Origin of the sequence: Xanthomonas sp. LMG 12459 (genome assembly GCF_009192905.1) — a bacterium.
In the GTDB taxonomy this organism is placed as follows: Bacteria; Pseudomonadota; Gammaproteobacteria; order Xanthomonadales; family Xanthomonadaceae; genus Xanthomonas_A; species Xanthomonas_A sontii.
In genome coordinates this window covers 1-57,274 of the sequence record NZ_NSGT01000001.1, presented here as the reverse complement: position 1 = coordinate 57,274, position 57,274 = coordinate 1, and the positions used below count along the sequence as shown (strand labels likewise).

The 57,274-nt window shown below is 69.9% G+C and carries 46 protein-coding genes and 1 riboswitch (1 of these 47 cut by a window edge); of the genes, 30 read left to right on the top strand and 16 right to left on the bottom strand.

Annotation, left to right across the window (positions count from 1 at the left end):
• From CEK65_RS00230 to CEK65_RS00220, 3 genes are all read left to right on the top strand, one after another.
• On the top strand, positions 1-457 hold the 3' portion of the coding sequence (locus tag CEK65_RS00230) for a DUF3228 family protein (protein ID WP_017912964.1). The gene continues 101 nt to the left of window position 1, outside the view; 457 of the gene's 558 nt are visible here — the last part of the coding sequence; its start codon lies beyond the left edge, outside the window; its stop codon occupies positions 455-457.
• Positions 458-954: 497 nt separating this feature from the next.
• A complete protein-coding gene (locus CEK65_RS21315; protein ID WP_152180379.1) occupies positions 955-3,495 on the top strand; it encodes a methyl-accepting chemotaxis protein in 2,541 nt (846 codons plus the stop codon).
• A gap of 5 nt (positions 3,496-3,500) precedes the next feature.
• Complete coding sequence (locus CEK65_RS00220; protein WP_226980421.1) at positions 3,501-4,274, top strand: TorF family putative porin; 774 nt, start codon at positions 3,501-3,503, stop codon at positions 4,272-4,274.
• A gap of 12 nt (positions 4,275-4,286) precedes the next feature.
• On the opposite strand, the gene CEK65_RS00215 is transcribed toward CEK65_RS00220, so the two are convergent.
• From CEK65_RS00215 to CEK65_RS00205, 3 genes are read right to left on the bottom strand one after another with little or no spacing between them, the layout of a single operon-like run.
• Positions 4,287-4,991 (bottom strand): sulfotransferase family protein, encoded by a 705-nt coding sequence (locus CEK65_RS00215; protein ID WP_152180377.1) that lies wholly within the window; start codon positions 4,989-4,991, stop codon positions 4,287-4,289.
• The gene (locus CEK65_RS00210; protein WP_152180376.1) at positions 4,988-5,902 is read right to left on the bottom strand and encodes a sulfotransferase domain-containing protein; all 915 of its coding nucleotides are present in this window, start codon (positions 5,900-5,902) and stop codon (positions 4,988-4,990) included. Before CEK65_RS00210 ends, CEK65_RS00215 begins: the two co-directional genes overlap by 4 nt.
• Positions 5,895-7,283, bottom strand: coding sequence for a cytochrome P450 (locus CEK65_RS00205; protein ID WP_152180375.1), 1,389 nt, complete (start codon positions 7,281-7,283; stop codon positions 5,895-5,897). The genes CEK65_RS00210 and CEK65_RS00205 overlap by 8 nt, the downstream gene beginning before the upstream one ends.
• Positions 7,284-7,816: 533 nt before the next feature.
• Here CEK65_RS00205 and CEK65_RS00200 point away from each other — a divergent pair.
• Positions 7,817-8,578, top strand: a complete 762-nt coding sequence (locus tag CEK65_RS00200; protein ID WP_152180374.1) for a class I SAM-dependent methyltransferase — start codon at positions 7,817-7,819, stop codon at positions 8,576-8,578.
• Between the two features lie 358 nt (positions 8,579-8,936).
• Here CEK65_RS00200 and CEK65_RS00195 read toward each other — a convergent pair whose 3' ends face one another.
• The 3 genes from CEK65_RS00195 to ahcY form a co-directional block, all read right to left on the bottom strand.
• On the bottom strand, positions 8,937-9,236 hold the full coding sequence (locus tag CEK65_RS00195; protein ID WP_017912972.1) for a type II toxin-antitoxin system RelE/ParE family toxin: 300 nt from the start codon (positions 9,234-9,236) through the stop codon (positions 8,937-8,939).
• A 1-nt stretch (position 9,237) separates the two neighbouring features.
• Positions 9,238-9,522 carry a ribbon-helix-helix protein, CopG family gene (locus tag CEK65_RS00190; RefSeq protein ID WP_017909630.1) on the bottom strand — a complete coding sequence of 95 codons (285 nt, stop codon included), beginning with the start codon at positions 9,520-9,522 and terminating at the stop codon, positions 9,238-9,240.
• 256 nt (positions 9,523-9,778) lie between these two features.
• On the bottom strand, positions 9,779-11,224 hold the full coding sequence (gene ahcY, locus CEK65_RS00185) for an adenosylhomocysteinase (RefSeq protein ID WP_017915311.1): 1,446 nt from the start codon (positions 11,222-11,224) through the stop codon (positions 9,779-9,781).
• A gap of 33 nt (positions 11,225-11,257) precedes the next feature.
• Positions 11,258-11,357: riboswitch (S-adenosyl-L-homocysteine riboswitch) on the bottom strand.
• A 150-nt stretch (positions 11,358-11,507) separates the two neighbouring features.
• On the opposite strand from ahcY, the gene CEK65_RS00180 reads away from it, so the two are divergent.
• From CEK65_RS00180 to CEK65_RS00145, 8 genes are all read left to right on the top strand, one after another.
• On the top strand, positions 11,508-14,048 hold the full coding sequence (locus CEK65_RS00180) for a prolyl oligopeptidase family serine peptidase (RefSeq protein ID WP_226980417.1): 2,541 nt from the start codon (positions 11,508-11,510) through the stop codon (positions 14,046-14,048).
• A gap of 160 nt (positions 14,049-14,208) precedes the next feature.
• Positions 14,209-16,923, top strand: a complete 2,715-nt coding sequence (gene ppc, locus CEK65_RS00175; RefSeq protein ID WP_152180373.1) for a phosphoenolpyruvate carboxylase — start codon at positions 14,209-14,211, stop codon at positions 16,921-16,923.
• An 83-nt stretch (positions 16,924-17,006) separates the two neighbouring features.
• On the top strand, positions 17,007-17,582 hold the full coding sequence (locus CEK65_RS00170; RefSeq protein ID WP_017912480.1) for a TetR/AcrR family transcriptional regulator: 576 nt from the start codon (positions 17,007-17,009) through the stop codon (positions 17,580-17,582).
• 59 nt (positions 17,583-17,641) lie between these two features.
• Entirely contained in the window at positions 17,642-18,622 is a 981-nt protein-coding gene (locus CEK65_RS00165) for a DUF4105 domain-containing protein (protein WP_081616536.1), read from the top strand.
• The gene (locus CEK65_RS00160; RefSeq protein ID WP_152180372.1) at positions 18,619-20,568 is read left to right on the top strand and encodes an alpha/beta fold hydrolase; all 1,950 of its coding nucleotides are present in this window, start codon (positions 18,619-18,621) and stop codon (positions 20,566-20,568) included. The genes CEK65_RS00165 and CEK65_RS00160 overlap by 4 nt, the downstream gene beginning before the upstream one ends.
• Before the next feature lie 447 nt (positions 20,569-21,015).
• Positions 21,016-23,754 (top strand): TonB-dependent receptor, encoded by a 2,739-nt coding sequence (locus tag CEK65_RS00155; protein WP_152180402.1) that lies wholly within the window; start codon positions 21,016-21,018, stop codon positions 23,752-23,754.
• Positions 23,755-23,840: 86 nt separating this feature from the next.
• Positions 23,841-24,941: a Ca2+-dependent phosphoinositide-specific phospholipase C gene (locus CEK65_RS00150; protein WP_226980416.1), complete on the top strand. Its 1,101-nt coding sequence runs from the start codon at positions 23,841-23,843 to the stop codon at positions 24,939-24,941.
• Positions 24,942-24,961: 20 nt separating this feature from the next.
• Positions 24,962-26,179 carry a histidine-type phosphatase gene (locus CEK65_RS00145; protein WP_152180370.1) on the top strand — a complete coding sequence of 406 codons (1,218 nt, stop codon included), beginning with the start codon at positions 24,962-24,964 and terminating at the stop codon, positions 26,177-26,179.
• A 430-nt stretch (positions 26,180-26,609) separates the two neighbouring features.
• On the opposite strand, the gene metK is transcribed toward CEK65_RS00145, so the two are convergent.
• Entirely contained in the window at positions 26,610-27,821 is a 1,212-nt protein-coding gene (gene metK, locus CEK65_RS00140) for a methionine adenosyltransferase (protein ID WP_010342184.1), read from the bottom strand.
• A gap of 206 nt (positions 27,822-28,027) precedes the next feature.
• Between metK and CEK65_RS00135 the strand changes: the two genes are divergently transcribed.
• From CEK65_RS00135 to CEK65_RS00125, 3 genes are all read left to right on the top strand, one after another.
• Positions 28,028-29,743, top strand: coding sequence for a GNAT family N-acyltransferase (locus CEK65_RS00135; protein ID WP_193312609.1), 1,716 nt, complete (start codon positions 28,028-28,030; stop codon positions 29,741-29,743).
• Positions 29,740-30,558 carry a UDP-2,3-diacylglucosamine diphosphatase gene (locus tag CEK65_RS00130; RefSeq protein WP_017912885.1) on the top strand — a complete coding sequence of 273 codons (819 nt, stop codon included), beginning with the start codon at positions 29,740-29,742 and terminating at the stop codon, positions 30,556-30,558. Before CEK65_RS00135 ends, CEK65_RS00130 begins: the two co-directional genes overlap by 4 nt.
• A 635-nt stretch (positions 30,559-31,193) precedes the next feature.
• Positions 31,194-33,164 (top strand): tetratricopeptide repeat protein, encoded by a 1,971-nt coding sequence (locus tag CEK65_RS00125; protein WP_193314645.1) that lies wholly within the window; start codon positions 31,194-31,196, stop codon positions 33,162-33,164.
• Between the two features lie 69 nt (positions 33,165-33,233).
• Here CEK65_RS00125 and CEK65_RS00120 read toward each other — a convergent pair whose 3' ends face one another.
• Positions 33,234-33,620, bottom strand: a complete 387-nt coding sequence (locus CEK65_RS00120; RefSeq protein WP_148827875.1) for a hypothetical protein — start codon at positions 33,618-33,620, stop codon at positions 33,234-33,236.
• Between the two features lie 369 nt (positions 33,621-33,989).
• Here CEK65_RS00120 and CEK65_RS00115 point away from each other — a divergent pair, with 369 nt between their 5' ends.
• From CEK65_RS00115 to CEK65_RS00105, 3 genes are all read left to right on the top strand, one after another.
• Positions 33,990-34,652, top strand: a complete 663-nt coding sequence (locus CEK65_RS00115) for a hypothetical protein (RefSeq protein ID WP_152180368.1) — start codon at positions 33,990-33,992, stop codon at positions 34,650-34,652.
• Between the two features lie 126 nt (positions 34,653-34,778).
• Entirely contained in the window at positions 34,779-35,456 is a 678-nt protein-coding gene (locus CEK65_RS00110; RefSeq protein ID WP_152180367.1) for a hypothetical protein, read from the top strand.
• A gap of 374 nt (positions 35,457-35,830) precedes the next feature.
• Positions 35,831-36,904: a metal-dependent hydrolase gene (locus CEK65_RS00105; RefSeq protein ID WP_152180366.1), complete on the top strand. Its 1,074-nt coding sequence runs from the start codon at positions 35,831-35,833 to the stop codon at positions 36,902-36,904.
• Between the two features lie 7 nt (positions 36,905-36,911).
• On the opposite strand, the gene CEK65_RS00100 is transcribed toward CEK65_RS00105, so the two are convergent.
• From CEK65_RS00100 to CEK65_RS00080, 5 genes are all read right to left on the bottom strand, one after another.
• On the bottom strand, positions 36,912-37,739 hold the full coding sequence (locus CEK65_RS00100) for a class I SAM-dependent methyltransferase (RefSeq protein ID WP_152180365.1): 828 nt from the start codon (positions 37,737-37,739) through the stop codon (positions 36,912-36,914).
• 26 nt (positions 37,740-37,765) lie between these two features.
• Positions 37,766-38,764 carry a tRNA dihydrouridine synthase DusB gene (gene dusB / locus CEK65_RS00095; RefSeq protein WP_152180364.1) on the bottom strand — a complete coding sequence of 333 codons (999 nt, stop codon included), beginning with the start codon at positions 38,762-38,764 and terminating at the stop codon, positions 37,766-37,768.
• Between the two features lie 54 nt (positions 38,765-38,818).
• Positions 38,819-39,424, bottom strand: coding sequence for a DUF4893 domain-containing protein (locus tag CEK65_RS00090; RefSeq protein ID WP_152180363.1), 606 nt, complete (start codon positions 39,422-39,424; stop codon positions 38,819-38,821).
• A 94-nt stretch (positions 39,425-39,518) separates the two neighbouring features.
• Positions 39,519-40,472, bottom strand: coding sequence for a ribokinase (locus CEK65_RS00085; protein WP_017907558.1), 954 nt, complete (start codon positions 40,470-40,472; stop codon positions 39,519-39,521).
• Between the two features lie 68 nt (positions 40,473-40,540).
• Positions 40,541-41,839 (bottom strand): nucleoside transporter C-terminal domain-containing protein, encoded by a 1,299-nt coding sequence (locus CEK65_RS00080; protein ID WP_017911618.1) that lies wholly within the window; start codon positions 41,837-41,839, stop codon positions 40,541-40,543.
• Between the two features lie 231 nt (positions 41,840-42,070).
• On the opposite strand from CEK65_RS00080, the gene CEK65_RS00075 reads away from it, so the two are divergent.
• The 5 genes from CEK65_RS00075 (at position 42,071) to CEK65_RS00055 (ending at position 47,418) form a co-directional block, all read left to right on the top strand.
• A complete protein-coding gene (locus CEK65_RS00075; RefSeq protein WP_017911617.1) occupies positions 42,071-43,042 on the top strand; it encodes an aldo/keto reductase in 972 nt (323 codons plus the stop codon).
• 192 nt (positions 43,043-43,234) lie between these two features.
• Positions 43,235-43,435: a hemin uptake protein HemP gene (locus tag CEK65_RS00070; RefSeq protein WP_017907561.1), complete on the top strand. Its 201-nt coding sequence runs from the start codon at positions 43,235-43,237 to the stop codon at positions 43,433-43,435.
• A gap of 175 nt (positions 43,436-43,610) precedes the next feature.
• The gene (locus CEK65_RS00065; RefSeq protein WP_152180362.1) at positions 43,611-45,836 is read left to right on the top strand and encodes a TonB-dependent hemoglobin/transferrin/lactoferrin family receptor; all 2,226 of its coding nucleotides are present in this window, start codon (positions 43,611-43,613) and stop codon (positions 45,834-45,836) included.
• Positions 45,837-45,842: 6 nt separating this feature from the next.
• A complete protein-coding gene (locus CEK65_RS00060) occupies positions 45,843-46,430 on the top strand; it encodes a hypothetical protein (protein ID WP_043093125.1) in 588 nt (195 codons plus the stop codon).
• Positions 46,431-46,479: 49 nt separating this feature from the next.
• A complete protein-coding gene (locus CEK65_RS00055; protein WP_152180361.1) occupies positions 46,480-47,418 on the top strand; it encodes a DUF6607 family protein in 939 nt (312 codons plus the stop codon).
• Between the two features lie 215 nt (positions 47,419-47,633).
• On the opposite strand, the gene CEK65_RS00050 is transcribed toward CEK65_RS00055, so the two are convergent.
• Both CEK65_RS00050 and CEK65_RS00045 read right to left on the bottom strand, forming a co-directional pair.
• Positions 47,634-50,117 carry an FtsX-like permease family protein gene (locus tag CEK65_RS00050; RefSeq protein ID WP_152180360.1) on the bottom strand — a complete coding sequence of 828 codons (2,484 nt, stop codon included), beginning with the start codon at positions 50,115-50,117 and terminating at the stop codon, positions 47,634-47,636.
• Positions 50,114-50,716: an ATP-binding cassette domain-containing protein gene (locus CEK65_RS00045; protein WP_152180359.1), complete on the bottom strand. Its 603-nt coding sequence runs from the start codon at positions 50,714-50,716 to the stop codon at positions 50,114-50,116. The genes CEK65_RS00050 and CEK65_RS00045 overlap by 4 nt, the downstream gene beginning before the upstream one ends.
• 160 nt (positions 50,717-50,876) lie before the next feature.
• Here CEK65_RS00045 and CEK65_RS00040 point away from each other — a divergent pair, with 160 nt between their 5' ends.
• The 3 genes from CEK65_RS00040 (at position 50,877) to CEK65_RS00030 (ending at position 53,695) form a co-directional block, all read left to right on the top strand.
• Positions 50,877-51,500, top strand: a complete 624-nt coding sequence (locus tag CEK65_RS00040; RefSeq protein ID WP_223875657.1) for an arylesterase — start codon at positions 50,877-50,879, stop codon at positions 51,498-51,500.
• Positions 51,501-51,592: 92 nt separating this feature from the next.
• On the top strand, positions 51,593-52,306 hold the full coding sequence (locus tag CEK65_RS00035) for a response regulator transcription factor (RefSeq protein WP_003481607.1): 714 nt from the start codon (positions 51,593-51,595) through the stop codon (positions 52,304-52,306).
• A gap of 108 nt (positions 52,307-52,414) precedes the next feature.
• Positions 52,415-53,695, top strand: coding sequence for a HAMP domain-containing sensor histidine kinase (locus CEK65_RS00030; RefSeq protein WP_152180358.1), 1,281 nt, complete (start codon positions 52,415-52,417; stop codon positions 53,693-53,695).
• A gap of 34 nt (positions 53,696-53,729) precedes the next feature.
• Here the strand turns inward: CEK65_RS00030 and CEK65_RS00025 are convergent, their stop codons facing one another.
• Complete coding sequence (locus CEK65_RS00025) at positions 53,730-54,446, bottom strand: SGNH/GDSL hydrolase family protein (protein WP_152180357.1); 717 nt, start codon at positions 54,444-54,446, stop codon at positions 53,730-53,732.
• A 188-nt stretch (positions 54,447-54,634) separates the two neighbouring features.
• On the opposite strand from CEK65_RS00025, the gene CEK65_RS00020 reads away from it, so the two are divergent.
• From CEK65_RS00020 to CEK65_RS00005, 4 genes are all read left to right on the top strand, one after another.
• Positions 54,635-55,015: a diacylglycerol kinase gene (locus tag CEK65_RS00020; RefSeq protein WP_010342212.1), complete on the top strand. Its 381-nt coding sequence runs from the start codon at positions 54,635-54,637 to the stop codon at positions 55,013-55,015.
• Positions 55,016-55,054: 39 nt separating this feature from the next.
• The gene (locus tag CEK65_RS00015) at positions 55,055-55,804 is read left to right on the top strand and encodes a TerC family protein (RefSeq protein ID WP_010342213.1); all 750 of its coding nucleotides are present in this window, start codon (positions 55,055-55,057) and stop codon (positions 55,802-55,804) included.
• A 74-nt stretch (positions 55,805-55,878) separates the two neighbouring features.
• Positions 55,879-56,511 (top strand): LemA family protein, encoded by a 633-nt coding sequence (locus CEK65_RS00010; RefSeq protein ID WP_043093112.1) that lies wholly within the window; start codon positions 55,879-55,881, stop codon positions 56,509-56,511.
• Positions 56,512-56,637: 126 nt separating this feature from the next.
• The coding region (locus CEK65_RS00005) for a TPM domain-containing protein (RefSeq protein ID WP_226980415.1) at positions 56,638-57,274 on the top strand (637 nt) is incomplete at its 3' end.

Sequence of the window (57,274 nt, the reverse complement as noted above, 5' to 3'; positions counted from 1 at the left end):
CCTCAACGCGCACACGCCGCTGCAGGTGCTGGACGGCTACGCACCGTTCTGCAAGTTGCACGTGCACCGCAACTGGACCTCGACGCGCTGCCTGACCGTGCCCATCACCGACGCCAACCGGCGCCTGCTGCGCTCGGGCTACGAGGCGCGCAGCCGTGAAGAACTGCCGGTCCTGGTGCGCTGGTTCGAAGGAGTCGAGCCGCCGGTGGCCGAGTACCTGCTGCCGATCCTCTACAGCCGCGAACAGCTCGCGCACGAGGGCGCGCCGATCGAGGCGGACTGGGGCGTGGTCGGTTGCCTGTATACCGCCGAGCCGCAGGAGATCCCGATGGCGCCGATCACCATGCTGCGCAATGCGCTGGGCGTGGAGGAGGGCGGCTCGGGCGTGCCGCTGGATCGCGACGCCTATCGGCGCAGCGTGGCGTTCTGGGAGCACAACGCCAACTGGCGGCCGTAAGCGCGGCCAGACACGGTCCGCGCGCAGTGACCTCGCCGGGCACCCATCGAGGTGCATGCGGCGCACGTTACCGCGCGCAGGCGTGATCGCCCCGGACGCGGTCACGCAGTCGCGCAGCCGTCTTCACGCATCCCTGCACGTTGCCGCCGCCGGCCCGCCGTGCTGCATCCGTGTACGCGCTTTTGCACTGGCGCATAAGTGCTGAACAGAACTGCGCGCTGCCGTGCGTTTTCGCCGCGACGCCCTGTCCGTTCATCGGCATGATGCGCAACGACTATCAAGTTTGCGGACGGCGGGACGATAGCGAGAGGGTGGGTCGCCATGCAGCGGCGCCAGGACGCAATGTCCGGCAGCGCATCGTGGCCCGGTGGGGAAGGCGCCTCGGGCAGGTCATCGGCAGCGGACACGGCGCACTCGTGCCGCGCGCCGTGGCGGGCTGCCGCGTGGGGGCGTTCCCCGCGACCGTATTCCCTCCCCCACTTGCCAAGGAAGTCGTCATGTCCACTCCGTCGCCGCATCGCCGTCGCGGCAGCGTCGCCAAACGCCTGATGCTCGGTACCGGCCTGCTTGCGCTGGCCTGCTTCGGCCTGACCGCCATGATCATCTACTGGCGCAGCAGCGAGGCGTTGCTGTCGACCTCGCGCACCAGCATCGAGAACCTGGCGCAAGTGGAGGCGCAGCGGGTGTCGCGCGAAATCGGCGTGGCCTTCGACGCCAGCGACGCGCTGGCCAACAGCTTCCGCGTGCAGCACGCCGCCGGTCTGTCGCGCGCCACCGCCACCGCGGTGCTGCGCAGCCAGCTCGACGCGCATCCGCAGTGGCTGGGCATCAGCACCATGTGGGAGCCGGACGCGTTCGACGGCAACGACAAGGCCTTCGTCGGCACCGAGGGCCATGACGCCACCGGCCGCTACATGACCTGGTGGTCGCGGCAGAACGGCAAGCTGGTGCGCGAGGCGCTGCGCGACTACGAGAAGCCGGGCGACGGCGACTGGTACCTGCTGGCGCGCAACACGCACAAGCCGGTGGTGATCGAGCCGTACTACTACCCGGTGGCCGGCAAGGACACGCTGATGACCACGCTGGCCACGCCGATCCTGGAGAACGGGCGTTTCCTGGGCGTGGTCACCGTCGACTTCACCCTCGATACCCTGCAGCAGCGCATCGCCGCGCTGCGGCCGATGGGCGAGGGCCATGCCAGCCTGCTGTCGCCGTTGGGCATGGTGATGGCCAGCCGCGATCCGCAGCAGGTCGGCAAGACCCGCAGCGATGCCTGGTCCAAGGACATGCTGGCGCGCGTGGCCAAGGGCCAGGTGGTGTTCGACCATCGCCGCACCGACGGCGAGGATGCGTTGAACGTGTTCGTGCCGCTGAAGATCGGCGATGCGCCGCAGACATTCGCGCTTGGCGTCTCGGTGCCGTACGCGCTGGTCATGGCCAAGGCGCGTGCACTGTTGTGGACCATCGTCGCGGTCGGCCTGCTCTCGGCGTTGTTGCTGAGCGGCGCGCTGTACCTGCTGCTGCGCCGGCAGGTGCTCGACCCGCTGGCCGAGGCCGTGCGGGTGTCTTCGGCAGTCGCCGCCGGGCGCCTGGACAGCCAGGTCCGGCATCGCCGCGACGACGAGCTCGGCCAGTTGCTGGATGCGATGGGCAGCATGCAGACGCAGTTGCAGGCGGTGATGCAGGCGCAGGCGGAGATGGCGCAGCGCCACGACGCCGGCGAGATGAGCTACCGGATGGACGCCGAACGTTTCCCCGGCGAGTACGGACGCATGGTCCATGGCACCAACGCGCTGGTGGCCGCGCACGTGGACGTGCAGCGGCGCCTGGTCGAGGTGATGTCGCAGTACGCGATCGGCAACATGCAGGTGGACATGGAGCCGCTGCCGGGCGAGAAGGCCGCGATCACCGAGGCGATGCGCACCACCAAGCGCAGCCTGCAGGCGATCAACCAGGCCATCACCGAACTGGCGCAGGCCGCGGCTTCCGGCGATTTCTCCCGGCGTGGCGACGCCGAGCGCTTCCAGTACGACTTCCGCGGCATGGTGGTCGGGCTGAACCGGCTGATGGAGCTGACCGAAGGCAACCTCTCGGCCTTGTCGGCGCTGTTGCGTGCCGTGGCCCAGGGCGACCTCACCGCGCGCATGCACGGCGAATTCCATGGCGTATTCGCGCAGATGCGCGACGATGCCAATGCCACGGTGGAACAGCTGACCGGCATCGTCGGCCGCATCCAGCAGGCCACCACCGCGATCAACTCCGCCGCCAGCGAGATCGCCGCCGGCAACGACGACCTGTCGCGTCGCACCGAGCAGCAGGCGGCCAATCTGGAAGAAACCGCGGCCTCGATGGAGGAGCTGACCTCGACGGTGAAGCAGAACGCCGAGCATGCGCATCAGGCCAATTGCCTGGCGCAGGACACCGCGGGCGTGGCCTCGCGTGGCGGCGCGGTGGTCGAGCAGGTGGTGGACACCATGTCCGGCATCGCCGAAGCATCGAAGAAGATGGCCGAGATCATCGGCGTGATCGACGGCATCGCCTTCCAGACCAACATCCTGGCGCTCAACGCCGCGGTGGAGGCGGCGCGCGCCGGCGAGCAGGGCCGCGGTTTCGCGGTGGTGGCCAGCGAGGTGCGCGCGCTGGCGCAGCGCTCGGCGACCGCGGCGCACGAGATCAAGGGCCTGATCGACGCCTCGGTCGGCAAGATCGACGATGGCACCGCACTGGTCAACGGCGCTGGCGACACCATGCGCGAGGTCGTGGCCAGCGTGCGCCGGGTCACCGACATCATGAGCGAGATCGCCGCCGCCTCGCAGGAGCAGAGCGCCGGTATCGAACAGGTGAGCAAGACCATCGTGCAGATGGACGAAGCCACCCAACAGAATGCCGCGCTGGTCGAGGAGGCCACGGCGGCGGCGCGGGCGATGGAGGATCAGGCCGAGGAACTGCAGCGCGCGGTAGCGCTGTTCAAGCTCGCGGCACCTTCGTCGGGCGGCCTGGCCGCGGCGGGCCGGGCGCGGCTGGAGCTGGTGTCGTGAGCGCCATGCGCAGCGCAGCGCTGCTGCTGGCGCTGGGCGTCGCCGCACCGGCCTGGGCCGGGATCGCCAGCGCCAATCTGGCGGCGACCTCGAACTACGTCTCGCGCGGATTCGAGCAGAGCTGGGGGCGGCCGGTGCTGCAGGGCGGGCTGGACGTGGCCGCGGACAGCGGCTGGTATGCCGGCACCTGGGCGTCCGGGGTGAGCCCGTACTTCATCGAAGGCGGGCACGTGGAGTGGGACGTGTATGCCGGCTACGCGGCCAGCCATGGCGACTGGGGCTGGCGCGCCGGCGTCTACCACTACGCCTACCCCGGCGCGCGCATGAGCGCCAGCGGCACGCGCTACGACTATGGCGAGGCGATCGTCGCCGGGCACTGGCGCACGCTGGAACTGTCCTACGCCAGCACCTGGACGCGCGACTACTTCGGCTACAACAGCGCCACGCTGGGCGTCGGCCAGGGCCGGCACTCGCGCGGCTCCGGCTATCTGGCGCTGGACGCCACGCTACCGCTGGCGTCGGACTGGCAGGCCAGCGTGCACGCCGGCCACCAGCACGTGCGCAACTTCGCCGACTACGGCTGGACCGACGCGCGCGTGGGCCTGAGCCGCACCTGGCGCGGCACCGAGTTCGGCCTGAGCTACGCACGGGCCTGGAACAGCGCCGGCGTCTATCGCCGCTACACCACCGGCGTGGCGGATGGCGAGGGCCGGGTGCACGTCTCCAACCCGATCGACGGCGCCTGGTCGTTCTCGATCAAGCGCAACTTCTCGCTGTAGGCGGACGCGCGCTCAGCCGTCGGCGGGCGCTGCGAACGCCTCCACGGCGAGCCGGTCCAGGTAGGCGCGCAGGCGTTGCTCGCGTTGCACCGGGTCGCCGGGCAGCGGGCGCGCTTGCGTGCCGCCGCCGCTGCGCGCATGCACGCGTGGATACGGCTGTGCCGGCACCCGCACGCCCAGGAAGGCGCACAGCGGCTCCCAGCCCGTCCGCGCGTCGGTGTCGAGCACCAGCAGGCGCTGCGCCGGCACGCTGGCGATGACGGCCTGGTTCCAACGGCGGAAATAGTCGGTCATGAAGCCGCGATCGTCGATGCGCGTGGCGAAGTCGCGGCGCAGGAACTGACTCAGCCGCTGGCCCTCGGCGCCGAACAGGGCCGGCACGCTGCCGTCGCTGGCGAAGATGGTGCTGCGCACCGACTCGAACCAGGCATCGGCATCGCGCACGGTCAGGATCACCTTGGCCTGCGGGTAGCGTGCGGCCAGTTCGCGCCAGAAGCAGCAGCCGGGATAATCGACGGTGGCGGTGTAGCCGGCGAACAGCGTCTCCCAGTCCGCCTGCCCGTCGATCACCGCATTCCACAGCGGCAAGTCCTGACGCAGGTGCGCGGCCAGTTCCATGGCGTGATAGCAGCGGCCCAGGCCCAGATGTTCCAACGCCAGCTTCAGCGACAGGGTGCCGGTGCGGCCGAGGCCGGCGCCAATGACGCGCAGGCTCATGCCGTCGCTCCGGCGCCCTGTGCCAGCCATTGTGCCGCCTCGCGGCCCAGCTCGGCCTGCGCGCGCGCCTCGTAGTCGGCGGCGACGGTCGCCGGCAACAGCGTACGCCAGCGGCCGCTGCGGCCCTGGTTGAAGAAGGCCTTGCCGCCCTCGCGCCACAGCCCGGCACCCTGCGGCACGTAGCGCGCGGCGTGCTGGCGCATGTAGCCGAACCGGCAGTGTGCCAGGATGGTCTCCCAGGCCGCCTCGCGCACCGGAATCTCCAGGAACGCGGCGATGCGCCGCACCTGCCCGGGCAGATCCTGCAGCAGGTCGGCGTAGTGCACCAGCAGCACGTTCGGCTGCGCGCGCTGCTGCCACCAGCTGCGCACGCCTTCCCAGAACGGCCAGAACGGTGCGCCGTCGTGGGCCAGCCAATGCGCCACGTAGGCATCCACCGGCAGGCTCGGCGGCGGCACCACGCGCAGCTTGCCCGGTTCGGCCGCCCCGGCATCCAGCCGCGCCTGCGCATCCTGGCTGACCGCACACTGGTGGTCGTACAGGCTCAGCGCGATGTCGCGGCCGTCGCGGCCGATGTACAGGTATTTGGCGCGATCGCTGACCATCAGCGCATCGGCCGGCAGATGCGTCTTGATGAAGCGCCGATGGGTCTGCGCCTGCAGCAGCGCGAGCTTGCTCGTGCGGTCCGGGTACACGCCGTCCAGCCACGGCGAGATCGCCGACACGTCGACGTCCGCCGCGCCCTCGAACAGCAACTGCGCGACGATCTGCTGCAGCCAGGTGGTGCCGGCCTTGGCGTAGCTGGCGATGACGATGTCGCCGTCGCGAAACTCCAGCTCGTTCCACGCGGCGGAATCGAAAAAGCGGTTGGAGTATTCCCGGGTCTTGGCGAAGGCAGTGGAATCAGCCATGCGGGGTTTCCGGTGTGCGGGGGAAGGGCGCCGTCGCGGGCGACTGGCGGGACAGGGTTGTCGTGCGCGGGCGCAAGGCGATGCGGACATCGAGTGGACGCAGCACCAGCGCCGGATACGGTCGCGGCCGCGCATCCGTCGCCAGGTGCAGGGTGCGCTCGCGCAACAGGCCGGCCACGACCACGGTCATCTGCACCAGCGCCAACTGGCTGCCGATGCAACTGCGCGGACCGCCGCCGAACGGAAAGTAGGTGTAGCGCGCCGGTGTCTGCGCCGGGTCCAGCCAGCGCGCCGGCAGGAAGCGGTCCGGCGCGGAGAAGTGACGCGGATCGCGCTGCACCACCCACTGGCTGACGATCAGCTGGGTACCGCGCGGCACCGCGAAGCCGCCCAGCGTGGTGTCGCGTTGCGCGATGCGCGCGGTCATCCATGCCGGCGGATACAGGCGCATGGCCTCCTTCACGCAGGCGCGCGTCAGCGGCAGGCGTTCGACGAGCGCATCGGCGCAGGGCGTGGTGGATGCGCCGTCGATACCGGGCAGGGCATCGGCTTCCTCCGCCACGGCCTGCGCGATCGATGGATGTTGCGCCAGCAGCAACAGCGTCCAGGTCAGGCCGGCCGCCATCGGCTCCAGCGCCGACATCAGCATCGCCGCCGCTTCGTCGCGGCACCAGTCGTCGTCGGCCTGCGGAGCGTCGCGTCGCAGCAGCTCCAGCACCGAGGCGTCTGCGCCATTGGAACGTGGAGACGTCAGGATCTGCGTCAGCGCGGTGTCCAGTGCGCCGCGTGCGGCACGCAGGCGGCGCTTGCCGGCACTCGGCCACCAGGCCGGCGCCGCGGACGGCGTACGCGTCTGCTGCAGGATCGCATCGGCCATCGGCAGCATCCGCAGCAGCGCCGGCGCGTGCGCCGCATCGCCGAGCAGGAAGCCGGCGCCCAGTTGCGCGCAGAGCGCAGTCATGCTCAGGCGCAAGTCGTGCACGTTGTCGATGTCGTCGCGCGAGCGCAGCAGAACCTGTGTGGCGGCGGCCGCCTTTGCGGCGTAGTCGCGCACCAGGCTGGCGCGGAACGCGGGCTGCAGCGCCTGGCGCTTGCGCCGCCAGGCCTCGCCCTCGCTGTTCATCACCGATGCCGGAAATGCAGCGCGCCGCGCACGCGGATCCGGATCGGATTTGGCGTAGAGGCTGCCGTCGTCGCCGAGCACCTTGGCGATCGCGGTTGGTGCTGCGAGCAGATAGGTGCGCTCGGCGATCCGCACCACGTCGCCATGCGTGCGTGCGCAGTGTTGCAGGAAGTCGAGGGGATCGGTGGCGAAAGCCTGCCGGTTGCCGAACGCCCAGTGCCCGCGCGGGCCTGGCGGGCGCGGGTGCGGATCGGTCACGTGCAGATCCGCACGAATAGCCGTGTCGGCGGGTCACACCGCGACGCAGGAGGGGACATGGAGCCGATGGCGAACGGGCGTGCAGCCGTGCGAAGCGGAGAGCGCTGGGGAGAGGGGGCGGGTCGCCCCCTCTCGCACGGTCATGCCACGCGACGGTGGCGGGGGAGGTCAGTAGGTGTAGATGTAGCCGAGCTTGCGGCCACCGAGGCTCTGCACCCAACGCGACAGCGAATCAAAAAGGCGTTTCATGGCGATACTCCTGATTGAGCGGGGGATCTGTTGCGATTGTCGCGCCTGCCTCAGCGTGGCAGGCGCGGAAAAAAGCATCCTCGCTTGGATGCGGCGGCGCAAGCAAAAGACTGAAGCGCGGCCAACTGCAATGCGCATGTCATCTGCAGTTTTGTGGCGTGTGTCGCACGCGATTGCAGCGCATCGCCGCGCATGCCATGCAGGGTGCCGCCCTGCACGTGTGGCCACTGCGTCGCCATCGCTGCGTGCTATGGTCGCGCCATTTCGGCAACGAGTGGCTGCGGATGCCCGTGACCCACGAGTACGATCGCCTGGCCGCGATCTACGACCGTTTCTACGATCGCTGGCCTGCCGCCGTCACCCAGCAGTGCGTCGGTGTCCTCGCCGAGCTGGCCGCGGGCCGTGCGGCGCTGGAACTGGGCATCGGCACTGGCCGCATTGGCTTGCCGCTCGCGCACTGCGATGTGCCGGTCACCGGGATCGACAATTCTCCTGCGATGCTCGAGGCCTTGCGTGCCAAGCCCGGCAGCGAACGCCTGCACCTGGTCTGCGCCGATTTCGCCGACATGCCGGTGTCCGGGTCGTTCGGCCTGATCTACGCGGTGGCGGCATTCGGGTATCTGCTGACGCAGGCCGAGCAGCTGCGTTGCATGGTCAACGCGGCGCGCTGCCTGGCGCCCGACGGCCGCTTGCTGATCCAGAGCGCGGTGCCGGGTGCGGAGGTGTTCGAAAGCGGCGGCAAGGTCAGCCAGGTGCTGGACGTGTCGGACACCGACGGCGATGGCGCGGCAGTGATGCTGGTGTGCTCGCAGCCCGATCCGCTGCAGCAGCGCATCGACCAGCGCGTGGTGGTACTGGGCGAATCCGGTACGCGCATCTTCAGCGAGCGCCGCCGTTATGTGTGGCCATCGGAGCTGGACCTGATGGCGCAGATCGCCGGCCTGCGCCTGGAGGCGCGCTGGAGCGACTGGGCACGCACGCCGTATCACGCGCGCAGCCGGATCCAGATCTCGGTGTACGTGCCGGCCAATGAGCGCACGGCCTGAGAGATTCGCGCCGTCGCAAGCGCTTGACGGCGATGTCCGGTCTGCGAGTGGCGGCGTCGGAAGTAGTTGGGCTTTATCGCATTCGGCGTCTGCGGCCATGCCGCTGCCGGACTAGGCTATCCCGTTGGTGTATAGGCGAACCGCGCCTGCAGCCGCGCGCATCGTGTCTGGTCTGGTCGACGCCGTGCTACGACCCGGCACGGGCGCTTGGCTTCGCGATCGCCAGTTTGCGGCGGGGAACACTCAGCATGTCATCCTCGGTTGCGAAGTGCCGCGCTAGCCCGCGCCATGGGAGGCAGTGACAGCAAATCAGGCAAGCAACGCATCGACCAGATCAGCGTGGGCACCGGCCCCGGTTTCATGCATCGCGTGCATAGCCTGCTTCGCGTTGTGCGCGGATCGCCAGGACAAAGACGGTATCCAGCGCCACCACGTATCGGTAGAGGGCGATATATCCCTGAGCGCCTTGGCCAATCACCAGTTCACGCAGATCATGGCGCGTCAGCCGGCCGATCAGCGGATTGTCCGTCAGCACGTTCGATGCGCTGACGATCTCGCTCAGACGCTCTTGGATATGCTCGGCTTCGTGTTGTTCCAGATGGCCGATGATGCGCCGTAGGTCCTCGTTGACAGAGGGCAGGAACTCGACGTGCGCCATGCTATTTCGCGAACTTGCGGGCGGCGGGAGGGGGAATGTCCTTGCCCTCAATGCGTTCCATCAGATAGCGACGCATCTCGTCCCAGGGAATGCTCTCGCCGGTTTCGAGGAATTCGCCCCAACGGCGCTCGGCCTCTGCATGGAAGTCGACGCGCCGCTCGGCCAGCTCGGCCTTCTCGGCGATGGCTTCCAGGATGAAGTTGTGCGACGTGGTGCCGGCCGCTTCCGCGGCCTTGGCGACGCGGGCCTTGAGCGCGTCCGGCAGGCGGATGGTGGTGGTGCTCATGGGGAGCTCCAGGCGATTGGTGTGGAATCAATGTAGCACAGGTGTGGTACAGACGGCCTGGCTGGACAGGCGCGTCGGCCGACTGGCCGGAAAAGGCCGCTTGCAGCAGGGACTGCGCAAGGTGACGATGTCTGCGGCTTTCGCTCCGTACGAATTTCCAGCTCCCTTCCCCCACACGCTTGCTGCGCCGATCGCACAAAAAACGGGCGCCTCGCGGCGCCCGTTCCTGTCTGCCTGGCGATGTCCTGCCGATGGCTCAGTAGCGGTAGTGCTCCGGCTTGAACGGGCCGTCGACCGGCACGCCCAGGTAGGCGGCCTGCGCGTCGGTGAGCTTGGTCAGCTTCACGCCGATCTTCTCCAGGTGCAGGCGCGCCACTTCCTCGTCCAGCTTCTTCGGCAGGCGGTAGACCTGCTTCTCGTAGCTGTCCTTGTTCTGCCACAGGTCGATCTGCGCCAGGGTCTGGTTGGCGAAGCTGTTGGACATCACGAAGCTGGGGTGGCCGGTGGCGCAGCCCAGGTTGACCAAGCGGCCTTCGGCCAGCAGGAAGATCGCGTTGCCGTTGGGCAGCACGAACTTGTCCACCTGCGGCTTGATGTTGATCTTCTGCACGCCCGGCAGCTTGTACAGCGCCTCGACCTGGATCTCGTTGTCGAAGTGGCCGATGTTGCAGACGATGGCCTGGTCCTTCATCTGCGTCAGGTGCTCGATGCGGATGATGTCCTTGTTGCCGGTGGTGGTGACGTAGATGTCGGCCTGGCCGAGGGTGTCCTCGACGGTGTTGACCTCGAAGCCTTCCATCGCCGCCTGCAGCGCGCAGATCGGGTCGATCTCGGTGACGATGACGCGGGCGCCGTAGGCACGCAGGCTGTGCGCCGAGCCCTTGCCGACGTCGCCGTAGCCGCACACCACCGCGACCTTGCCGGCCAGCATCACGTCCATCGCACGCTTGAGGCCGTCGGCCAGCGACTCGCGGCAGCCGTACAGGTTGTCGAACTTGCTCTTGGTCACCGAGTCGTTGACGTTGATCGCCGGGATCAGCAGGGTGCCGGCTTCGGCCAGCTGGTACAGGCGGTGCACGCCGGTGGTGGTCTCTTCGGAGACGCCCTTCCAGTCCTTGACCACGCGGGTCCAGTAGCCCGGGCGCTCCACCGCCACGCGCTTGAGCAGGTTCTTGATCACCTGCTCCTCGTGCGAGGAGGACGGCTCGTCGACCCACTTGGCGCCGTTCTCCAGCTCATAGCCCTTGTGGATCAGCAGGGTCACGTCGCCGCCGTCGTCCACCACCAGTTCCGGGCCGGTCTGGGTGCCGTCGGGCAGGGTGAAGGTCAGCGCGTCGAGGGTGCAGTCCCAGTATTCCTCCAGGGTCTCGCCCTTCCACGCGAACACGGGGGTGCCGGTGGCGGCGATCGCCGCGGCGGCGTGGTCCTGGGTGGAGAAGATGTTGCACGAGGCCCAGCGCACGTCGGCGCCGATGTCCTTCAGCGTCTCGATCAGCACCGCGGTCTGGATGGTCATGTGCAGCGAACCGGTCACGCGCACGCCGGCCAGCGGCTTGGCGGCGGCGTACTGGCGACGGATCGACATCAGGCCCGGCATCTCGTGCTCGGCGATGTCCAGTTCCTTGCGGCCCCAATCGGCCAGGGAAATGTCGGCGACCTTGTAGTCGCCCTCGGTGGAAAAGCTCTTGAGTGCAGCGTTCATCGATAAAGCTCCGGTCAATGGCGAGAAACTCGCGAAGTCCGGGCGCCGTTGTCGCTCAAGCCTCGCGCCGAGCCTGGCCGGATCTGGAGACGGGGAATCCGGTCTCGATCCGGTCGCAGCGCCCCTCGGCACAAGGGGTAACCGATTATAGCGGCTGCCGCGTGTGGCGCTTGAACACGGGTCAGGGCGTGCATGACACGCCAAGCCCAACCATCGACAGGGGGCGGGCGACGCTGGCCCTGCTACCGTCGGTAGTTCGATCGATGCGAAAGAGAGGGGAGAAATGAACCAGATCACAGTGCGTGGGCGCCGCCGTGTCGCCAGGCCGGTCTGCGGCCTGCTGTGCGCGGCCCTGGCCGCGGCCGGCAGCGCCGCCGCCAACGCGGCCCCGGCACCCGCGGCGGCGGCTGCCGCCGATCCTGCGGACAGCGGCTACCAACTGCCTTCGGCGCCACTGCAGGCCATCGTCGATGCGCCGCGACCGCCGCAGCTGTCGCTGAGCCCGCGGCGCGATCTGGCGGCGATGCTGCAGTTGCCTGCGCTGCCCGGCATCGCCCAGGTCGCGCAGCCGGAACTCAAGCTGGCCGGGCTGCGCATCCATCCGCGCACCCGCTCGCAGAGCCGCTTCGCCTTCGGCGACAGGCTGTGGCTGCTGCGCATCGCCGACGGCAGCGAGCTGCAGATCGAAGGCTTGCCGTCGCCGCTGTCGATCGCCGGCATGGCCTGGGCACCGGACCAGCGGCATCTGGCCTTCAACCAGGTCGACGGGCGCAGCGGCGCCAACGAACTGTGGGTGGTGGACATCGCCGCGCGGCGGGCGCGACGTGTCGCCGAGCGGCTCAACACGGTGTCCGGCGAGGGCTATGCGTGGATGCCCGACAGCCGCCAACTGCTGGTGTTGCTGCAGCCGCAAGCGCAGGGCGCGGCGCCGCCCGCCGACGCGGTGCCGACCGGGCCGGCAGTGCAGCAGACCGCCGGTGGTGGGGCCACCGCCTTGCGCACCTACCAGGACCTGCTGAAGAACGAGGCCGACGCGCGCCAGTTCGACGATCAACTACGCGCGCAGCCGGCGCTGGTCGACGTCGACGGGCGGATGCAGCGCATCGCGTCTCCCGACCTGTATCTGTCGCTGGCGCCGTCGCCGGACGGCCGTTATCTGCTGGCGCAGCGCCTGCAGCGGCCGTTCTCCTACCTGGTGCCGGCCAGTGGCTTCCCGCGCACCATCGAGGTGCTGGACCGCGCCGGCAAGCCGGTGCACACGGTGGCGCAGCTGCCGCTGGTGGAAGGCCTGCCGACCGGCAACGATGCGGTGCGCACCGGTGTGCGCGACATCGATTGGCGCAGCGACGCGCCGGCCACCCTGGTCTGGGCCGAGGCCCAGGACGGTGGCGATCCGGCGCGCGAGGCGGCGGTGCGCGACGCGGTGCTGCTGCAGGCGGCGCCATTCACCGCGCCGCCGGTGACGCTGGCGCGCCTGCAGTCGCGCTTCGCCGGCATCGCCTGGGGCCGCGGCGACCTGGCGCTGATCGACGAGTTCTGGTGGAAGACGCGCCAGACCAGACAATGGCGCGTGGCCCCGGACAACCCCGCGCAGGCGCCGCAGCTGCTGGTGCAGCGTTCGCAGGAAGATCGCTATGCCGATCCGGGGACGCCGGTGACGGAGCGCGATGCGGCCGGCAACCCGCGCCTGTTGATCGCCGCCGACGGCCACAGCCTGTTCCTGCGCGGCGAAGGCGCCTCCCCGCAGGGCGATCGACCGTTCCTGGATCGCTACGATCTGGACACGCGGAAAAGCACGCGCCTGTTCCAGTCCCAGGCGCCGTATTACGCGGTGCCGCAGGCCTTGCTCGATGCCAGCGGCCAGCGCCTGCTGATCACCCGCGAAACGCCGCGGGAGCCGCGCAATTTCTACCGGCTCGACGCTGCGAACGCGGAGCCGGTGGCGCTGACCCATTTCACCCATCCCACGCCGCAGTTGCGCGACGTGCACAAGGAGCAGATCCGCTATCGGCGCAAGGACGGGGTGGAGCTGACCGCGACCCTGCTGCTGCCGCCGGGCTACGACGCCAAGCGCGACGGCCCGCTGCCGATGCTGATGTGGGCCTACCCGGGCGAGTTCAAATCCGCCGACGCCGCCAGCCAGGTCACCGATTCGCCGTACCGCTTCAACGCGATCGGCTACTGGGGCCCGCAGGCGTTCCTGGCGCTGGGCTATGCGGTGCTCAACGATCCGTCGATGCCGATCGTCGGCGAGGGCGCGCGCGAACCCAACGACACCTACGTCGAGCAACTGGTCGCCGATGCGCAGGCGGCGGTGGACGAGGTGGTGCGGCGCGGCGTCGCCGACCGCAACCGCATCGCCATCGGCGGGCATTCCTACGGCGCCTTCATGACCGCCAACCTGCTCGCGCACACGCGCCTGTTCAAGGCCGGCATCGCCCGCAGCGGCGCCTACAACCGCTCGCTGACCCCGTTCGGCTTCCAGTCCGAGGAGCGCACCTACTGGCAGGCGCAGCCGGTGTACCAGGCGATGTCGCCGTTCAACTACGCCGACCGGATCAAGGATCCGCTGCTGCTGATCCACGGCGCCGAGGACAACAACTCCGGCACCTTCCCGATCCAGAGCGAGCGCATGTACGCGGCGATCAAGGGCAACGGCGGCACCGCGCGGCTGGTGATGCTGCCCAACGAGGCGCATGCCTACCGCGCGCGCGAGTCGGTGCTGCAGATGCTGGCCGAGAGCGAGCGCTGGCTGCGCACCTATCTGGGACCTGCGCCCACGCCGACGTCCATGCCGGCTGCGGCAGGCGCCACGCCGCGCTGAGCCGCGCCTGCGCCACGGCCGCACGTGCGTGCCGCCGTGGCGCAGGGCGCTGCTGTGCAGTGCAAATGGTTCGCTTTGAAACCGTCGCGCGGCCGACGGGAACGCGATCCCTTTTCGGTTAGGCTTGCGGCGCCCCCACTGCCGAGCCATGCGTTTCCCGATGAACGAGTCCCGCAGCAGCATCGTCTTCGCCACCCCCGACCTTCCCCTGCGCGACGACGTGCGCCGCCTCGGCGCCCTGGTGGGCGACCTGCTCGCCGAACAGGTCTCGGCGCAGTTCCTCGACGAGATCGAACGCATCCGCACCACCGCGATCGCGCGCCGCGAGCGCGCCGCGCCGCTGTCCTCGCTGAGCGAGCAACTCGCCGGCCGCGCGCCGCGCGATGCCGAAGCGCTGGTGCGCGCCTTCAGCACCTATTTCCAGGTGGTCAACATCGCCGAGCGCGTGCACCGCATCCGTCGCCGCCGCGATTACCAGCGCAGCAGCGCCGACACGCCGCAGCCGGACGGCCTGCTCGACGCCTTGCGCCGGCTCAAGGCGCAGGGCGTCGGCATCGACGAACTGCGCGACTGGCTGCCGCGCATCGACGTGGAGCCGGTGTTCACCGCGCACCCGACCGAGGCGGTGCGGCGCGCGCTGCTGGAGAAGGAACAGTTGATGGTGGCCAGCCTGGTCGACAACCTCGACGGCCTGCGCACCCCGGGCGAGCGCGCCACCGACGCGGCGCGCTTCCGCATGGCGCTGACCGCCTCGTGGCAGACCGCCGATTCCTCGCCGGTGCGTCCCACCGTGGAGGACGAGCGCGAGCATGTCGGTTTCTACCTGACCCAGGTGCTGTACCGGGTGATCCCGGTGATGTACGAGACCCTGGAGCACGCCATCGAGCAGACCTACGGGCAGGCGCTGAGCCTGCCGCGGCTGCTGCGCTTCGGCACCTGGGTCGGCGGCGACATGGACGGCAACCCCAACGTCGATGCCGCCACCATCACCGCCACCCTCGACGCGCAGCGGCGTGCGGTGCTGGAGCGCTATCTGAAGGAACTGTGGCAGCTCGCCAGCCTGCTCAGCCAATCGACCACCCTGGTCGCGGTCAGCGCGTCGCTGCTGGAGCAACTGGAGCGTTACCGGCAACTGCTGCCGGAAGCCGCGGCGCGCTCGCGGCCGCGCCACGGCGACATGCCGTACCGCCTGCTCAACGATCTGATGCGCGCGCGCCTGCAGGCGACCCTGGACGATGCGCCCGGTGCCTATGCCGCGCCGGCCGAACTGGAAAGCGATCTGCAGTTGATCCTGGACAGCCTGCAGGCCAACAAGGGCCTGCACGCCGGCTGGTTCGCGGTGCGGCGCCTGCTGTGGCGGGTGCGCAGCTTCGGCTTCCACCTGGCGCGGCTGGACGTGCGCCAGGAGTCCAGCGTGCATGCGCGCGCGGTCGCCGCCGCGCTGGACACGCAGGACTGGGACGCGCGCGCGGTGGAAGCGCGCGCAGGCCTGCTCGGCCCCTACGCCAGCGGCGAACAGGCGCTGCCGGCGGCCGACGACGAAAGCAATGCGCGGCTGGACGCGGTGTTCGCCGCGCTCGCCGATGCGCGCGCGCGGCACGGCGCCGACGCGCTGGGCAGCTACATCATCTCGATGGCGCACGACCGCGCCGACGTGCTGACCGTGCTGGCGCTGGCGCGCCGCGGCGGCCTGGTCGATGCCGACGGCGCGGTGCCGCTGGACATCGTGCCGCTGTTCGAGACCGTGGACGACCTGCGCGGCGGCACCGCGACCCTGCGCGACCTGCTGGCCGATCCGGTCTACCGCCGCCACCTGGCCGCGCGCGACGACGTGCAGATGGTGATGCTCGGCTATTCGGACAGCGGCAAGGACGGCGGTATCGCCGCCTCGCGCTGGGGCCTGCAGCGTGCGCAGGTGGAACTGCTGCAGGCGGCGGCCGAACTGGGCATCCGCTTGACCTTCTTCCACGGCCGCGGCGGCTCGATCGTGCGCGGCGGCGGCAAGACCACGCGCGCGCTGGAGGCGGCGCCGCGCGGCAGCGTCGACGGGCGCCTGCGCGTGACCGAGCAGGGCGAGGTGATCCACCGCAAGTACGGCATCCGCGCGCTGGCGCTGCGTTCGCTCGAACAGATGACCGGCGCGGTGCTGCTGTCGAGCCTGCGCCCGCGTGCGGCCGATGCGCGCGAGGCCGGCTGGCGGCCGGTGATGGACCTGGTCGCCGAGCACAGCAGCCAGGCGTACCGCGGCTTCGTCGGCGATGCCGAGTTCATGCGCTATTTCCGCCTGGCCACGCCGATCGACGTGATCGAGCGCATGACCCTGGGCTCGCGGCCGTCGCGGCGGCTCGGCCAGGATGCCGCGCTGTCCAACCTGCGGGCGATTCCCTGGGTATTCGCCTGGAGCCAGGCGCGCGCGGTGATCCCGGGCTGGTACGGCGTGGGCAGCGGCCTGCAGGCGGCGGTGGACGCCGGCCACGAGGACGCGCTGCGCGCGATGGCCGCGGACTGGCCGTTCTTCCGCACCTTCCTCGACGACATCGCCATGGTGCTGTCCAAGGGCGACCTCAACATCGCCGAGATGTTCTCACGCCTGTCCGGGCCGCTGCACGCGCGCTTCTTCCCGCGCATCCGCGACGAACTCGCGCTGACCAAGGGCTGGGTGAAGGCGCTGACCGGGCAGTCGTCGCTGCTGCAGCACGATCCCCGCCTGGCCTTGTCGATCCGTCTGCGCAATCCGTACATCGACCCGATCAGCGTGCTGCAGGTGGACCTGCTGCAGCGCTGGCGCGCCACCGACGGCGAAGACGAGGAATTGCTGCGGGCGCTGGTGGCCTGCGTCAACGGCGTCGCCCAGGGCGTGCAGAACACCGGCTGAGCCCAGTGCTTCCAGGGCGCCGTCGGTGGGTACCGGCGGCGGCCGACCGTGATCCGCTTGCAAGCGGACAAAATTGTCCGATAATGCCGCGCATGGAAATGCGAGCCGATACCGCCCACCGCCGCCGCCTGTTGCTGGACGCCGCCGACGAGGTGTTCTGCGCGCACGGCGTGCTGGCGCCGCTGGAACTGGTGGTGGAGCGCGCCGGCCTCGGCCGCGCCACCCTGTACCGCCATTTCGCCGACCGCACCGAACTGATGGCTGCCCTGCTGGAACGCGGCCTCGACGGCCTGGAGGGCTGCGCGCGCGAGATCGGTACGCGGCCGGACGGGCTGTTCCTGCTGATGTACGACGTCGCCGAACACATCGCGATGTCGGCGCCGCTGGCCGACTACTGGCGGTCGATGCCGCGCGAGCATCCGACGATCGCCGCGGCGCATACGCGGGCGATGGCGATCCTGCTGCCGTACCTGCAGCGTGCGATCGCCGCCGGCCTGTGCCGCGCGGACCTGGGCGAGCAGGACCTGGCCCTGGCGATGGACATGCTCGGCGCCTGCCAGCGCGGCAGCGACGAGGCCGAACGCAAGGCGCTGGCGCAGCGTTGTTGCCGCCTGCTGTGCCACGCCCTGGCCACGCCCGCGGCGGCGGCCGAGTTGTGAGCGCCGACGGCGCCGCGCGTCGACGCGCCTGGCCATGGCGGCTGGCGCACGCACTGGCGATGCTGGCGGTGCTCGGCGCCAGCCTGTGGGGCGCGCTGTTCCTGAGCTATCTGCCGCATACCGGCGCGGTGGTGCGCTACGGCTCTGCGCTGCTGTGGGCCGCCTTGGGCGGCGCGGCGCTGTGGGGGCTGCGGCATCCGCGCGAGTACCGCGTGCTGCCGCTGCTGTTCGCGGTCGGCTGCGCCGGCATGGCGGTGGGCTGGTCGGCGCTGCAGCCGCAGCAGAACCGCGACTGGGCCGACGATGTCGCGCAACTGTTGCAGCCGCAGGTGGACGGGCACGTGGTGACCCTGCACAACGTGCGCAATTTCGCCTGGCGCAGCGACCACGACTACACCCCGCGCTGGGAGACGCGCCGCTACGACCTGGAGCGGCTGGCCTCGGCGGACCTGACGCTGTCGTACTGGATGGGGCCGGCGATCGCCCACACCCTGGTCTCGTTCGGCTTCGACGACGGCCGTCGCGTGGTGTTCTCGCTGGAGATCCGCAAGGAGCGCGGCGAGGCGTTCTCGGCGCTGGCCGGGTTCTTCCGCAATTTCGAGCAGGTGATGGTCGCCGCCGACGAACGCGACATCCTGGCGGTGCGTAGCAACGTGCGCGGCGAGGACGTCTATCTGTACCGGCTCAACCTGTCGCGTGCGCAACTGCGCCAGCTGTTCCTGGGCTATGTGGCGCGGGCGCAGCAACTGCAGCGCACGCCGCGGTTCTACAACACCGCCACCAGCAACTGCACCACCATCGTGTTCGAGCTGGCGCGCAAGCTCGATCCCGCACTGCCGCTCGACATCCGCCTGCTGCTGTCCGGCTACCTGCCGTCTTACGTCTACGCGCAGCACGGCTTCGTGCCCGGCTACAGCCTGGCCACGCTGCGCGCGCGCGGCCGCATCGGCGAACGCGCGCGCGCGGCTGGCGTTGGCGACGACTTCTCCACGCGCATCCGCGCCGGCATTCCCGGCGACGATCCCGCCGTCGCGCCATGATCTTGTACTCACGTCTTGCGCGGTGCGCGGGCACCGCGCTGCTGGCTGCCGGGCTGCTGCTCGGCAGCGGTTGTGCGATGGTCAGCGTGCAGTCGCGCAGCGCTGCCGACTACATCGCCACCCAGCGCGGCGACGTGCTCAGCACAGGCAAACTCAGCGATGCCAGTCTGGAGACGTTGCGCGTGCTCGCGCTCGACCCCAAGACCTGCGAGGCCGACGTTGCGGCCTGCGCCACGCAGCTGCGCGCCCTGCAGGGGCTGGACCAGGAGCGGCGGCTGGCGACCCTGTCGGAGCTGTGGGTGCATGCGGCCAATGTGCGCACGCCGCGGCAGGCGAGGGCGCTGGACGACGCGACGCTGCAGGCCTGGCTGGAGGCGGCGCGCTACGCTTACGCCTACCTGTTCTACACCCAGCGCCCGGCCAGTGCGCGCGCCTTCGAGGACCGGCAGACCCAGGTGCGCGACTACTACAACTACGCCGTGCAGCAGGTGGTCGGCGAGCTGTTCCTGCGCTGGCGCGCCGGCAGCGCCAGCGGCGAGTTACACGACGACGACACGCTGCGCACGGCCGGCTGGCAGGTGCGCGCGGACATGGGCAGCTTCCGCCTGCCGGGTGGCGTGGCACGGCCGGACGCGATGCTGCCGGCGTCGACGCTGCGCTTCGATGGCTTGCGCAGCACCTACCGCCGCGACGGCTTCGGCGCCGAACTGGTCGCGGAGATCGCGCCGGCCAAGGTCGGCGATCCGACCGCGGCGGCGGCCGCCAAGGCCGCGCCAAACCTGCACGCGCCCGCGTTCAGCGAGATGCCGTATGCGCCGACCACGGTGCTGCTGCGCTTCGACGGCGACAGCCTGGCGCAGGTGCTGGACACCCGCAGCGTGGTGGTCGCGCCCTACGATCCGTACCGCGACGGCGAGGTCGAGGTGCACGGCCAGCGCCTGCCGCTGGCGGCCAACTTCACTGCGGCCTATGGCCTGTGGCTGGCCCGTGCCGGCTTCGCGCGGCAGTCGCTGCGCTCCATGCTCGGCCGCGAGGATGGCATCGACCAGCCGCATCTGTACCTGATGCAGCCGTACGATCCGGACCGGCGCATCATCCTGATGCTGCACGGCCTGGCCAGCAGTCCGGAGGCCTGGGTCAACGTCGCCAACGAACTGATGGGCGACGAACAACTGCGCCGCCACTACCAGATCTGGCAGGTCTACTACCCGACCAACATGCCGATCGCCTGGAACCGCGCGCAGATCGAGACGCTGCTGCAGCAGACCCTGCGCCATTTCGATCCGCAGGGGCAGGCGCCGGCCTCGCAGCACATGGTCCTGATCGGCCACAGCATGGGCGGGGTGATCGGGCGCCTGTTGGTCAGCGACTCCGGCGACACGCTGTGGAACGACCTGATCAGTGCGCGCGGCGACCGGCGCCCGCTGGACCCCCAGGCGCTGGCGCAGTTGCAGCCGCTACTGCGCTTCGCGCCGTTGCCGGAGGTGGACCGCGCCATCTTCATCGCCGCGCCGCAACGCGGCACCACCTTCGCCGAAGGGCGGCTCGGCCGCCTGGCCGGGCGCCTGGTGCGCCTGCCGGTGACGCTGCTCGATCGCTTGAACACCTTGCTGCAGGGGATCGACGGCCCCGACGGCGCGCCGGTGCGCGTGCCCAACAGCATCGACAACCTGCGCGACACCGATCCGTTCGTGCGCGCGGCGGCGGACCTGCCGATTTCGTCGGCGGTGCGCTACCACACCATCATCGCCCGCCGCGATCCGGCGGTGCCGCTGGCCGATTCCGACGACGGCTTGGTGCCGTATCGCAGCGCGCATCTGCCGGGCGCGGTCTCCGAACTGGTGATCACCTCCGGCCACAGCGTGCAGGAGACCCCGCAGGCGATCCTGGAGATCCGCCGCATCCTGCACGCGCAATTGCAGGTGGACGCCGCCGCGCCGCGCTGACGCCGCCCGCGACGTGGGCCGCGCGTTCGCGTCGTCGCACGCCGGAGTCGCTGCGTGGTCGCGCCGCGCCAATCCGCAGACGGGCGACGCAATCGCCTGCGCGCGCGGCGACGCGCACCTGACCCGAGCGCCCGACGCGCCGCTTGCTCCTGAGTGCCACCCCTGCATCGCGGCGCACGCAGCGCCGCAGTTGTGCCGAATTGCACAGGAAACGCGCCGAATCGCCAGGCTTTGGTTTCAGATGACATCGTTGTCATCAAATTGCAGCCGCGTCCGCCAACAATGCGCGCCGCCGCGAACACGATCACGGCCTCTCTCCCCTCCATGCCCGGCCTGCGGCCCGTTCCGTTGGTCGCGCCTACGTTCGGATTTTTCATGTCGCACTCGATCCATCTTCAGAAACGCCTGTCACTGGCGATCGCCGCCGCGTTGCTCGGTGTCGCGCCGATGGCCTTGGCCCAGGCGCAGGATGCGCAGGAGACGCAGACCACCGCGTCCGACGCCAGCGCCAAGACCCTGGACAAGATCACCGTCGCCGTCACCCGCTACAACGCCGCGGACATGCAGATGGCCGCGACCAACACGGCCAACGTGCTGTCGGCCGAGGACCTGAAGTACACCGCCGTGCACAACATCGCCGAGGCGCTGGGTCTGCTGCCGGGCGTCAACGTGGTCAACACCGGGCAGTCGTACTTCGGCGGCGTCGACGGCGCCGCGCGCGGCGAGGGCATGTTCGCCTCGGTGCGTGGCCTCAACGCCGAGTACAACGTCAACCTGATCAACGGCGTCAACGTGGCCCAGGGCCTGCCCTACAGCCGCAGCGTGCAGCTGAGCCTGCTGCCGCCGTCGGGCCTGCAGACCATCGTGTTGAACAAGACCTCCACCGCGGCGATGGACGGCGACGCGATCGGCGGCACCATCGACTACCGCACCCCAAGCGGCTTCGACTACAGCGAGGCGATGGGCGGCAGCGTCACCGCCAGCGGGCGCATGGAAAGCCGTGCGCGCGATTACGGCGACAACGGCCTGGGCAAGGGCGCGGCCGGCGAATTCCACGCCAAGTTCGGCGCCGACAACCAGTTCGGCATCTATACCAGTGCGTACTACGACGAGCGCCACTACGTGAACAGCGAAGTGGCCAACGCCGCCGCTTCGCGCGGCGACTGGTCTGGCAAGTACTTCTCGCGGACAACCGCCAGCGGCGATCCAGCGCCCGGCTACGATCCGCAGGACCTGCTGATGGCCACCGGCGCCAACATCGGCTACTCGGCCGGCGACACCACGCGCTACGGCGGCAACGTGTCCTTCGACTGGCACGTCGACCCGAGCCTGCAGCTGTACGCGCGCGCCACCTACGCCTACGCCAAGACCGAGCAGAACACCGGCTACACCCAGCTGGTGCCGGCCAACGTGAGCCTGGCGCAGATCGGCACCAGCGGCGTGTACCAGCCGCAGATCAACCGCGTGGCGGTGCGTTACTGGTACGAGACCAACCCGGAAATGGCGGACCTGGCCACCTTCCAGTTCGGTGCCGACAAGCAACTGGGCAACTGGACGCTGTCGCCGAACCTGTTCTACAGCTATGGCGACAACGATCGCCCGGACCACGTGGAAATTTCCGCGCGCGTGGACCAATACGTTTCCACCCAGTTCCCTTACGGCGGCGCCAGCACCTTCTCCGGCTACGACGGCGAAGGTTTCCCCAAGCCGTTGCTGACCCCGGCGATCCAGGCCCAGGCCAGCGACATCGGCAGCCTGTACGCGCGTCGCTACGGCCAGTTGACCAAGTCCTACAGCGGCCAGACCAAGGGCGGCGCCAAGTTCGACGTGCGCTACGACTTCGACCAGGGCGCGCTGAGCAACCTCCAGTTCGGCGTGAAGTACGTCGACAGCTCGCGCGACTTCACCTCGCGCGACTGGACCAACAGCAAGTTCACCGACGGCACCCTGCTGCGCGACACCGGCCTGGTGGTCGGCCAGTACGACGCGGTGTATCCGGGCAAGTACGCATGGCCGACGGTCAAGCTGAGCAACGGCGGACTGAAGGCGATGATCGCCCAGCACCTGACCGCGGCCAGCCTCGACACCTGTGGCAGCAACAGCCTGGCGATCAACAACCAGAACTGCGCGACCATGCGTGGCGACGAAGCGGTGACCTCCGCCTATGCGATGGCCACGTTCCGCAGCGGCGACCTGGAGGTGATCCCGGGCGTGCGCTTCGAGCACACCAGCATCCGCAACACCTTCTGGACCATGCCCGAAGACGCCAACGGCAACGAACTGCCCGGCTTCTTCAGCAGCAACCACACCAGCTACGACGTGCCCCTGCCGAGCGTGTTCCTGAACTACCGCCCGGGCGACGGCAATGCGGTGTACCGCGCCTCGGTGTGGACCAGCTACACCCGGCCGGCGCTGGTGCAGCTCGGCGGCGGCGCCAAATACGACATCTCCAGCGACGGCACCACGGTCATCACCGAAGGCAATCCGGACCTGAAGCCGATCAAGTCGCTCAACGTCGACCTGTCCGGCGAGTGGGACAACGGCCACGGCGGCCACGCGATGCTGGCCGGCTACTACAAGCGCCTGACCGACTATATCTACGAGAGCGGCTCGGATCCGGCCAACGCCGGCACCAGCGCAGGCGCCGGCAACGTGCGCTACCAGCGTCCGCAGAATGGCGGCGACGGCAAGGTGCTCGGTTTCGAGGCCGCGGTGCGGCAGACCCTGCAGGGCATGCCGGCACCGCTGGACGGCTTCGGCATCGGCGCCAACGTCACCCGCCAGACCACCCGCGTCGACCTGGGCATGGACGGCTTCCACGACGAGCGCATCCAGAACGCGCCGGACCTGATGGCCAACGCTGAACTCTTCTACGAGAAGGGTCCGCTGTCGGTCAACCTGGCTTACCACTACTCAGGCGAGTACGTGTCGGTATATGACTACTTCAACCGGCGCGCCGCAAACGATCCTAACCCCGCCTGGGACGACCTGTGGGTCAAGCCGATCACGCGCGTGGACCTGCACGTGGGCTACACCTTCAACGAGCACCTGCGCGCCGACCTGTCGGTGGCCAACCTCACCAACCGCCTGAGCTACTGGGCGCACGTGGGCCACAACAGCACCGCGATCTCCGACATCGTCGATGCCGGCCGCACCGCGCTGCTGAACGTGAAGTACACGTTCTGAAGCGGGCGCCTGCGCACGCGGGACGTCGCCACCCGTCGCACGGCCCTGTGCCGCGCGGCGGGTGGGGCGTTGTCGGCATCGCCGCGATGTTCGTCTGGCTGGTGCTGACGATCCTGCCGGGAATTGCGTGGTCGACAGAGGTGCCGGTGACGGTGCCGATCGACGGCCTGCGCCTGGACCAGGTGCAACTGCTCGGCTCGCACAACAGCTATCGGCCGGTGCCGACCGCGCAGGTGCGGCAGCGCCTGCAGGTGCACGACGCCGCCGAATGGCCGGCACTGGCCTATGGCCATCCTTCGCTGCAGGCCCAGCTCGCGCTGGGGCTGCGGCAACTCGAACTCGACGTGGCCGCCGACCCGCACGGCGGCCTGTACGCCGCGCCGTATGCACGCGCGGATGCGGCGACCCGGGCCCGCATGCACGCGCCCGGCGCCAAGGTGCTGCACCAGCCGGGCCTGGACTACGCCAGCCATTGCCTGCGCTTCCGCGATTGCCTGGCGATCCTCGCCGCCTGGTCGCGCGCGCACCCACGGCATGCGCCGCTGGTGGTGCTGGTCAATGCGGTGGATTTCGATCCGGTGCCGGGCCTGTGGCCGCACCGTTCCGCCTTCGACGCCAACGACCTGGACGCGCTGGACCGCGACATCGCCGAGGTGGTCGGGCGTGCGCGCCTGATCGTGCCCGACGACGTGCGCGGCGACGCGCCGAGCCTGCGCGAGGCGGTGCTGGCGCATGCCTGGCCGCGGGTGGCGCAGGCGCGCGGCCGCCTGCTGTTCGTGCTCGACGGCAATCCGCGACACGAGGCGCTGTATCGACAGGATCATCCATCGCTGCGCGGCCGCATGATGTTCGGCTGGTATGCGCCGGACCAGCCGGAAGCCGCGGTGCTGTCGATCGAGGATCCGCTGGCCGAGGCGCCGCGGATCCGCGCGCTGGTGACGCAGGGCTTCCTGGTGCGCACCCGCGCCGATACCGATGGCCGCGAGGCGCGCGCGCACGACCGCCGCCGCGCACAGGCGGCGCTGGAGGCCGGCGCGCAATGGATCAGCACCGATTACTACGCCGGCGCCCCGGATCCGCAGCGGCTGGGCTACTGGCTCGGTATCGCCACGGGCCCGCGCTGCGACCGGGTCACGGCCGCATGCGGCACGAGCGCGCCGTTAGACTTTCCATGTTGGGGACGATGATGAAAACAAGAACGCGTTGGATGCTGTCGGTCGTGCTGCTGGTGGCGGCATTGGGCGCGCAGGCGCGGCCGGCGCCGAAGCCCGCGCCCGCACTGCAGGTCGAAAAGGTCTGGATGCTGTTCCGCCACGGCGTGCGCGCGCCGTTGCCGGGCGAGTCCGCGGCCGCCGCGTTGGCGTCGCAGCCCTGGCCGGTGTGGGACACGCCGCCGAGCCTGCTCACCGCGCACGGCCGCACGGCGGTGGAACGCAGCGGCGACTACACCCGGCAATGGCTGCTGCGCGATGGCGTGCTGCCGGCGCAGGGCTGCCCGGCCGATGGCACGGTCAGCATCTACGCCAACACCGACCAGCGCACCATCGTCAGTGCGGAGCTGCTCGCCGACACCCTCGCGCCCGGCTGCCGTCTGCAGGCCGGCCACCAGGCCGAGGGCAGCGACGACCCGCTGTTCCGTCCGGTGGAAGCCGGCGCGGTGGAGTTCGATGCCGCCGCCGCGGTGGCCTCGATCCAGCGCCAAACCGGCGGCCCGGGCGCGGTGCTGGCACCGTATGCGCGCGAACTGCGCACCATGCAGGAGATCCTCGGCTGCACGGAGCGCTGCGACTTCGTGCACATGCCCTCGTCGCTGACCCCGGGCGCGAACGGGCGCAGCCTGGCCTTGCACGGGCCGCTGGACCTGACCTCGGGCACGGCCGAGGTGTTCATCCTGCAGTACGCAGAAGGCATGCCGCTGGACCAGGTCGGCTGGGGCCGCGCGACGCCGGCGCGCATCGCTGCGGTGTCGCGACTGCACGCCTTGCTGTTCGAGATCTACGCACGGCCGCAGTACATGGCCGCGCGCGCGGGCGCGCCGCTGGCGCACCGCCTGCTGGACACGCTGGGCGCTGACGACGCGCCGCGGCTGAGCGTGCTGGTCGCCAGCGACACCCACATCGCCGCGCTCAGCGGCCTGCTCGACCTGCATTTTCATCTGCCCGGCTTCGGCCGCGACGACGCGCCCCCCGGCGGCGCGCTGGTGGTGGAGCAGGTGCGCGACCCACGCAATGGCCAGCGCTACGTGCGTGTGCGCTACCAGGCGCAGTCGCTGGACCAGTTGCGCGCGCTGACCCCGCTGAGCCTGCGCCATCCGCCGCTGCTGCAGACCCTGCAGATTCCCGGTTGCAGCGACGCCGCGACCGGGCTGTGTCCGCTGCCGAAGTTCCAGGCGCTGCTGCAGGCCGCGTTGCAGCGCCGCGGCTGAGGCGCTCCCGCCGTGACCATCGCTGCTGCCTGGCGGACCAGGGCGAAGCACACATGCCGTGCCGCCTGTACGGCCGCCCTTGAGCGCACGCCGACGATGCGGTAGCGCGCGTGTGTGCCTGCGGGAGTCGACTGTCACGCAGCCGCGGCAAGCGCCGCCGACAGCCGACTGACACCCTCCGTCGTCGGGACTGAAGTCCCTCCCACAAGGAGGCCCAGTCCATCCTGCGGAACGGCTTCCGTTGCGACGCGCGTTCCAAGCAACGCCTGTCGCGGCCGAAGCCGCTGCTGCGCGGAAGCGTTCCTGCGGCGTGGCACACCCCTGCGTGCATGGCCGTTGCCAGTTTCCGCCACTGGCCAGTTCCCAACACCCAAACGCAGAACGGGCCGCAATGCGGCCCGTTCTTTCTCGCAAGCGCGGGCAGGCCGGCTTACTTCAGCTTGGCGTCCGCGCGCAGTGCCTCGGCGCGGTCGGTCTTCTCCCACGAGAACGCGGTGGCCTGGTGCTGGGCGCCGGTGCCGTCGGTGTAGGTGAAGGCCTTCGGGGTGCGGCCGAAATGGCCGTACGAGGCGGTCTGCTGGTACATCGGGTGGATCAGGTCGAGCATCTGGATGATGCCGAACGGACGCAGGTCGAAGTGCTTGCGGATCAGCTTCTCGATCTTGTCGTCGGCGATCTTGCCGGTGCCGAAGGTGGTGACCGAGATCGAGGTCGGCTCGGCCACGCCGATGGCGTAGGAGACCTGCACTTCGCAGCGGTCGGCCAGGCCGGCGGCGACGACGTTCTTGGCGACGTAGCGCGCGGCGTAGGCGGCCGAACGGTCGACCTTGGACGGATCCTTGCCGGAGAACGCGCCGCCGCCGTGGCGCGCCCAGCCGCCGTAGGTGTCGACGATGATCTTGCGCCCGGTCAGGCCGCAGTCGCCCACCGGCCCGCCGATCACGAACTTGCCGGTCGGGTTGATGTGGAACTTGGTGCCCTTGTGCAGCCACTTGGCCGGCAGCACCGGCTTGAGGATTTCCTCGCGCACGGCTTCGACCAGGTGCTTCTGCTTGATGTCCGGATCGTGCTGGGTGGACAGCACCACCGCGTCGATGGCGGTCGCCACGCCGTCTTCGTAGCGCAGGGTGACCTGGCTCTTGGCGTCCGGGCGCAGCCACGCCAGCGGCGAGTTCTTCTTCTTGCGCACCTTGGCCTGCTGTTCGACCAGGCGGTGCGACAGGTGGATGGCGGCCGGCATGAAGCTGTCGGTCTCGCGGGTGGCGTAGCCGAACATCAGGCCCTGGTCGCCAGCGCCCTGTTCTTCCGGCTTCTTGCGGTCCACGCCCTGGTTGATGTCCGGCGACTGCTTGCCGATCAGGTTGAGCACGCCGCAGGTCTCGCCGTCGAAGCCGACGTCGGAGCTGTTGTAGCCGATGTCCAGGATCACCTTGCGGGTCAGCGCTTCCAGATCGATCCAGGCGCTGGTGGTGATTTCGCCGGCGACGATCGCCACGCCGGTCTTGACCAGCGTTTCGCAGGCCACGCGCGCGCGCTTGTCCTGGGTCAGGATCGCGTCGAGCACCGCATCGGAGATCTGATCGGCGATCTTGTCCGGGTGGCCTTCGGAGACCGACTCGGAGGTGAAGAGATAGCTGGACATCGCGGCTATATCCTTGTATTCGGATGAAAAGATGGAGGCGAATGATACACGGGCGCCGGGCGGCGTGCATGCTGCCCGGGGCGGACGTTGCCCAAGGTTAACCGGTTGGCGCGCCATGGTGCGCCCGTCACCTTGCCGTAGTCAGATTGCAAGATCGGTGTCGCCGCCGCGGCCGAAGCTGTGCGCAGTCAGCAAGGGGGCTTGCCGTGCTCGCACTCGAACGCCGTCTTCAGGACCGCTATCCGCACTGGTTTGCCGGACGCCGCTCGCGGCTGGTCCGGCCATTGCTGCGCGGCCTGCAGAAATGGTCGGGACTGGACGCGCTGGACGCGTTCCTGGAGGCCAACCGCGACCTGCGCGGGTTCGCCCTGGTCCAGGCCGGGCTGGATTTCCTGCAGGCCCGCTACGTGGTTGCACCGACCGCCGCCGAGTGCATCCCGGCGCGCGGGCGCCTGCTGATCGTCGCCAATCATCCTTCCGGGGCGCTGGATGCGCTGGCGCTGCTGGACTGCGTGGGCCAGGTGCGGCGCGACGTGAAGATCGTCGCCAACGATTTCCTGTGGGCGCTGGAAGGCCTGCGCGACCTGCTGCTGCCAGTGCGCATCCTCGGCGGCGCACCGTCGCCGGCCAGCGTGCGGGCGATCGAGCAGGCGCTGGCGCAGGAGCAATGCGTGATCGTGTTCCCGGCCGGCGAGGTCTCGCGGCTGGGCTGGGGCGGCGTCGCCGACGGGCGCTGGCGCCGCGGCTTCCTGCGCTTCGCTCTGCGCACCGCCGCGCCGGTGCTGCCGGTGCGCATCCACGCACGCAATTCGGCGCTTTTCTACGGCGCCTCGGCGCTGTTCAAGCCGGCCGGCACCGCGCTGCTGGCGCGGGAGATGTTTGCCCGTCGCGAGCGCCGCATCGCGCTCAGCCTGGGCCGCGCCCGCGCGCTGCCGCAGGATCTGCCCGAAGCCGAACTGATGCGGCGCCTGCGCAGCGAGCTGTACGCGCTCGGCCGCAGCGGCGGGCAGGCCGCGCCGAGCGAGGAGGCGCTGGTCGCCGCCGAGGATCCGGCGCAACTGGCCGTGGAAGTGGCCGGTTTGCGCAGCCTCGGCCACACCCTGGACGGCAAGCAGATCCGCGTCGGCCGGCTGCGCGCCGGCTCGGCGCTGCTGCGCGAGATCGGCCGCCTGCGCGAGCTGACCTTCCGCGCGGTGGGCGAGGGCACAGGCCGGCGCCTGGACCTGGACGACTACGACACCTGGTACGAGCACATCGTGCTGTGGGACGGCGCCGCCACCCGCGTGGTCGGCGCCTACCGGGTCGCCCGCGGTGCACCGGTGCTGGCCGAGCGCGGCCTGGCCGGCTTCTACACCGCCGAACTGTTCCGCTACGGCGAGGGCATGCTGCCGCGCATCGCCGCTGGCATGGAACTGGGCCGCAGCTTCGTGGTGCCGGATTACTGGGGCAGCCGCAGCATCGACTACCTGTGGCAGGGCATCGGCGCCTATCTACAGGACCATCCGCAGGTGCGCTACCTGTTCGGCGCGGTGTCGATCAGCGCCGCGTTGCCGTACGCGGCGCGCGAGCAGATCGTGGCCTACTACGCCCGCTACTACGGCGACGCCAGCGGCGAAGCCGCCTCGGCGCGGCCGTTCCCGTATCCGGAAGCGCCGCCGGCGTTCGACGAACTGGACGCCGACACCGCCTTCAAGGTGCTCAAGGGCAACCTCGACGCGCTGGGCGCGGCGGTGCCGATGCTCTACAAGCAGTACACCGATCTGTGCGAACCCGGCGGTGCGCGCTTCCTCGCCTTCGGCGTGGACCCGGCGTTCAACGACGCCGTCGACGGCCTGATCGAGCTGGATCTGCAGCGCATCCGCAGCAAGAAGCGCGCGCGCTACCTCGAACGTCCCCGCAACGAAGCAGAGGTGGTGGCATGAGTCCGCTCAACAGCCTGGCACCGCGCCGCGCGGTGTTCGTCTCCGATGTGCACCTGGGCGCGCCGCATTGCCACGCACGCGAGCTGGCCGACTTCCTCGGCGGCCTGCGCTGCGACCAGCTGTATCTGGTCGGCGACATCGTCGACTTCTGGTGGATGGCGCAGCGCCGCGCGGTGTGGAGCGCGGCGCACCAGCGCGTGGTCGATGCGCTGCACGCGCTGGCCCGCGGCGGCACCGAACTGATCTACGTCCCCGGCAACCACGACCGGCCGATCCGCCGTTTCTGCGGGCTGGCGCTGCCGGCGATGCAGGTGCGCCGGCGCGCGGTGCACGCCACCGCCGACGGGCGCCGCCTGCTGGTGGTGCACGGCGACGACTACGACAGCGTGACCCAGTTCGGCGGCCTGCAGGAGAAGTTCGGCGACTGGCTGTACTACCGCATCCTCACCGGCAATCAGCTGACCAACCGCGTGCGCCGCCGCCTGGGCATGCGCTACTGGTCGCTGGCGGACTACCTGAAGCGGCAGAGCAGCGCCGCCGAGCGCTACATCGAGCGCTTCGTCACTGCCGGTCTGGACGACGCGCGCCGCCGCGGCCTGGACGGGGTGATCTGCGGCCACGTGCACCGCGCCGGGCTGTTCGAGCGCGACGGTCTGGTCTACGCCAACGACGGCGACTGGGTCGAAAACCTCACCGCGCTCGCCGAAGAGGCCGACGGCACCCTGCGCCTGCTCTCGCACCGCGGCGACGTGCTGCGCGAACTGCCGCCGCGCCTGCGGCTGGTGCAGGAGAACGTCTGGCCGCGCGCGGCCTGAATCAGCCGATCGTGCCAGGCGGCGCTGCACAGCCTGGCGCGTGACTGGCAGGTCGTGCGTTCGACTGCTGCCGCGCCTGCGCGCCGCAGTTGCCCTTGTCGCGAATCGCCCTGCGCGTGGCACCGCCGTCCTTGCAGTGGACGGAAGCGTAGAACGCGGTGTGACCGCTATTCCACGATGACCCGTGTGTAGTGTGCATCACCACCGCGCGCGCTTGCCCGGCTTCCGTGGCATCAGGTCTACTGCGATGCGTCGGCGCGACATGCCCTGGCAGGAACCCACGTTCGCGCCCGGGCCTCACGCTGATCCATGTCGCTGCGGCGCGCGTGCGCCGCATCCCGATCAGTTCTGGAGTTGTGGAGACCGTGAAACCAGGGAAGGCGTTGTGCGGCCGGTCGCGCAGATCCATGGGGACATGGTTCGGCTTGGCCTGGTCCGCCGTTTCTGGCGATTCCGTCCAGGCGAACGTCACCGCGCCTGGCACGCGGCCGCGGACATGCCTGCGATGGGCGTGCCTGGGCGTCCTGCTCGCGGCGAGCGCGGCCGCGATTGCGCAGAACACGATCTATGGCTGCGCGGAGCCCGCCGCGCCGCGTCCGCTTCCCGATCCGCTGCTGTGCGTGCAGCAGGCGGGCGTGTCGACGCCGCACTCGGCGGGCGATGCGCGGGTCGAGGCATTGTTCGCACGTGCCAAGCAGCAACTCGACGGCGGCCGCTTCGACGCCGCCGAGCAGGCGCTGGATTGCGCGCAGGCCAACCTCGGCGATGCCGGCGGCGCGCGCTTCCGCTACGAGCTCACCCGCCGCCGCGGCATTCTCGATTTCCGCCGCGAACGCCTGCCGCAGGCGCTGGCGCGCTTCGAGTGCGCGGCCACGCTGTCCCGCTCGCTGCACGACCGCATGGGCGAGGCGCGCGATCTGAACAACGTCGGTGCGGCGCTGCGCCGCCTCGGGGATTTTCGCGGTGCCCTGCGCAACCTGACGCTGAGCCTGGACATCCAGCGCGCGCGCGGCGCGGTCTCTGCGTCCGTGCTGACCAATATCGCCGACGTGTATCGCGAACTGCGCGAGTCCGACACTGCGATGCGTTACTACCGCGATGCGCTTGCCGCCAACCGCGCGCAGGGCGACGCCATCGAGGCCGCGCACGTGCAGGAAACCATGGCCGAGCTGGCGCTCGACAGCGGCGACACGCCGCAGGCGCTGGCCTGGCTGCAGGAGGCGCTTGCCGTGTACCGGGCGCAGGGCCGCCGCGTGTACGAACTGCGTGTGCACGATGGCCTGATCCGCGCGGCATTGGCGCTCGGCGACGTCGCGCAGGCGCAGCGCTGGAGCTCCAGTGCGCTGGCGCTCGCCGAGGCATGGGCGCTGCCGCTGCCGTCCGCGCTGCAGTTGCAGCTGGCGCGGACCGCCCGCCTCGAAGGCAACGCGGCCGCCGCCGCGGCCCGCCTGCGCGCGGCGCTGGCGGCGGCCGCCGGCGGCGATCCGGTGCGGGTGCCGTTGCTGGAGGAGTTGGCGCGGCTGCAGGAAAGCAGTGGCGAGACGGCGGCGGCCATCGCCACGCTGCGGCGCGCGAATGCGGAGGCCGCGGCGCTGGTCCGCGCGCAGCACGATCGCCAGTTGGACTGGCTGCGGGTCCGCTTCGACACCGCCGAAAAGCAGCGCACCATCGATGCCCTGCAAAGCGAGAACCGCCTGCGCCAGGTCCAGCTGCGCCAACGCACGTTGCTGCTGTGGCTGGCATTGGTGTCCGGCGTCGCCGCCGCGCTCGGCCTCTGGCTGTGGCTGCAGCGTCGCCGCCAGCGCGAACGTTTGCTGCAAGCCGCACGGCAGGTCCGCCACGAGGAGCAACTGGCCCGCTATCGGCGAGAGGCGGACGCGCTGGCCGAGGATCGCAGCCTGCTGCAGACCCTGCTCGACAGCCGCGAGGACGCGCTGTGCCTGCTCGATGCCGAAGGCCAGGTCCTGGCCACCAATCGTGCCGGCCGCCTGCTGCTCGGCGGTGCGGACGACGCCGAACCGGTCGGGCAGCCGGTGTTCGCCTGCGTTGCCGAGGGCGACCGCCCGGCGTTGCAGGCGGCGCTGGAGCGGATGGAGGACAGCGCCGCGCAGCGCCTGGAGATCGTCGCACGGCATGGCACGCCGCTCGCCGTGACCTTCACGCCCTGGCGCGGCGGCGATGGGCTGGTCGTCCTCGGCCTGCAGGAACGCGACCGTGGCGCGGTGGCGGACACCGCGCAGGCCGAGCACACGCCAGCGGAGGTCGCCGCGCCTGCGTTGCGCGATGCCTTCCGGCGCGCGCTGGTCGACCTGATGCTGGCGGTCATCGACACCTGGGAGCGCGCCACCGCGACCGGTCGCCTGGAGTTGGCCGAGCGCAGCCGGATCTGGCGCGTGAACATCGACGACGGCCGCCTGCGAGCGCGGGCGATGGAGCGCTACCTGGCGGTCTCCAAATTGCCTAGCAACCCGCGCTGGCGGGACGTGCTGCGCTCGGCCTATTTCGTGCTCGCGCACTGCGGAGAGCTGTCGGCGGAGGCGCGCGCCGCCTTGCAGTCGAGGATCGACACGGTGCTGGCCTACACCCGTCGGGACGCGCTCGGCTGAGCAAGCCCGGCACTTCTCCTGCCGGCGATCGTCGGCTGCGCTAACCGGCGAGCGCGCCTGCATGGTGCGTCAGCGCCCGCGCTTGGCCGGGCAGACCACGCAGGCGCCCTTCAAGCCTTGCTCCATGCGGTAGGCGCTGTGGTGGTCGCGTGCCAGGAAGGTCGTCGGGCCGAGCACGATGGGCTTGGCCGAGCGCGACGGCGCCACCACCTCGCAATAGGCGGCGATGGTGTTCAGCGTATTGGTGTACGGCTCGTGGCTATCGACCACGCCGCACTTGTCCATCGTCTGCCGCAATTGCTCGCCGTCGAAATCGAATTTCACCACCACCTCCGGTTCCTGGCTCTCCTCCAGGCACCAGTCCGGCGGCAGGGTGTCGTGGCCGTGGGCGATCAGCGGCAAGGTCAGCAGGGCCGCGGCAAGGGCGGCATGGAAGACGGAACGGCAGGCAGGCATCGGAACCTCGCAATGCGCAGAAGAAGAGTCCGCAGCCTACGAGCGGGGCTGCGGCCGATGCCAGCGCATCCGCGGGTATAGACCGGGAATAAATCCTCCTAAGGTATTGATTCTCCGATGGTGGCAACGCGCCGCGCTGCCGGCTCGCGCGTCCGCGGCCCGCCGTGCTTGCGCCGTGGCCCCGGCAATTCGACCCGATTCGCTCCCGTGGCGACCCGGGTTTGCCCTCGTGCCGCGGCGGCGGCCTGCCTAGCCTGAAATCGCCGGATCGCACCGAGTGCCGATGCGGCGGTGGCCATATCCCCCGGGGGCGATGCACGCAACCCCAGCCATCTCCAATCCCTTCCTTATAGCGAGAGAACGCTCATCATGAAGAAGAAGCTCCTTGCCGCAACCGCTCTGCTGGCGGGCAGTGTCGTCGGCGCCCCTGCGCTGGCGGCGGAAAACCCGGTGGACCAGGCCGGCATCCAGCACAACATGTACCTGGGCTGCCTGATGGACGCCAATGCCTCGCCCGACGAAGCCCTCACCGTCGTGGTCAAGACGTGCGGTTACAACCCCGGCATGCCGCTGGAGCGGTTCATCGCCACGCAACAGCCCATCATCGATGCGGTCGATCCGACCCGGCCGATGACCGACAACCTGGCCGGGTTGCGCCAGCAGCTCAGTGCCTACGAATTCTCGTTCATCGTGCGGATGGACCAGATCATCGAGAACGCCGAGGACATGGATGCGGCGGCGGTGCAGTTCGAGGAACTCGAGAAGGAAGCCATGGCACGGCTCGATCCTGCCTCCAGGAACGGCGCGCTGGTGCTGGGCGGGCTGAGCGTGGCCAAGCATTCCAACCGCTACTGGGCCAAGGTCGCGGCAGCGCATGGCGAGACCACGGCTGGCGACGCCACCGCGAAGAAGAAGGGGCGCTTCTGGCGATGGCTGGCCGTCGTCGGTTCGGACGTGGTGGGTTTCCTGCTCACCGAAAACCCGGTCACCGCGGCCACCACCTCCAGCACCGTCTACGACATCGTGTTCTGACCGGGCTGCAGCCCGCTCCGCTGGAAGACCGCTGCATCGTGCCGTGCGCCGATGCGGCGGTGACCGCCTGCCCGTGACCCATGTGGGTCCTGGCCCACTCATCCCCGTTCAATGAAGAGAATGCACATGAAGAAGCACTTTGTCGCAACCGCCGCCCTGCTGGTCGGCAGCGCCGTCGGTCTCCCCGCGCTGGCCGCGGAGAATCCCATGGACCACGCCGGCGCCCAGCACAACATGTACCTCGGTTGCCTGATGGACTTCAATCCCTCGCACGACCAGGCCCTGACGCTGCTGGTCAAGAAGTGCGGCTACGCCCCGGGCATGCCGCTGGAGCAGTTCATCGCCACACAGCAGCCGATCATCGATGGGATCGACCCGACGCGGTCGGTGACCGAAAACCTGACGGGATTGCGCCAGCGGTTCAGTGCCGAGGAATTCGCATTCGTCGTGCGGATCGACCAGATCGTCGAGAACGCCGACGACCTGGAGGCCGCCGCAGCGCAATTCGAGGAGCTGGAGCGGGACGCCCTGGCGAAGCTCGATCCCACCTCCAGGAATGGCGCGTTGATCCTGGGTGGATTGAGCGTGGCCAGGCACTCCACACGCTACTGGTCCAGGCAGGCGGCCGAAAGCGGTCAGTTCGCGGCAGAGGGCGGCACCTCGAAGAGGAAGGGACGATTCTGGAAGTGGCTGGGCGTCATCGCAGCCGACGTGATCAGCTATTTCCAATCGGGGAATCCCGGCACGGCGGCCACGTCCTCCGACGATGCATATACCCTGTTCTTCGAGGCATTCGGATTCTGATCCAGGCGCTGCCTGGGTAGGGAAGGGCATCCTGATGGGGTGCCTTTCCACAGAGGGAGCGACGTCAGCTCATCCGCTTTGCTGCGACTCGGCGTGGACATGCCGTTGTCGTCGCAGGAGCGGCTTCAGCCGCGACAGGCGTTACCTGTGGCGTCTCGCCACAGCTAACGCCGCTCCTGCAAATGGCCTTCCCTCGTCATCGGAGATGCCCTTGCAGTCGCAGCGGCGCTTTCGCTTGAAGCGCTTGGCAGGATCGGCGTCAGGCCGAACTGCCCGTGCCGTGTGTTGTACACCTGCGACAGCAGCAAACGAACGACTGTCGCGCCACTGCCACGGCCACGCACCCATTCCCGCATCGCTGCTAGCATCGGCCGATGGATTCCCTCACCCAGATCGTGCTCGGCGGCGCCATTGCCGCCGCCATCGCCCCGGCCGCACATCGGCGCGCGGCACTGCTTGCCGGCGCCGCGCTCGGCACCCTGCCGGATCTCGATGCGCTGATCCTGCTGCCGCTGACCCGCGATCCGGTCACGCTGATGACGGTGCATCGCAGCGTCAGCCATTCGCTGTTCGTGCTGCCGTTGCTCGGCTGGCTGATCTGGTGGCTGTTCCGGCGCTTCGGCCATGGACGCGTGGCCGAAGCGCCACACCGCTGGTTCTGGGCGATCCAGCTGGCGCTGATCACCCACCCGCTGCTGGATGCGTTCACCGTCTACGGCACGCAGCTGTGGTGGCCGCTGCGGCCATCGCCGACGATGTGGTCGAGCGTGTTCATCATCGATCCCGTCTACACGCTGTGGCTGCTGCTGGCCTGCGCCATCGCCTGGTTCGCCCGCGCGCGGCGCGTGGCGCAGCAGGCGTTGCTGGTCGGACTGCTGTTGAGCAGTGTCTACCTGGGCTGGTCGCTGCAGGCCAAGCAACTGGTCGACCGCGAGGCCGACCGCGCGCTGGCGGCGATGGGCCTGGCGCAGGCGCCGCGCTTCTCGGTGCCGATGCCGTTCAACACGCTGCTGTGGCGGGTGGTGGCGATGACCCCGAGCGGCTACGTGATCGGCGAGCGCTCGCTGGTCGCCGACCACGGGCCGATGCGCTTCCAGGGCTATCCTTCCAACACCCAGGCGCTGGCGCAGGTGCGCGACCTGCCGGCGGTGCAGCAGTTGAGCTGGTTCAACCGCGGCTTCATGCGCGCGCAGGTCAAGGACGGCGAACTGGTGCTCAGCGACCTGCGCATGGGCCTGGAGCCGGACTACAACTTCAACTTCGCGGTGGCGCGACAGCAGGGCGACGGCTGGGTGGCGATGCCGCCGCGGCAGCTGCAGGCCGCGTACCGGGCGCCGGTGGCACGTGGACAGATTGGTGCGGCGCTGGCGCGGATGTGGCAACGGATCTGGACCGAGCCGGCATCGCCCGCGCCGGTCGGTGCGCAGGTGCCTACCGCGGCGCCGTAAACGCCGCTCAATACACCGTCGCGTGCGCCTGCACGAACGAATAGAAGAACACCGCGTCCGGGTCGCTCTGCACCTGGGCCATTTCCCGGCGCATGCCGGCCACGGTCTCCTCATCCACCGCGCCGGCCTGCAGCAGCCGTTCGGCCGCCGACAGCAACAGTTCCTCCCAGAACCCGATCATGGTCTTGCGCCGCGCCGGCTCGCGGTTGTCCAGGTGCAGCGTCTTGATCTCGGTGCTGACGTCGCGATAGCCGCCGGCCAGCAACAGGTTGCCGAGCTTGGCGCCGACGAACGGGTCGCCGCCATGGTCGTACTGGAAGTCGTTGAACGCCATCCAGTAGCGCCACACGTTCGGCGAGTACGGATGCAGCAGGAACGAGGCGTTCATCACCTCGGTCACGTACACCGGCGACCCCGGTGCCAGCACCCGCCGCACTTCGCTGAGCACCCGCGCCGGCGACGGCACGTGTTCCAGCACCCAGCACAGGAACGCCGCATCGAAGCTGCGCGGCTGGAACGGCAGGTCGCCGGCGTCGGCCTGCTGCAGCGTGTAGCGGTCCTGGCACCAGGGCATGCGCTGCAGGTTGTCGCGCGCGGCCTGCAGTTGCGCCTCACTCAGGTCGATGCCGGTGACGTGCAGCTCCGGGAAGCGCCGCAGCAAGACTTCGGTCTGGGCGCCGACGCCGCTGCCCACTTCCAGCAGGCGCCGCGCGCCGGTGTAGTCGATCTGGTTGAACAGGGTGGCTTCCAGCAGCCGCGCCTGTTTCAGCAGGCGTGCCTGTTCGGTGTCGGAATAGCCGTGCAGATAGGTCGGGGTTTCGGGAGACGTGCCCATGGCGGTGCTCCAGGGAGAAGAAGACGTCAGGCGGCGGCGGACAAGGCCGGCGGCACCCCGGCGATCAGCGCATCGAAGTACTCGGCGGTCAGCGCCAGTTGCGCTTGTGCGCTCTCGGCGCGGTTGACCACGGCGCGGAACGCGGCGTTCTCGGGTTGATCCTTGGCATACCAGCCCAGGTGCTTGCGCGCGATGCGCACGCCCTGCACCTCGCCGTAGAACGCGTGCAGCGCCTGCAGGTGGCCGAGCAGGGTGTCGCGCACGAAGGTCAGCGACGGTGCCGGTCGCAGTTCGCCGGTGGCCAGGTAGTGCGCGATCTCGCCGAAGATCCACGGCCGGCCCTGCGCCGCGCGCCCGACCATCACCGCATCGGCGCCGGTCGCGGCCAGCACCTGCGCCGCCTTCTGCGGCGAATCGATGTCGCCGTTGGCGATCACGGGAATGCGCAGCATCGCCTTGATCTGGGCGATGGTCGCGTACTCGGCCTGGCCGCTGTAATGCTGGTCGCGGGTGCGCCCGTGCACCGCCAGCGCGGCGATGCCGCAGTCCTCGGCGATGCGCGCGATGACCGGGCCGTTGCGGTGGTCGCAGTCCCAGCCGGTGCGGATCTTCAGCGTTACCGGCACTGGCGAGGCCTTCACCACCGCGCCGAGGATGCGCGCCACCAGCGCCTCGTCGCGCATCAGCGCCGAGCCGGCCCAGGCGTTGCACACCTTCTTCGCCGGGCAACCCATGTTGATGTCGATCAGTTGCGCGCCGTGGTCGGCGTTGTAGCGCGCGGCCTCGGCCAGTTGCTGGGGTTCGGTGCCGGCGATCTGCACGTTGACCGGGTCCGGCTCGCCGGCGTGGTCCATGCGCTGCAGCGACTTGCGGGTCTGCCAGAAGCGCGGATCGGAGATGGTCATTTCCGACACGGCCAGGCCCGCGCCCAGCCGCTTGCACAGCAGCCGGAACGGCTTGTCGGTGACCCCGGCCATCGGTGCCAGGATCACCTTCGGTTCGATCGTGTAGGGGCCGATACGCATGCCGCTAGTGTAGCGGGGCGCATGCGCTGGCGGGCCGGGCGGCCCGCGCGGCCGTCAGCGCATCAGCTGGTACAGCTCGAAACCGTTGTCCTTGCCGTCCAGGATCAGCAGCAGTTCGTCCGGGCCCAGCGCGACCAGGCGGCCGACGCTGTTGCCGTGCGTGCCGTCGGAGGCATGGCCGCGCACGTAGGCCGCTTCAGGCTCGTCGTTGACCGTGCTGGCGCCGAGGAAGGCCAGCTCATGGCTGCCGGCGGACAGCGGATACAGCGTGCCGCTGCGGCGCTGCGAGCCGCTGGTCTTGCTCAGGTGGTAGCCGCAGGGATCGCGGCGGATCTCGGCCTTGAAGTAGGGATAGGCGTAGGCGAAGTGCGGTTCGACCTGGATCGAGCGCACCTTCCAGCGGCCTTCCAATGTGCCCGGCTGCTGCGGCGTCTGCGCGCGCTGCAGCAGGGTCCGCGCCAGCGCCGCGCCCTTCTCCTGCTCGGCATCGTCGTAATGCGCCGCGATCACCTGCTGCAGCCGTTCGGCGGAGACGGTCACCGCGGCGCGGTCGGCGTCGGCGGCCAGGCTGTTCCAGTCGCAGCGCGGTGCCGCGGCCGCGGACAGCGGGAGCAGCAGTGCGCACAGCGCGGCGAACGGGCTGACGGAACGGCGGGGCATCGGCAACTCCTTGTCGGATGCGTGGCCGGCGCAGCGCCGGCGCTGGTTTGTGATGGCAGGCAACGGCGACGGCCGGCACCGTCGCGCCGATCGCTCAGCCGGCCTCGGGCGTCAGCCGCGGCATCGATGCCGCCGCGCCTTCGGCCTCGGTGGAGCGCGCCGCGTAGTGGTTGGCGAAGCGCACGTGGGTGGCGAACGCGGCGTTCGGCGACTGCGCCAGCGACGCCACCAGGGCACCGTTGAAGGCGTCGCCGGCACCGGTGGTGTCCACGGTATGCGCGGTTTCGGCGCCGATCCGGTAGTAGGGCTGGGTGTCGCCGAGCAGGCGCTCCTCGGGGTGCGAGATGAACGCACCGACCGCGCCCAGCGTCACCACCACGGTGCCGCCCGGCAGCAGCTTGCGGCACAGCGCGTGCAGGCTGCCGCCATCGGTGGCGGCGACGTCGTCGGCGTCCACGCGCACGCCGACATGGCGGGCGAGCAGGGCGGCGAACTCGGTTTCGTTGGGGGTCAGCACGTCGGCCAGCTTGAGCAGGCCGATGCTGGTCTGCGCATTGGCCGGTGCGGCGTTGAGTACGGTGGTCAGGCCGGCCTCGCGGGCCAGCGCCAGGGTGCCCTCGATGGTCTCGATCGGCGATTCCAGCTGCGCCAGCAGCACCCGCGCCGAGCCCAGCAGCGGGCGCTGCGCCTGCACGAAGTCCAGGCTCAGCGCGGCGTTGGCGCCGGCGCCGATGACGATGGTGTTGCGGCCGTGGCCGTCGACGTAGATGCCGCCGGTGCCGGTCGGCTCGCTGCTGGCCTCGGCGACCAGGGCGATACCGTCCTGCGCGGCCAGGCCGCGCGCCATCGCGCCGCCGGCGTCGTCGCCGAGCGCGCAGACGAAGCTGGTGCGCGCGCCGGCACGCGCCGCCGCCACCGCCTGGTTGAAGCCCTTGCCGCCGGGGCCGGTGCTGTAGCGGCCGGCGATGGTCGCCCCCGGTGCGGGCAGATTCTCGCAACGCCACACATGGTCGACATTGAACGAACCGACGACGATGACCGAACTCATAGGCATGTACTGCTTCTCGACTGGAACTGAAAAAAAGAAAGACGGGTGCGGCGGATGCCGCGGCCGGATCAGGCGAAGTGCGACAGCACCCCGGCGATGGTCGCGGTCATGAAGGTGGCGATCGAGCCGCCCAGCACCGCACGCAGGCCGAAGCGGGCCAGGTCATGGCGGCGTTCGGGGGCCAGTCCGCCGATGCCGCCGATCTGGATCGCGATCGAACTGAAGTTGGCGAAGCCGCACAGCGCGTAGGTGGCGACCAGCCGGCCTTCCGCGCTCAGGCTCACGCCCGGCACCTGGCCCTGGACGATACGCGACAGCTCGGTATACGCGACGAACTCGTTGATGACCACCTTCTGGCCGATCAGCGAACCGACCGTGGTCGCATCCGGCCACGGCGTGCCGATCACCCAGGCCACCGGCGCCAGCACGTAGCCGAAGATGGTGGACAGGTTGGTCGGGCGGCCGATCACGCTGGCCAGGCCGGTGACGTCGCCGATCCAGGTCAGCGGCGCATTGACCAGCGCGATCAGGGCGATGAACGCCAGCAGCATCGCGCCGATGTTCAGCGCCAGGCGCAGGCCGTCGCCGGCGCCGGCGGCGGCGGCATCGATCACGTTGCTGGTGGTCTTCTCCACTTCCATCTTGACCGTGCCGCGGGTCAGCGGCGTGCCGGTCTCCGGGATCAGCAGCTTGGCCACCACCAGCGTCGCCGGCGCGGCCATGATGCTGGCCGCCAGCAGATGCTTGGCGTAGAACGCCTGCTGCGCCGGATCGCCGCCGCCGAGCATGCCCACGTAGGCCGCCAGCACGCCGCCGGCGATGTGCGCCATGCCGCCGATCATCATCGTCAGCAGTTCGGACTCGGTCATGCGCGGGATGTACGGACGCACCGTCAGCGGCGCCTCGGTCTGGCCGATGAACACGCTGGCGCAGACGCTGGTGGTCTCGGCGCCGGACACGCGCATCACCTTGGTGATCGCCCAGGCCATCACCCGCACCACCGCCTGCATCACCCCCAGGTGGTACAGCACGCCCATCAGCGCGGAGAAGAAGATGATGGTCGGCAGCACCTGGAAGGCGAAGATGAAGCCGTAGGTCTTGGTGTCGAGCAGGCTGCCGAAGATGAAGCTGGAGCCTTCGTTGACGAAGCTCAGCACCTTGACGAACACCTGGCCGAGCCAGTCGAACACCTCACGGCCGCCCGGGACCAGCAGCACCAGCGAGGCGAACCCGATCTGCAGGACCAGGCCGGTCGCGACCAGCTTCCAGTCCACCGCGCGGCGGTTGTTGGAGAACAGCCAGGTGATCCCGATCAACACCGCCAAACCGAACAGGCCGAAGCCGATCCTTCCCAATCCCTCGACCATCTGCGTCCCCGGTCCCCGACCAAAGACGGGAAGCCTAGTGCAGGGGGTGACGGCCGGCAAGGCGAGGCGTGTTCAGTCGGGGGATTCGGGATTGGGGATTGGGGATTCGCAAGAGCGGGGCGCCTGGCTGCCGACGGCGTGGCGGCGCCGACGGGGCCTTGCGGCAGCGCCGCTACACTGTGCGGCCGCCCGCCGGCCGTGCCGCGGGTTCGCTCAGCAGGAGGAGTTGCCATGCAATACCGTCGCCTCGGTGCCACCGGGCTGCAACTGTCGGCGCTGTCGTTCGGCGCCTGGATCAACTTCGGCGGGCAGACCGGCCGCGACGAAGCGCGCAATCTGATCGCCGCCGCCTGGGACCACGGCATCAACTTCTTCGACAACGCCGAGGTCTATGCGCACGGCCGCGCCGAGCAGGTGATGGGCGACGTGATCGCCGACCTGCGGCTGCCGCGCGACGGCTTCTGCGTGTCCAGCAAGGTCTACTTCGGCGCCGTCGAGTCGCCGCGCCCCACCCAGCGCGGGCTGTCGCGCAAGCACGTCACCGACGCCTGCCATGCCGCGCTCAAGCGGCTGCGGGTGGAGTATCTGGATCTGTACTACTGCCACCGCCCCGATCCGGACACGCCGGTGGAGGAAACCGTGCGCGCGATGGACGCGCTGATCCGCCAGGGCAAGGTGCTGTACTGGGGCACCTCCGAATGGCCGGCCGAGCGCATCCGCGAGGCGGCGCAGGTGGCGCGCGCGCTGGGCCTGCACGGGCCGTCGATGGAGCAGCCGCAGTACAACCTGCTGCATCGCGAGCGCGTCGAGCAGGAATACGCGCCGCTGTACGCCGAACTCGGCCTGGGCACCACCATCTGGTCGCCGCTGGCCTCGGGCCTGCTGACCGGCAAGTACAACGACGGCATCGATCCGGCCTCGCGACTGGGCCAGGAGCGCAATGCCTGGCTGCAGCAGGAGGTGATCGGGCCGCCGGCGCAACGCCGGGTCGAGCGCGCGCGCGCCTTCACCGCGCTGGCCGCGGACGAGGGCGTGGCGCCGGCGTCGCTGGCGATCGCCTGGTGCCTGCGCAACCCGCACGTGTCCACGGTGATCCTCGGCGCCAGCCGGGTGTCGCAGCTGCTGGAGAACCTGGCGGCGCTGGAGCTGGCCGCGCGCGACGACGCGGCGTGGTGGGAACGGGTCGACGCTGCGGTGCGTTGACGACGGCATGCGCTTGCGCCGCCGCAGTGCAGCGGTGGCGCGGCGGCGAAGACGTCGATGTGTGGCGATCTTTGGAATCTTTCGTGGCCGGGATTTCGATCGGGATTGCGAATCGAATCGGGCGAGAATGGGTCTTGATTAAGTATTGAGAATCATTATCATCTCGATGCACCCCGTGGATGGAGTTCGACCATGACCGCTCAACCCGTGCTGTTGCGTCACCCCGAGACCCTGAGCCTGCGCGAGCGCACCGTGCCGCGCGCCGTGCCGGCCGAAGAAACCATCAGCAGCCAGGCGCTGCTCAAGGGCCGCCGCGAAGTGCTGATCCAGCACGGCGACCGCGTCTATCGTCTGCGCCACACCAGCAACGACAAGCTGATCCTGACCAAGTGATGCCCTCCGGCCGCCGCGCGCGGCCGGTCCCCCCGCCCGATCTGCCACCACCTGGCCCACGCCCCTGCGCGTCGGCCGCGGCCGCCTCGCAGTCGCGATCCTTCTCTCCCCCTCGGCCAGGCGCGGACCCCGCGCCGTGCCGGTCGAGGGTCTTCCGCGACCACCGATGCTCCCCATGTTCCGTACCGCCCCGCTCACCGGCGCGCTGTGGCTGGCCCTGGCCGCCGGCGCGCATGCCGCTCCCGCATCCGCCTCTGCCTCCGACGCTGACGCTGCCGCCAGTGCGGCGGCCGCCATCCGCGATTTCGATCGCCTGCAGGTCACTGCCACCCGCACCCAGCGCGCCATCGTCGACGTGCCCGGCAGCGTCGACGTGATCGACCGCGAACAGATGGACCGCACGTTGGTCCATGACCTGAAGGATCTGCTGCGCTACACGCCCGGCGTGTCCGCCACCGGCAACAGCGGCCGCTTCAGCGGCATCTCCGGCATCCGCATCCGTGGCCTGGACGGCAACCGCGTGCTGATCCAGACCGACGGCATCCCGGTCTCGGACACCTTCAGCTTCGGCAGCTACCTCAACGCCAACCGCAACTTCGTCGACATGGACACGCTCAAGCGCGTGGAGATCGTGCGCGGTCCGGCCAGCGCGCTGTACGGTTCGGATGCGCTGGGCGGGGTGGTCGCCTACGTCACCAAGGATCCGGCCGACTACCTGGCGCCGGGCAAGGACAGTTACGTCGGCCTGAAGTTCGGCTACGAGAGCGAGTGGAAGGGGTTGTTCGCCGGCGCGCTGGTCGCCTTCGGCGGCGACCGCTGGAGCGGCATGGCCGCGCTCAGCCATCGCCAGGGCCAGGAAAGCGAAACCCAGGGCGACAACCGCAGCATCGGCGCCGCCCGCACCGCGCCCAATCCGCTCAGCAGCGACGGCCGCAGCCTGCTCAGCAAGCTGGTCTACGCGCCCAGCGCCAATCAGCGCTTCAAGCTGACCGTGGAAGGCAACGAGGACTACTCGCGCATCGATGCGCTGAGCAACGTCACCGCCAGCATCCTGTCGCAGCGCGGCCGCGACCATCAGACCCGCGCCCGCGTGTCGCTGGCACACGAGGTGGACCAGCTCGACACGCTGCTCGCCGACGACCTGCAGTGGCAGCTGTACCGCCAGGATAGCCAGAGCCTGCAGCGCACCGACGAACGCCGCAGCAACGGCACGCTGCGGCACATGGAGCACGACTTCGACCAGCGCCTGTACGGACTGCAGGCGAATCTGCACAAGCGGGTCGATCAGGGGCGCATCGTGCACGACATCAGCTACGGCATCGACCTGTCGCACACCGACACCCACGAAAAACGCGACGGCCGCACGCTGAACCTGCGCACCGGCACGATCAGCAAGACCGTGGGCATGGAAACCTTCCCGGTCCGCGACTTCCCGATCACCGAGACGCGCAAGGCCGGCGCCTACCTGCAGGACGAGATCGCGCTGGCCGAGGGCCGCTTCAGCCTGACGCCTGCGCTGCGTGCCGACTATTACCGGCTGTCGCCGCAGGTCGATGCGATCTTCGCTACCGACAATCCCGGCGTGGCGGCGAAGAAGATCAGCGATCGCAACGTCTCGCCCAAGCTCGGCGCGATCTGGCGCCTGGACGACGCCTGGTCGTTGTACGCCAACTACGCGCACGGCTTCCGCGCGCCGCCCTACAACGACGTCAATATCGGCTTCACCAACCTGCTCATCGGCTACACCGCGATCGCCAATCCCGACCTGAAGCCGGAGACCAGTCGCGGCGCGGAGTTGGGCGTGCGCTACGCCGGTCCGGCGGTCTACGCCGGCCTGAGCGCCTACCGCAACGCCTATCGCGACTTCATCGAGTCCTACCGCTTCGTCGGCTTCAACGCCGACGGCTTGATGCTGTATCAATCGCGCAACGTCGACCGGGTGACCATCCGTGGCGTGGAGGCCAAGGCCGGTGTCGACGTCGGCGCACTCGATGCGCGCTGGGCTGGCTGGTCGCTGCAGGCCAGCGCGGCCTATGCGCGTGGCGACAACCGCACCGACGGCACGCCGCTCAATTCGGTGGATCCGCTGCGCGGCGTGCTCGGCCTGGGCTACGACCGCAACACCTGGGGCGCGCAACTGGTCGCCACCGCGGTGGCGAAGAAGCGCCGGCCGGAACTGCCGAGCTATTACACGCCGGCCGGCTACGCGACGCTGGACCTGCTCGCACACTGGCACTTCACCGAAGGCGCGCGGCTCGACGTCGGCGTGTTCAACCTGGCCGACCGCCGCTACATCGACTGGAACATGCTGCCCGGCGCGACCCTGGCCCGCAGCAGCGTGCTCGACCGCTACACCGGCGCCGGGCGCAACGTCTCGGTCAGCCTGGCGCTGGACTGGTAGCCCTACATGCGCATCGCTGCGCCAGCGCGTACCGGCCCGGAGCGGATCGCCGCGCCGCTGCCGCGCCCGGCGCAGCTGGCCGCACTGGGCACGGTGTTGTGTCTGTACCGCGCCCACACCGGCGCCGAACTGATCGGCTGGCGCCACGCCTGCAGCGTGGCCGCGCACCTGGATGTGGACAGCGATGGCGTGCTGGAGAGCCTGCGCTTCTACGATCGCCAGCAGCAGTGCTGCTGGCGCCTGTACCTGCTGCCCGACAGCGATTTCGTCGCCTGGGACATGCTGCTGTCGGCGCTGCCCGCGGCGCAGGATGCCGCCGACGGCGGCGTCGCCGAGCGGCTGTGGCGGCGTGTCGCCGGGCGCCTGCGCGGCGATGGCTGGCATGCGCGGGCGCTGCGCCTGCACGCGGCCGATGGCGTGCTGGCGGCCAGCGTCGCCGGCGTGTCGCCGCTCGGTGCCAGCATCGCCCGCCGCATCGCGCGCCTGGAGGCGGCCGAGGGCGATGTGCTGGTCGACGACTGCTGTTGCGCCCGCGCCGGACGCCCTGCGCCGCGCCCCGATCCCGAGCGGCCGTGGCCGCTGCTGCGGTTGTGAGCGGCCGCTGGCGTTTCCTCGTTTCCCATCAACCAAGACACCTCTCTCGATGAAGAAAGCTCCGCCCCTGCTCTGCACCCTGCTGCTTGCTGGCAGCCTCCCCGTCCACGCCGAGAGCGCCGACACGGCGCGCGACCGTGCCAGCATCCTGGCGATGCAGGGCGAGTACACGGTGGCGTTCGCCTTCGACGAGACCGTGCTGCTGCAACCCGGCTACGCGCGCGCCGCGCCAATGCGCAGCGGTGGCGACGAAGTGGTCATCGTGGTCGAGGACAGTCCGCGCAAGGTGGTGCTGCAGCATCTGCTGGTGGAGCCCAAGAGCGGGCACGTGACCAAGCACTGGCGCCAGGACTGGATCTACGAGGCGCCGCAGCGCTTCGAGTTCAGCGCCGACCAGACCTGGCAGGTGCGTCCGCTCGACGCCGCGACCACCCGTGGCGCCTGGACCCAGTGCGTGTACGAGGTCAGCGACGCGCCGCGCTACTGCGGCACCGGGCGCTGGGACTACGCCGATGGCCATCCGACCTGGACCAGCGACCTGAGCTGGCGTCCGTTGCCGCGCCGCGAGTACACCAAGCGCAGCGACTACAACGCGCTGGCGGTGGTCAACCGGCACACGCTGACCCCGGCCGGTTGGACCCACGAGCAGTTCAACACCAAGGTGCTGCGCAAGCCCGATGGCAGCCAGCAGGCCATCGCCCGCGAGTTCGGCTTCAACGACTACGTCAAGACCACGGCCGTCGACTTCGCCCCGGCCTACACCTACTGGAAGGCGACCCAGGGTTACTGGGCCAGGGTGCGCGCGCGCTGGGACGGCCTGCTCGGCAAGCCGCCGGGCGTGCAGCTGAAGACCAAGGTCGATGGCATGGCGATCATCGTGCCGCTGTTCGCGCAGGCCGAGGCGGTGCAACAGGGCAAGCCGGTCAGCGATGCGCAACTCGATGCGGTGTTCGCACAATGGACGGCGCCGGCGCCGGCCGCGCGCTGAGGCCAGTGCCGGCAACACAGCCAGGGTGGGGAAGGCGGCCGGGATGGCGTCTTCCCCTTTTTCTTGCGCGTGTCGCGTTCTTTCGAGACACCTTTCCGAGGCGCGACACGCGTTGCGGCCATTGTCGCCACGGACTGCCGTCGAGCGCCGGCGGCGACAGCATCACATGTCGCGCTCCTCCAATCCCCACTCCCGATTCCCCACTCCCGGCTCCTTCACTGCTCGCGCAGTGCCAGCGCCGGCGGCGTGCGCAGGATGCGGCGGGTGCCGGACCAGCCGGCTAGCAGGCTCAGCGCCACGCCACCGAGGCCGCCGAGCAGCAGCGCCGGCCACGGCGGCGACAGCGCGAGGTCGAAGGCCTGCCTGGCCACCACCACGCCGATGATCGCCGCCGCGCCGACCGCGAGGATCGCGGCGAGCAGGCCGAGCGCGCCGAACTCCACCAGCACCGCGCCGCGCAACTGCCCGCGTCGCGCGCCCAGGGTGCGCAGCACTGCGCTGTCGTAACGACGCTCGCCGGCGGTGGCCTGCAGGGCGGCCAGCAGCACCAGTGCGCCGGCCAGCAGGCTGAAGCCCATCACCAGTTGCACCGCCTGGGCGACGCGGTCGATGACCTCGCGCACCCGCTGCAGGATTGCGTCGATGTCCAGCAGCGACACGTTCGGATAGGCGCGGCTGAGCCCGCTCAGTTGCGCGGCCGAGGCGCGCGGCAGGTGGAAGGCGGAGATCAGGTTGTACGGCGCGTCCTGCACTGCGCCGGCGTTGAGCAGCAGGAAGAAGTTGACCCGGAACGAATCCCAGTCGGCCTTGCGCACATTGGTGACGGTGAAGCTGCGCTGCTGGTCGCCGAGCAGCAGGGTGATGCGGTCGCCGAGCTTGAGCCCGTAACGCTGCGCCCAGCCTTCTTCCACCGAGGCCTCGGCGGCGGTGCTGTCGGCGGCCCAGAAGCGTCCGGACAGCAGCCGGTTGGCAGCGGGGAATTCGTGCCGCCAGGAGAAGTTGATCGGCCGGTCGCTGCCATCGCCATCGTCCTCCGGCCCCTGCTCGCGGCGCTGCGGCGGCTTGCCGTTGATCGCCACCAGCTTGCCGGTGCTGAACGGCTCGACCTCCGCATCGGCGACACCGAGCGTGCGCAAGGTGCCGAGCACCTGCTCGGCCTGATCGGGCTGGATGTTCATCAGGAAGTAGTTCGGCGTGTCCGCCGGCAGCCGGTCGCGCCACTGCCCGAGCAGGCCGGGGCCGATCACCGCCAGCAACAGCAGGGCGCACAGCGACAGCGACAGGCCCACCAGTTGCACCACGCTCAGTGCGCGGCGCCGGGTCAGCGCCGCCAGGCCCAGTTTCCAAGGCCCGCGCAGCTGTCCCTGCAGTCGCCGCAATACCGCCAGCAGCACGCCGCCGACCGCCGCGGCCAGCGCCGCCAGCAGGGTCAGGACGCCCAGCACCCAGGCCGCCAGCACGCCGTCGCCGGTGGCATAGACCGCCAGCACCACGGTGGCGACCAGGGCGGCGGCGTAGACCAGCAGCGAGGTTGGCGGCAGTGCGGCGAAGCTGCGGTTGAGCACGCGCATCGGCGGCACGTCGCGCAGGCGCAGCAGCGGCGGCAGGCCGAAGCCGAGCAGCAGCAACAGGCCGATGCCGGCGCCGGCCAGCGCCGGTGTCGCCTGCGGCAGCGGCAGGCGGTCGGGAATCAGGCTGCCCAGCGCTTCGACCAGGCCGACCTGGGCCAGCATGCCCAGGCCCACGCCGAGTGCGCAGGCGGGGATCGCCAGCAGCAGCAACTGCACCGCCAGCGCACCGAGGATGTCGCGTTGGCACGCGCCCAGGCAACGCAAGACCGCGACCTGGTCGATGCGACGCAGGGCGAAGCGGTTGGCGGCCAGCGCGGTGGCGACGCCGGCCAGCAGCACCGCCAGCAACGCGGCCAGGGCCAGGAAGCGCCCGGCGCGGTCGAAGGCGCCACGTACGCCGCGCTGGGTGTCCTCGATGCCGACCAGGCGGTAGGCCTTGGCGCGTGGCGCCAGCCATTCGCGCAGGGCGGCGATCTCGCCGGGCGCACCGGCGAACATCAGTCGATAGGAAGCGCGGCTGCCGGGGCCGAGCAGACCGGCGGCATCGACGTCGGCGCGGTTCACCAGCAGCGGCGGCGACAACTGCATCAGCTCCCCGGAGGCATCCGGTTCGGCGCGCAGCACCCGGGTCACGCGCAGCGTGCCGGCGCCGAACTCCAGCGCATCGCCGAGCTTCAGCCCCAGCGCCTCGAGCAGGCGCGGATCGGCATACGCTTCGCCGCGCGGCGGCGGACCGGCGCGTTCGCTGCCGGCGCCGACGGTGTCGCGCGCGACCAGCAACGCGCCGCGCAGCGGATAGCCCGCGCCCACCGCCTTGATGTTGGCCATCTGGCTGGCGTCGCCATGGAACAGCACGCTGGGGAAACTGACCATGCGCGTACTGCGCAGCCCGCGCCGTTGCGCTTCCTCGGCGAAGGCGGCGGGGATGTCCTGGCGCCCGCTGACGCCGAGGTCGCCGCCGATCACCTCGGCGGCGCTGCCGGTCAGCGCCAGGGTCACCCGGTCGACCAGGGTGCCGACCGCGGTCATCACCGCCACGCCCAGCACCAGCGCGGCGAACACGGTCAGCAGATCGCCGGCGAACAGCTCGCGGCGCAGTGCGCGCGCGGCATGGCGCAGTACGTTCATGCGGCATCCGCCGCGTCGGCGGCGCGCAGGCGGCCGCCGTCGAGCCGGTAGCGGTGTTCGCAGCGCTGCGCCAGGCGCATGTCGTGGGTGACCAGCACCAGGGTGGTGTCGCTGCCTTCGTTGAGCGCGAACAGCAGGTCGCTGATCTGTTGCCCGGTGGCCTGGTCGAGGCTGCCGGTGGGCTCGTCGGCGAAGAGGATCCGCGGCCGCGCCACGAACGCGCGCGCCAGCGCCACGCGCTGCTGCTCGCCGCCGGACAGTTGCCGCGGGTAGTGCCGCGCCCGCGCGCTCAGCCCGACCGCCTCCAGTACCTCGCGCACCCGCGCCGGATCCTCGCGTCCGGCCAACTCCAGCGGCAGCGCGATGTTTTCCGCCGCGGTCAGCGACGGCAGCAGATGGAAACTCTGGAACACGAAGCCGACCTCGCGTGCGCGCAGCGCGGCGCGCGCTTCCTCGTCCAATGCGTTGAGCGACTGCCCGGCCAGCACGATCTCGCCGCGCGTGGGCAGGTCGAGGCCGGCCAGCAGGCCGAGCAGGGTGGTCTTGCCGGAGCCGGAGGCGCCGACGATGGCGACGCTGTCGCCTTCACCGATGGTCAATCCGACCTTGTCGAGAATGTGGACCGTACCCTCCGGTCCGCTGACGGATTTGCCGACATCGCGTACGTCGATGGCGATGCTGGCGCGAAGCGTGGGGGCCTGACTGTCGATGAGGGAATCTCCAATGCGTGGCGACGAGACGAGAAGCAAGCGGGCCTGGATGCGCCGCGCCTGGCTGCTGCTGGCATGGTGGGTGCTGCTGCCCGCCATCGCCTGTGCCAAAGGTGCGACGGGGCCGGTGCTGGTGCTCGGCGACAGCCTCAGCGCGGCGCACAACATCCCGGTGCAGTCCGGCTGGGTGGCCTTGCTGGACAAGCGCCTGCAGCAACAGATGCGGGCGCCACCGGCGGTGGTCAATGCCAGCATCAGCGGCGAGACCTCCTCCGGCGCGCTGACCCGCCTGCCGGCGCTGCTGCAGAAGCACCGGCCGTCGGTGGTGGTCATCGAACTCGGCGGCAACGACGCGTTGCGCGGGCTGAGCCCGGCCGAACTGCGCGGCAACCTGGAGAAGATGATCGTGCTCAGCCGTGACGCCGGCGCGAAGGTGCTGTTGCTGGGCATCGACGTGCCGCCGAACTACGGCCCGGGCTACCGCCAGCGCCTGCGCGCGGTCTACGCGGACCTGGCGAAGCAGTACCGGACCGGCCTGCTGCCGTTCCTGCTGGAGGGCGTGGCGCTGAACCCGGCGCTGATGCAGGGCGATGGCCTGCACCCCACCGCGGCGGCCCAGCCCAAGGTGCTGGACAATGTCTGGCCTCAGCTCAAGCCATTGATCGCGCAGTAGTTTTTTTGTTGCTCAGGCAGATGAAGCGGCCTTCACGCCACCACCACCGCCCATCCGGCATGTTTCACAAAGCTGAAGACTGAGGAAGCGTTATGCGTCAGACCAAGGAAACATCCGGGCTCGTGCTGGTCGTGGAGGACAACCGCAATATTTCCGAGATGATCGGCGAGTACCTGGAAGGCCGCGGGTTCGAAGTGGATTACGCCTGCGACGGCCTGGACGGCTACCGCCTGGCGGCGGAGAACAGCTACGACGTGGTGGTGCTGGACCTGATGCTGCCGCGTCTGGACGGCATCGAAGTGTGCCGCCGCCTGCGCAACGACGCGCGCAAGTCGACCCCGGTGCTGATGCTGACCGCGCGCGACACGCTCGACGACAAGCTCACCGGCCTGGGCTTCGGTGCCGACGACTACCTGACCAAGCCGTTCGCGATCCAGGAACTGGAAGCCCGCCTGCGCGCGCTGATCCGCCGCGAGCGCCGCCAGGTCGGCTCGGAAGTGCTGAAGGTGGCCGACCTGGTGCTGGATCCGGTGAGCATGCGCGCCACCCGCGCCGGCACCGAGTTGCAGCTGTCGCCGATCGGCCTGCGCCTGCTGACCATCCTGATGCGCGAATCGCCGCGCGTGGTCACCCGCCAGGAGATCGAGCGCGAGATCTGGGGCAACGGCCTGCCGGACTCGGACACCCTGCGCAGCCACCTGTACAACCTGCGCAAGATCATCGACAAGCCGTTCGACCGCCCGCTGCTGCACACCGTGCAGAGCGCCGGCTACCGCATCGCCGACATCGCCCAGCCGATGAGCTGAGGCAACGCCCGATCGTGGACCCCGCAGCGGCCCCTGTGAACGGGGCCGCTTGCACGAAAGGCTCACGATCGGCCTTCCTATAATCGCGGCAACGATCACGGATGCCGTATGCCGCACGGGTTGCCGCGCAAACTTCGCCTCGCCCTGATCGCCCGCATCGTGTTTGCGGGCTGTGTGGTCACGCTTGCCAGTTATCTGGTGGTCGCGATCGTGCAGCACTCGCTGGTCGGCTCGATCCTGAAGCAGGAGGCGCGCTACTACTGGCGCCTGCGCGCGCAGCTGCCGCAGCAGCCGCCGCCCAACAGCCACAGCCTGCGCGGTTATCTGGTGCCGGCCGGGCAATCCGATGCGGCGGTGCCTGCCGACCTGCGCGGGTTGGCGCCTGGTCTGCACGAGGATCGCCCCGGCGGCGAGATGGTGCTGGTCGACCAGACCGAGAGCGGGCGCCTGTACCTGGTGTTTTTGCGCGCACCGGCGCAGCGGCTGGCGTTCTGGTTCGGCGTGGTGCCGACGTTGCTCACCCTGATCGCGGTGCTGGTGGTGGCCTGGCTGACCTGGCGGGTGTCGCGGCGCTTGCTGTCGCCGATGAACTGGCTGGCGCGGCGGGTCTCGCGCTGGGATCCGCGGCATCCAGCCGCCGCCGAACTGGCCCCGGAAAACCTGCCGGCCGACGTACAGGGCGAGGCGCGGCAACTGGCCGCCGCCCTGCATGCGCTGGCCCTGCGCGTCACCGACCACGTCGCCCGCGAACGCAACTTCACCCGCGATGCCAGCCACGAGCTGCGCACCCCGCTGACGGTGATCCGCGTGGCCACCGACATCGCCATGACCGAGCAGGAACTGCCGCCGCGCCTGCACCGCAGCCTGCAGCGCATCCAACGCGCCGGCCGCGACATGGAGGCGGTGATCGACGCCTTCCTCATCCTGGCGCGGGAAGCGGACGTGGTGCCGCAGAGCGAACTCTTCGAGATCGCCGACGTGGTCGAGTACGAGGCCGAGAACGCGCGCGAACTGCTGATCGGCAAGCCGGTGACCCTGAGCGTGCGCGTGCTGGCCTCGGCGACATTGCATGCGCCGCCACGCGTGCTGCACGTGGTGGTCAGCAACCTGCTGCGCAACGCCTGCAGCTACACCGACGCCGGGCGCATCGAGGTCGAGGTCGAGGCCGACCGCATCCGCATCCGCGACACCGGCATTGGCATGTCCGAGGACGCTTTGCGGCACGCCTTCGAGCCGTTCTTCCGTGCCGAGCCGGAGCGCCCGCAAGGCACCGGGCTGGGCCTGTCGATCGTGCGCCGGCTGTGCGACCGTTTCGGTTGGCAGGTGGCCCTGGAGAGCACCGAGGGCGGCGGCATTCTTGCGACCGTGCGGTTCCCGCCGGTCACGTGAGCGCCCGCGCACGGCGGCGCGGGCGCGTCACGGTTCAATCCTTCAGGTACGGACGCAGGGTGTCGCGCCACAGCGCGTAGCCGGCCGCGTTCATGTGCAGCTTGTCCGGTCCGAACAGCTCGGCGCGCGGCTGCCCGTCGGCACCCAGCATCGGCGTGTACACGTCGACGAACTGCACCTGCTTCAGGCTTGCGGCGGCCTTGCGGATCAGCGCGTTGGCCTCGGCCATCTTCGGCATCAGCGCCGCGCGCGAGGGGCTGGGCTTGATCGACAGATAGACGATGCGGGTCTTGGGCAGGTCGCGGTGCACGCGGGTCACGAAGGCCACGAAGTCGTCGCGCACCTGCTGCGGGCTGCGGCCGCTGTTGAGGTCGTTGTCGCCGGCGTAGAACACGATCAGGCGTGGCTTGTACGGCACCACGATGCGGTCGGCATACCAGGTACTGTCGCGGATCTCCGAGCCGCCGAAGCCGCGGTTGAGCGTCTGCACGCCCGGAAAATCCGTGGCCAGCGAGGTCCAGAAGCGGATCGAGGAACTGCCGACGAACAGCACGCCACCGGGTTTGACCGGATGCGCGGCATCGTCCTTGGCGAAACGCGCCATGTCCTCTTCCCAGGCGGCATTGGAGACCTGATCGGGCACGCTGGGCGGCGGGGGTGGGGTGAGCGCCAGCGCCGGCGACAGGCCCAGCAGGGACAGACTGAACAGACTCAGGGCGAGCAGCGGTGCGCGCAGCGGCGAACGGGGCATGACGCCTCCTCGAAGCAAGGGGATCGGCGATGGTGCCGCAGGCACGACATGCAGGCAAATCCGCGGCGATGCCGGCGGTGCTGCGGGGCTTGTGGCAAAATTGCCGCCTATCCCGCTGCGCCTTGCCCATGACCGATTCCTTCCGGCCGTCGTCGTCGCGTCCCCGTTCGCTGGGGCGGGGCTGAGCCGTGGCCGACCAGTTCGGGCATCTGCCGCGTGGACCGCGCCGCATGCTGATGGCGGCACGCTGGTCCTGGCAGGGGCTGCGCGCGGCTTGGCTGCACGAATCCTCCTTCCGCCTGGAGGTGTGCCTGTTCCTGATCTTGGCGCCGCTGGCGCTGTGGCTGGGGCAGGGGCCGGTGCAGCAGGTGCTGATGATCGGCTCGCTGCTGCTGGTGCTGGCGGTGGAACTGCTCAATTCGGCGATCGAAGCGGTGATCGAACGCTACGGCCCCGAGCATCACGAATTGGCTGGGCGCGCCAAGGACATGGGCTCGGCCGCGGTCTTCGTGATGCTGGCCAACGTGGTGCTGTGCTGGGGCCTGATCCTGCTGCCGCGCCTGCTGTGATCGCCGCCCGTTTCTTCTTCCGTTAAAGGATCCGACGCCATGGCCCTCGAGTTTCTCGCCGACCCCAACACCTGGCTGACGCTGTTGACGCTGAGTGCGTTGGAGATCGTGCTGGGCATCGACAACCTGGTGTTCATCTCCATCGCCGTGGGCAAACTGCCGGAAGCGCAGCGCCCGGCCGCGCGCAAGTTCGGCATCGCGGTGGCGTGCCTGACCCGCATCGCGCTGCTGGTGTCGCTGGCGTTCCTGGCGCGCATGCAGGGCGAGCTGTTCAGCGTCGCCGGCATGGGCATCTCGATCCGCGACCTGGTGCTGATCGTCGGCGGCCTGTTCCTGCTGGTGAAGGGCACGATGGAGATCCGCGAGCTGATCACCGGCGGCGAAGACGAAGACCCCACCACCAGCAAGGCCTCGGGCGTGTTCTGGATGGTGATCGCGCAGATCGCGGTGATCGACATCGTGTTCTCGCTGGATTCGGTGATCACCGCGGTGGGCATGGCCCAGCACATCCCGGTGATGATCGCCGCGGTGCTGCTGGCGGTGGCGGTGATGCTGCTGGCGGCCAACCCGCTGGGCCGCTTCATCGACGCCAACCCGACGGTGAAGATGCTGGCGCTGGCCTTCATCCTGATGATCGGCGTGGTGCTGATCCTGGACGGCCTGGACGTGCACGTGCCCAAGCCCTACATCTACGCGGCGATGGGCTTCTCGGTGCTGGTGGAGTGGCTGAACCTGCTGATGCGCCGGCGCGCCGCCGCGCACCAGGTGCCCGGCGCCGGCAAGTGGTGAGCCACCACTGAGATCGGCTGCGTTTTCACCGGCGGCGTGGCAAGCTGCGCGCAGTCATCCGCCGGAGTCCTCGCATGCGCCTGTTGTCCCGCTCCCTGTTTCTGGCCGCGCTGGCGGTGTTGCTGTCCGGCTGCGGCTACAACGCGATCCAGCAGAAGGACCAGGCGGTCAAGGCCGGCTGGTCGGAAGTGCTGAACCAGTACAAGCGCCGCGCCGACCTGGTGCCGAACCTGGTCAACACGGTCAAGGGCTATGCGGACCAGGAGCGGCAGGTGTTGACCGACGTGACCAATGCCCGTGCCCGCGTCGGCCAGGTGCAGGTCAATGCCGACGATGCCGCCTCGCTGCAGCAGTTCCAGCAGGCGCAGGGCCAGTTGTCCAGCGCGCTGTCGCGGTTGCTAGTGGTCAGCGAGAACTACCCGAACCTGAAATCCGACCAGGCCTTCCGCGATCTGCAGGCGCAGCTGGAAGGCACCGAAAACCGCATCACCGTGGCGCGCGGCCGCTACATCCAGGCGGTGCAGGACTACAACACCTACATCCTGTCCTTCCCGCAGGTGCTCACCGCCAAGATGTTCGGCTACAAGGAGAAGCCCAACTTCTCGGTGGAGAACGAAGCGCAGATTTCCGAGGCGCCGGCGGTGAACTTCGGCGGTCAGCCCGCGTCCGCGCCGCAGCAGCCGCAACAGCCGGCGCCGGCGCACTAAGCGCCGCCGTGGGCCGGCGTGACCGTGCGTTCCACATTCGTGGTGGCTGAGCGCGCTGTCGCATCGGCGGCGTCGCGTGGCGCCGCTCGCTGCACATCTTGCCGCCGGCTCGCCGGCGTCTGGCTGGTGCTGCTGCTGGCGTTGCTGCCCTGGCTGGCCTGGGCGCAGGCCGAGGCGCCGATCCCGCCGCTGGATGCGCCGGTGGTCGACACCACCGGCACGCTGACGCCGAACCAGCGCCTGGAACTGGACCGGCAGGCGGTGCAACTGCAGCAACGCAAGGGCAGCCAGTTGCAGGTCCTGGTGGTGTCCAGCACCGCGCCCGAGAGCATCGAGCAATACACCCAGCGCGTGTTCGACCAGTGGAAGCTCGGCCGCAAGGGCGTGGACGACGGCGTCCTGCTGGTGGTGGCCAAGGACGACCGGCGCGTGCGCATCCAGCCCGGCTATGGCCTGGAAGGCGCGATTCCCGACGCCACCGCCAACCGCATCATCCAGGAGTACCTGGTGCCGCGCTTCCGCGCCGGCGACTACAGTGGCGGGATTTCCGAAGCGACCGCGATGCTGGTCAAGCTGATCGACGGCGAAGCGTTGCCGGCGCCGGTCAGCGCGCACGCCTCGGCCTCGCGCGGCGGCGGCCTGGGATTCGGTTTCTTCGCCGGCCTGTTCGCGGCGCTGGTCGCGCAGGTGCTGTTCGCGCGGCTGTCGCGCCCGGTGCGCGGCGTGCTGAGCGGCGTGGTCGGCGGCGGCGTCGGTCTGCTGG

Bases quoted from the DNA above. Each gene is read 5' to 3' on its own strand.
- CEK65_RS21315 (WP_152180379.1), top strand. From the start codon at position 955: ATGTCCACTCCGTCGCCGCATCGCCGTCGCGGCAGCGTCGCCAAACGC.
- CEK65_RS00220 (WP_226980421.1), top strand. From the start codon at position 3,501: ATGCGCAGCGCAGCGCTGCTGCTGGCGCTGGGCGTCGCCGCACCGGCC.
- CEK65_RS00215 (WP_152180377.1), bottom strand. From the start codon at position 4,991: ATGAGCCTGCGCGTCATTGGCGCCGGCCTCGGCCGCACCGGCACCCTG.
- CEK65_RS00210 (WP_152180376.1), bottom strand. From the start codon at position 5,902: ATGGCTGATTCCACTGCCTTCGCCAAGACCCGGGAATACTCCAACCGC.
- CEK65_RS00200 (WP_152180374.1), top strand. From the start codon at position 7,817: ATGCCCGTGACCCACGAGTACGATCGCCTGGCCGCGATCTACGACCGT.
- CEK65_RS00195 (WP_017912972.1), bottom strand. From the start codon at position 9,236: ATGGCGCACGTCGAGTTCCTGCCCTCTGTCAACGAGGACCTACGGCGC.
- CEK65_RS00190 (WP_017909630.1), bottom strand. From the start codon at position 9,522: ATGAGCACCACCACCATCCGCCTGCCGGACGCGCTCAAGGCCCGCGTC.
- ahcY (WP_017915311.1), bottom strand. From the start codon at position 11,224: ATGAACGCTGCACTCAAGAGCTTTTCCACCGAGGGCGACTACAAGGTC.
- CEK65_RS00180 (WP_226980417.1), top strand. From the start codon at position 11,508: ATGAACCAGATCACAGTGCGTGGGCGCCGCCGTGTCGCCAGGCCGGTC.
- ppc (WP_152180373.1), top strand. From the start codon at position 14,209: ATGAACGAGTCCCGCAGCAGCATCGTCTTCGCCACCCCCGACCTTCCC.
- CEK65_RS00170 (WP_017912480.1), top strand. From the start codon at position 17,007: ATGCCGCGCATGGAAATGCGAGCCGATACCGCCCACCGCCGCCGCCTG.
- CEK65_RS00165 (WP_081616536.1), top strand. From the start codon at position 17,642: ATGCTGGCGGTGCTCGGCGCCAGCCTGTGGGGCGCGCTGTTCCTGAGC.
- CEK65_RS00160 (WP_152180372.1), top strand. From the start codon at position 18,619: ATGATCTTGTACTCACGTCTTGCGCGGTGCGCGGGCACCGCGCTGCTG.
- CEK65_RS00155 (WP_152180402.1), top strand. From the start codon at position 21,016: ATGGCCTTGGCCCAGGCGCAGGATGCGCAGGAGACGCAGACCACCGCG.
- CEK65_RS00150 (WP_226980416.1), top strand. From the start codon at position 23,841: ATGTTCGTCTGGCTGGTGCTGACGATCCTGCCGGGAATTGCGTGGTCG.
- CEK65_RS00145 (WP_152180370.1), top strand. From the start codon at position 24,962: ATGCTGTCGGTCGTGCTGCTGGTGGCGGCATTGGGCGCGCAGGCGCGG.
- metK (WP_010342184.1), bottom strand. From the start codon at position 27,821: ATGTCCAGCTATCTCTTCACCTCCGAGTCGGTCTCCGAAGGCCACCCG.
- CEK65_RS00130 (WP_017912885.1), top strand. From the start codon at position 29,740: ATGAGTCCGCTCAACAGCCTGGCACCGCGCCGCGCGGTGTTCGTCTCC.
- CEK65_RS00120 (WP_148827875.1), bottom strand. From the start codon at position 33,620: ATGCCTGCCTGCCGTTCCGTCTTCCATGCCGCCCTTGCCGCGGCCCTG.
- CEK65_RS00115 (WP_152180368.1), top strand. From the start codon at position 33,990: ATGAAGAAGAAGCTCCTTGCCGCAACCGCTCTGCTGGCGGGCAGTGTC.
- CEK65_RS00110 (WP_152180367.1), top strand. From the start codon at position 34,779: ATGAAGAAGCACTTTGTCGCAACCGCCGCCCTGCTGGTCGGCAGCGCC.
- CEK65_RS00105 (WP_152180366.1), top strand. From the start codon at position 35,831: ATGGATTCCCTCACCCAGATCGTGCTCGGCGGCGCCATTGCCGCCGCC.
- CEK65_RS00100 (WP_152180365.1), bottom strand. From the start codon at position 37,739: ATGGGCACGTCTCCCGAAACCCCGACCTATCTGCACGGCTATTCCGAC.
- dusB (WP_152180364.1), bottom strand. From the start codon at position 38,764: ATGCGTATCGGCCCCTACACGATCGAACCGAAGGTGATCCTGGCACCG.
- CEK65_RS00090 (WP_152180363.1), bottom strand. From the start codon at position 39,424: ATGCCCCGCCGTTCCGTCAGCCCGTTCGCCGCGCTGTGCGCACTGCTG.
- CEK65_RS00085 (WP_017907558.1), bottom strand. From the start codon at position 40,472: ATGAGTTCGGTCATCGTCGTCGGTTCGTTCAATGTCGACCATGTGTGG.
- CEK65_RS00080 (WP_017911618.1), bottom strand. From the start codon at position 41,839: ATGGTCGAGGGATTGGGAAGGATCGGCTTCGGCCTGTTCGGTTTGGCG.
- CEK65_RS00075 (WP_017911617.1), top strand. From the start codon at position 42,071: ATGCAATACCGTCGCCTCGGTGCCACCGGGCTGCAACTGTCGGCGCTG.
- CEK65_RS00070 (WP_017907561.1), top strand. From the start codon at position 43,235: ATGACCGCTCAACCCGTGCTGTTGCGTCACCCCGAGACCCTGAGCCTG.
- CEK65_RS00065 (WP_152180362.1), top strand. From the start codon at position 43,611: ATGTTCCGTACCGCCCCGCTCACCGGCGCGCTGTGGCTGGCCCTGGCC.
- CEK65_RS00060 (WP_043093125.1), top strand. From the start codon at position 45,843: ATGCGCATCGCTGCGCCAGCGCGTACCGGCCCGGAGCGGATCGCCGCG.
- CEK65_RS00055 (WP_152180361.1), top strand. From the start codon at position 46,480: ATGAAGAAAGCTCCGCCCCTGCTCTGCACCCTGCTGCTTGCTGGCAGC.
- CEK65_RS00050 (WP_152180360.1), bottom strand. From the start codon at position 50,117: ATGAACGTACTGCGCCATGCCGCGCGCGCACTGCGCCGCGAGCTGTTC.
- CEK65_RS00040 (WP_223875657.1), top strand. From the start codon at position 50,877: ATGCGCCGCGCCTGGCTGCTGCTGGCATGGTGGGTGCTGCTGCCCGCC.
- CEK65_RS00035 (WP_003481607.1), top strand. From the start codon at position 51,593: ATGCGTCAGACCAAGGAAACATCCGGGCTCGTGCTGGTCGTGGAGGAC.
- CEK65_RS00030 (WP_152180358.1), top strand. From the start codon at position 52,415: ATGCCGCACGGGTTGCCGCGCAAACTTCGCCTCGCCCTGATCGCCCGC.
- CEK65_RS00025 (WP_152180357.1), bottom strand. From the start codon at position 54,446: ATGCCCCGTTCGCCGCTGCGCGCACCGCTGCTCGCCCTGAGTCTGTTC.
- CEK65_RS00015 (WP_010342213.1), top strand. From the start codon at position 55,055: ATGGCCCTCGAGTTTCTCGCCGACCCCAACACCTGGCTGACGCTGTTG.
- CEK65_RS00010 (WP_043093112.1), top strand. From the start codon at position 55,879: ATGCGCCTGTTGTCCCGCTCCCTGTTTCTGGCCGCGCTGGCGGTGTTG.